Annotated in this window: 51 protein-coding genes and 1 tRNA gene (2 of these 52 only partly in view); 27 read left to right on the forward strand and 25 right to left on the reverse strand. The window is 69.3% G+C overall.

Annotated elements, in window-relative coordinates; translation table 11 throughout:
• Both AB0E69_RS32695 and AB0E69_RS32700 read left to right on the forward strand, forming a co-directional pair.
• Nucleotides 1-646: the 3' portion of an SDR family oxidoreductase gene (locus tag AB0E69_RS32695; RefSeq protein WP_360155023.1), read on the forward strand. Its footprint begins 74 nt before the window's first position; the window shows 646 of its 720 coding nt (coding positions 75-720); its start codon lies off the left edge, out of view; the stop codon is at nucleotides 644-646.
• Nucleotides 647-823: 177 nt separating this feature from the next.
• Nucleotides 824-1645, forward strand: coding sequence for an S-adenosylmethionine:tRNA ribosyltransferase-isomerase (locus AB0E69_RS32700; protein ID WP_360155026.1), 822 nt, complete (start codon nucleotides 824-826; stop codon nucleotides 1643-1645).
• Between the two features lie 162 nt (nucleotides 1646-1807).
• On the opposite strand, the gene AB0E69_RS32705 is transcribed toward AB0E69_RS32700, so the two are convergent.
• Nucleotides 1808-2551, reverse strand: a complete 744-nt coding sequence (locus tag AB0E69_RS32705; RefSeq protein WP_360155029.1) for a rhomboid family intramembrane serine protease — start codon at nucleotides 2549-2551, stop codon at nucleotides 1808-1810.
• A 57-nt stretch (nucleotides 2552-2608) separates the two neighbouring features.
• Complete coding sequence (locus AB0E69_RS32710) at nucleotides 2609-3151, reverse strand: peptidylprolyl isomerase (protein WP_360155032.1); 543 nt, start codon at nucleotides 3149-3151, stop codon at nucleotides 2609-2611.
• Nucleotides 3152-3409: 258 nt separating this feature from the next.
• Here AB0E69_RS32710 and AB0E69_RS32715 point away from each other — a divergent pair, with 258 nt between their 5' ends.
• The gene (locus AB0E69_RS32715; RefSeq protein ID WP_360155035.1) at nucleotides 3410-4261 is read left to right on the forward strand and encodes a hypothetical protein; all 852 of its coding nucleotides are present in this window, start codon (nucleotides 3410-3412) and stop codon (nucleotides 4259-4261) included.
• 66 nt (nucleotides 4262-4327) lie between these two features.
• Here AB0E69_RS32715 and AB0E69_RS32720 read toward each other — a convergent pair whose 3' ends face one another.
• Complete coding sequence (locus AB0E69_RS32720) at nucleotides 4328-4630, reverse strand: hypothetical protein (protein ID WP_360155038.1); 303 nt, start codon at nucleotides 4628-4630, stop codon at nucleotides 4328-4330.
• 136 nt (nucleotides 4631-4766) lie between these two features.
• Nucleotides 4767-5243 (reverse strand): methylated-DNA--[protein]-cysteine S-methyltransferase, encoded by a 477-nt coding sequence (locus AB0E69_RS32725; RefSeq protein WP_360155041.1) that lies wholly within the window; start codon nucleotides 5241-5243, stop codon nucleotides 4767-4769.
• Nucleotides 5244-5403: 160 nt separating this feature from the next.
• Here AB0E69_RS32725 and AB0E69_RS32730 point away from each other — a divergent pair, with 160 nt between their 5' ends.
• The 3 genes from AB0E69_RS32730 to AB0E69_RS32740 all read left to right on the forward strand — a co-directional run bounded on the left by AB0E69_RS32730 (nucleotide 5404) and on the right by AB0E69_RS32740 (nucleotide 9143).
• A complete protein-coding gene (locus tag AB0E69_RS32730; RefSeq protein ID WP_360155315.1) occupies nucleotides 5404-6072 on the forward strand; it encodes a DUF4328 domain-containing protein in 669 nt (222 codons plus the stop codon).
• A gap of 205 nt (nucleotides 6073-6277) precedes the next feature.
• Complete coding sequence (locus AB0E69_RS32735) at nucleotides 6278-8356, forward strand: DUF4328 domain-containing protein (protein WP_360155044.1); 2079 nt, start codon at nucleotides 6278-6280, stop codon at nucleotides 8354-8356.
• Nucleotide 8357: 1 nt separating this feature from the next.
• A complete protein-coding gene (locus AB0E69_RS32740; protein ID WP_360155047.1) occupies nucleotides 8358-9143 on the forward strand; it encodes a sugar phosphate isomerase/epimerase family protein in 786 nt (261 codons plus the stop codon).
• Here the strand turns inward: AB0E69_RS32740 and AB0E69_RS32745 are convergent.
• Entirely contained in the window at nucleotides 9110-9670 is a 561-nt protein-coding gene (locus AB0E69_RS32745) for a TetR family transcriptional regulator (RefSeq protein WP_360155050.1), read from the reverse strand. The two genes, AB0E69_RS32740 and AB0E69_RS32745, sit on opposite strands and share 34 nt — an antisense overlap.
• Before the next feature lie 93 nt (nucleotides 9671-9763).
• Here AB0E69_RS32745 and AB0E69_RS32750 point away from each other — a divergent pair, with 93 nt between their 5' ends.
• On the forward strand, nucleotides 9764-10897 hold the full coding sequence (locus tag AB0E69_RS32750; protein WP_360155053.1) for an NAD(P)/FAD-dependent oxidoreductase: 1134 nt from the start codon (nucleotides 9764-9766) through the stop codon (nucleotides 10895-10897).
• Nucleotides 10898-10952: 55 nt separating this feature from the next.
• Nucleotides 10953-12569: a M14 family zinc carboxypeptidase gene (locus tag AB0E69_RS32755; RefSeq protein WP_360155056.1), complete on the forward strand. Its 1617-nt coding sequence runs from the start codon at nucleotides 10953-10955 to the stop codon at nucleotides 12567-12569.
• 6 nt (nucleotides 12570-12575) lie between these two features.
• On the opposite strand, the gene AB0E69_RS32760 is transcribed toward AB0E69_RS32755, so the two are convergent.
• Nucleotides 12576-13574, reverse strand: coding sequence for a LacI family DNA-binding transcriptional regulator (locus tag AB0E69_RS32760; protein WP_360155059.1), 999 nt, complete (start codon nucleotides 13572-13574; stop codon nucleotides 12576-12578).
• A gap of 127 nt (nucleotides 13575-13701) precedes the next feature.
• Between AB0E69_RS32760 and AB0E69_RS32765 the strand changes: the two genes are divergently transcribed.
• From AB0E69_RS32765 to AB0E69_RS32780, 4 genes are read left to right on the forward strand one after another with little or no spacing between them, the layout of a single operon-like run.
• Nucleotides 13702-15189 (forward strand): alpha-N-arabinofuranosidase, encoded by a 1488-nt coding sequence (locus tag AB0E69_RS32765; protein ID WP_360155062.1) that lies wholly within the window; start codon nucleotides 13702-13704, stop codon nucleotides 15187-15189.
• Between the two features lie 19 nt (nucleotides 15190-15208).
• Nucleotides 15209-17422 (forward strand): family 43 glycosylhydrolase, encoded by a 2214-nt coding sequence (locus AB0E69_RS32770; protein ID WP_360155064.1) that lies wholly within the window; start codon nucleotides 15209-15211, stop codon nucleotides 17420-17422.
• Complete coding sequence (locus tag AB0E69_RS32775) at nucleotides 17423-18301, forward strand: glycoside hydrolase family 43 protein (protein WP_360155067.1); 879 nt, start codon at nucleotides 17423-17425, stop codon at nucleotides 18299-18301.
• Nucleotides 18302-18356: 55 nt separating this feature from the next.
• Nucleotides 18357-19259: a hypothetical protein gene (locus AB0E69_RS32780; protein ID WP_360155070.1), complete on the forward strand. Its 903-nt coding sequence runs from the start codon at nucleotides 18357-18359 to the stop codon at nucleotides 19257-19259.
• Nucleotides 19260-19262: 3 nt separating this feature from the next.
• On the opposite strand, the gene AB0E69_RS32785 is transcribed toward AB0E69_RS32780, so the two are convergent.
• Together AB0E69_RS32785 and AB0E69_RS32790 are read right to left on the reverse strand one after the other, a co-directional pair.
• On the reverse strand, nucleotides 19263-20225 hold the full coding sequence (locus AB0E69_RS32785) for a hypothetical protein (protein WP_360155073.1): 963 nt from the start codon (nucleotides 20223-20225) through the stop codon (nucleotides 19263-19265).
• 47 nt (nucleotides 20226-20272) lie between these two features.
• On the reverse strand, nucleotides 20273-21664 hold the full coding sequence (locus AB0E69_RS32790; RefSeq protein WP_360155076.1) for a PLP-dependent aminotransferase family protein: 1392 nt from the start codon (nucleotides 21662-21664) through the stop codon (nucleotides 20273-20275).
• A gap of 69 nt (nucleotides 21665-21733) precedes the next feature.
• On the opposite strand from AB0E69_RS32790, the gene AB0E69_RS32795 reads away from it, so the two are divergent.
• Complete coding sequence (locus tag AB0E69_RS32795; RefSeq protein ID WP_360155079.1) at nucleotides 21734-22417, forward strand: pyridoxamine 5'-phosphate oxidase family protein; 684 nt, start codon at nucleotides 21734-21736, stop codon at nucleotides 22415-22417.
• On the opposite strand, the gene AB0E69_RS32800 is transcribed toward AB0E69_RS32795, so the two are convergent.
• The 5 genes from AB0E69_RS32800 to AB0E69_RS32820 all read right to left on the reverse strand — a co-directional run bounded on the left by AB0E69_RS32800 (nucleotide 22414) and on the right by AB0E69_RS32820 (nucleotide 25756).
• Complete coding sequence (locus AB0E69_RS32800; protein WP_360155082.1) at nucleotides 22414-23205, reverse strand: ABC transporter permease; 792 nt, start codon at nucleotides 23203-23205, stop codon at nucleotides 22414-22416. The two genes, AB0E69_RS32795 and AB0E69_RS32800, sit on opposite strands and share 4 nt — an antisense overlap.
• Nucleotides 23202-24149 (reverse strand): ATP-binding cassette domain-containing protein, encoded by a 948-nt coding sequence (locus AB0E69_RS32805; RefSeq protein ID WP_360155085.1) that lies wholly within the window; start codon nucleotides 24147-24149, stop codon nucleotides 23202-23204. The genes AB0E69_RS32800 and AB0E69_RS32805 overlap by 4 nt, the downstream gene beginning before the upstream one ends.
• Before the next feature lie 129 nt (nucleotides 24150-24278).
• Nucleotides 24279-24803 carry an EXLDI protein gene (locus AB0E69_RS32810; protein ID WP_360155088.1) on the reverse strand — a complete coding sequence of 175 codons (525 nt, stop codon included), beginning with the start codon at nucleotides 24801-24803 and terminating at the stop codon, nucleotides 24279-24281.
• A gap of 229 nt (nucleotides 24804-25032) precedes the next feature.
• The gene (locus tag AB0E69_RS32815; RefSeq protein ID WP_360155091.1) at nucleotides 25033-25470 is read right to left on the reverse strand and encodes a hypothetical protein; all 438 of its coding nucleotides are present in this window, start codon (nucleotides 25468-25470) and stop codon (nucleotides 25033-25035) included.
• A gap of 25 nt (nucleotides 25471-25495) precedes the next feature.
• Nucleotides 25496-25756 (reverse strand): cell division protein CrgA, encoded by a 261-nt coding sequence (locus AB0E69_RS32820; RefSeq protein WP_360155094.1) that lies wholly within the window; start codon nucleotides 25754-25756, stop codon nucleotides 25496-25498.
• 100 nt (nucleotides 25757-25856) lie between these two features.
• Here AB0E69_RS32820 and AB0E69_RS32825 point away from each other — a divergent pair, with 100 nt between their 5' ends.
• The gene (locus tag AB0E69_RS32825; RefSeq protein WP_360155097.1) at nucleotides 25857-26627 is read left to right on the forward strand and encodes a DUF881 domain-containing protein; all 771 of its coding nucleotides are present in this window, start codon (nucleotides 25857-25859) and stop codon (nucleotides 26625-26627) included.
• Between the two features lie 17 nt (nucleotides 26628-26644).
• A complete protein-coding gene (locus AB0E69_RS32830; RefSeq protein WP_360155100.1) occupies nucleotides 26645-27262 on the forward strand; it encodes an aminodeoxychorismate/anthranilate synthase component II in 618 nt (205 codons plus the stop codon).
• A 76-nt stretch (nucleotides 27263-27338) separates the two neighbouring features.
• Here the strand turns inward: AB0E69_RS32830 and pknB are convergent, their stop codons facing one another.
• From pknB to AB0E69_RS32860, 6 genes are all read right to left on the reverse strand, one after another.
• The gene (gene pknB, locus AB0E69_RS32835) at nucleotides 27339-29171 is read right to left on the reverse strand and encodes a Stk1 family PASTA domain-containing Ser/Thr kinase (protein ID WP_360155103.1); all 1833 of its coding nucleotides are present in this window, start codon (nucleotides 29169-29171) and stop codon (nucleotides 27339-27341) included.
• Between the two features lie 122 nt (nucleotides 29172-29293).
• Nucleotides 29294-30748, reverse strand: a complete 1455-nt coding sequence (locus AB0E69_RS32840; RefSeq protein WP_360155105.1) for a penicillin-binding transpeptidase domain-containing protein — start codon at nucleotides 30746-30748, stop codon at nucleotides 29294-29296.
• On the reverse strand, nucleotides 30745-32130 hold the full coding sequence (locus AB0E69_RS32845) for an FtsW/RodA/SpoVE family cell cycle protein (protein WP_360155108.1): 1386 nt from the start codon (nucleotides 32128-32130) through the stop codon (nucleotides 30745-30747). Before AB0E69_RS32845 ends, AB0E69_RS32840 begins: the two co-directional genes overlap by 4 nt.
• A complete protein-coding gene (locus AB0E69_RS32850; RefSeq protein WP_360155111.1) occupies nucleotides 32127-33530 on the reverse strand; it encodes a protein phosphatase 2C domain-containing protein in 1404 nt (467 codons plus the stop codon). The genes AB0E69_RS32845 and AB0E69_RS32850 overlap by 4 nt, the downstream gene beginning before the upstream one ends.
• Before the next feature lie 10 nt (nucleotides 33531-33540).
• A complete protein-coding gene (locus AB0E69_RS32855; protein WP_360155114.1) occupies nucleotides 33541-34023 on the reverse strand; it encodes an FHA domain-containing protein in 483 nt (160 codons plus the stop codon).
• 10 nt (nucleotides 34024-34033) lie between these two features.
• On the reverse strand, nucleotides 34034-34873 hold the full coding sequence (locus tag AB0E69_RS32860; protein WP_360155117.1) for a DUF3662 and FHA domain-containing protein: 840 nt from the start codon (nucleotides 34871-34873) through the stop codon (nucleotides 34034-34036).
• Between the two features lie 179 nt (nucleotides 34874-35052).
• On the opposite strand from AB0E69_RS32860, the gene AB0E69_RS32865 reads away from it, so the two are divergent.
• A tRNA-Leu gene (locus AB0E69_RS32865) sits at nucleotides 35053-35136 on the forward strand.
• Nucleotides 35137-35200: 64 nt separating this feature from the next.
• On the opposite strand, the gene AB0E69_RS32870 is transcribed toward AB0E69_RS32865, so the two are convergent.
• Nucleotides 35201-36031 carry a carbon-nitrogen hydrolase family protein gene (locus tag AB0E69_RS32870; protein ID WP_360155120.1) on the reverse strand — a complete coding sequence of 277 codons (831 nt, stop codon included), beginning with the start codon at nucleotides 36029-36031 and terminating at the stop codon, nucleotides 35201-35203.
• Between the two features lie 175 nt (nucleotides 36032-36206).
• On the opposite strand from AB0E69_RS32870, the gene AB0E69_RS32875 reads away from it, so the two are divergent.
• A complete protein-coding gene (locus tag AB0E69_RS32875) occupies nucleotides 36207-38906 on the forward strand; it encodes a BTAD domain-containing putative transcriptional regulator (protein WP_360155123.1) in 2700 nt (899 codons plus the stop codon).
• A gap of 19 nt (nucleotides 38907-38925) precedes the next feature.
• Here the strand turns inward: AB0E69_RS32875 and AB0E69_RS32880 are convergent, their stop codons facing one another.
• Nucleotides 38926-39126, reverse strand: a complete 201-nt coding sequence (locus AB0E69_RS32880) for a hypothetical protein (RefSeq protein WP_360155126.1) — start codon at nucleotides 39124-39126, stop codon at nucleotides 38926-38928.
• 173 nt (nucleotides 39127-39299) lie between these two features.
• Between AB0E69_RS32880 and AB0E69_RS32885 the strand changes: the two genes are divergently transcribed.
• Nucleotides 39300-40283, forward strand: coding sequence for a helix-turn-helix domain-containing protein (locus AB0E69_RS32885; RefSeq protein WP_360155129.1), 984 nt, complete (start codon nucleotides 39300-39302; stop codon nucleotides 40281-40283).
• 18 nt (nucleotides 40284-40301) lie between these two features.
• On the opposite strand, the gene AB0E69_RS32890 is transcribed toward AB0E69_RS32885, so the two are convergent.
• A complete protein-coding gene (locus AB0E69_RS32890; RefSeq protein ID WP_360155132.1) occupies nucleotides 40302-43916 on the reverse strand; it encodes a S8 family serine peptidase in 3615 nt (1204 codons plus the stop codon).
• A 143-nt stretch (nucleotides 43917-44059) separates the two neighbouring features.
• On the opposite strand from AB0E69_RS32890, the gene AB0E69_RS32895 reads away from it, so the two are divergent.
• From AB0E69_RS32895 to AB0E69_RS32910, 4 genes are read left to right on the forward strand one after another with little or no spacing between them, the layout of a single operon-like run.
• Nucleotides 44060-44845: a PrsW family intramembrane metalloprotease gene (locus AB0E69_RS32895; RefSeq protein ID WP_360155135.1), complete on the forward strand. Its 786-nt coding sequence runs from the start codon at nucleotides 44060-44062 to the stop codon at nucleotides 44843-44845.
• A 33-nt stretch (nucleotides 44846-44878) separates the two neighbouring features.
• Nucleotides 44879-45502, forward strand: a complete 624-nt coding sequence (locus tag AB0E69_RS32900) for a PAS domain-containing protein (RefSeq protein ID WP_360155138.1) — start codon at nucleotides 44879-44881, stop codon at nucleotides 45500-45502.
• Nucleotides 45486-46607, forward strand: a complete 1122-nt coding sequence (locus tag AB0E69_RS32905; RefSeq protein ID WP_360155141.1) for an aminotransferase class I/II-fold pyridoxal phosphate-dependent enzyme — start codon at nucleotides 45486-45488, stop codon at nucleotides 46605-46607. Before AB0E69_RS32900 ends, AB0E69_RS32905 begins: the two co-directional genes overlap by 17 nt.
• Nucleotides 46604-47530 carry a hypothetical protein gene (locus AB0E69_RS32910; RefSeq protein ID WP_360155144.1) on the forward strand — a complete coding sequence of 309 codons (927 nt, stop codon included), beginning with the start codon at nucleotides 46604-46606 and terminating at the stop codon, nucleotides 47528-47530. Before AB0E69_RS32905 ends, AB0E69_RS32910 begins: the two co-directional genes overlap by 4 nt.
• On the opposite strand, the gene AB0E69_RS32915 is transcribed toward AB0E69_RS32910, so the two are convergent.
• Nucleotides 47502-48200 carry a GntR family transcriptional regulator gene (locus AB0E69_RS32915; protein WP_360155147.1) on the reverse strand — a complete coding sequence of 233 codons (699 nt, stop codon included), beginning with the start codon at nucleotides 48198-48200 and terminating at the stop codon, nucleotides 47502-47504. The two genes, AB0E69_RS32910 and AB0E69_RS32915, sit on opposite strands and share 29 nt — an antisense overlap.
• A 93-nt stretch (nucleotides 48201-48293) precedes the next feature.
• Here AB0E69_RS32915 and AB0E69_RS32920 point away from each other — a divergent pair, with 93 nt between their 5' ends.
• Together AB0E69_RS32920 and AB0E69_RS32925 are read left to right on the forward strand one after the other, a co-directional pair.
• Nucleotides 48294-49232 carry a glycoside hydrolase family 16 protein gene (locus AB0E69_RS32920; protein WP_360155150.1) on the forward strand — a complete coding sequence of 313 codons (939 nt, stop codon included), beginning with the start codon at nucleotides 48294-48296 and terminating at the stop codon, nucleotides 49230-49232.
• Nucleotides 49233-49571: 339 nt separating this feature from the next.
• Nucleotides 49572-50705, forward strand: coding sequence for an endonuclease (locus AB0E69_RS32925; protein ID WP_360155153.1), 1134 nt, complete (start codon nucleotides 49572-49574; stop codon nucleotides 50703-50705).
• A gap of 54 nt (nucleotides 50706-50759) precedes the next feature.
• Here AB0E69_RS32925 and AB0E69_RS32930 read toward each other — a convergent pair whose 3' ends face one another.
• Complete coding sequence (locus AB0E69_RS32930) at nucleotides 50760-53462, reverse strand: hypothetical protein (RefSeq protein ID WP_360155156.1); 2703 nt, start codon at nucleotides 53460-53462, stop codon at nucleotides 50760-50762.
• Nucleotides 53463-53632: 170 nt separating this feature from the next.
• On the opposite strand from AB0E69_RS32930, the gene AB0E69_RS32935 reads away from it, so the two are divergent.
• The 3 genes from AB0E69_RS32935 to AB0E69_RS32945 all read left to right on the forward strand — a co-directional run bounded on the left by AB0E69_RS32935 (nucleotide 53633) and on the right by AB0E69_RS32945 (nucleotide 56635).
• Nucleotides 53633-54700, forward strand: coding sequence for a hypothetical protein (locus AB0E69_RS32935; protein WP_360155159.1), 1068 nt, complete (start codon nucleotides 53633-53635; stop codon nucleotides 54698-54700).
• 3 nt (nucleotides 54701-54703) lie between these two features.
• Nucleotides 54704-55738, forward strand: a complete 1035-nt coding sequence (locus tag AB0E69_RS32940; RefSeq protein WP_360155162.1) for a hypothetical protein — start codon at nucleotides 54704-54706, stop codon at nucleotides 55736-55738.
• 72 nt (nucleotides 55739-55810) lie between these two features.
• Nucleotides 55811-56635, forward strand: a complete 825-nt coding sequence (locus AB0E69_RS32945) for a siderophore-interacting protein (protein WP_360155165.1) — start codon at nucleotides 55811-55813, stop codon at nucleotides 56633-56635.
• A gap of 6 nt (nucleotides 56636-56641) precedes the next feature.
• Here the strand turns inward: AB0E69_RS32945 and AB0E69_RS32950 are convergent, their stop codons facing one another.
• Nucleotides 56642-57094, reverse strand: the end of a protein-coding gene (locus AB0E69_RS32950) for a hypothetical protein (RefSeq protein ID WP_360155167.1). It continues 612 nt past the right edge of the window; only the last 453 of its 1065 coding nucleotides appear in the window; its start codon lies off the right edge, out of view — the gene reads right to left on this strand; its stop codon occupies nucleotides 56642-56644.

Here is a 57094-nt window from a genome sequence, read left to right on the forward strand (position 1 = left end):
GCACGGACTGGCCGACCGCGGCTGGACCCTGGTGATCGACGCCCGCGGTGCGGGTGCGTTGAAGGACGCCGCCGACGCGCTCGCCAACCGCACCGACGTCGTACCGCTGGCCGGTGACGTCACCGACGCCGACCACCGCGCCGACCTGGTCGACGTGGTCAACCAGCTCGGCCGTCTCGACCTGCTCATCAACAACGCGAGCTATCTGGGGCCGAGCCCGCTGCAAGCACTCGCAGCAGCCGACCTCGACGAACTACACCGCGTCTACGAGGTCGATGTACTCGCGCCGCTCGCACTGACTCAAGCACTACTGCCGGCGTTGACCGCTGCCAACGGTGTGCTGCTCAACATCAGCTCCGACGCGGCCGTCGAGGCCTACGAGACCTGGGGTGGCTACGGCTCGGCCAAGGCTGCGCTCGACCATGCGAGCCGGGTCCTTGCTGCGGAGCACCCGCAGCTGGCTGTCTACGCGGTCGATCCGGGCGACCTGCGGACGGCGATGCACCAGGCCGCGTTCCCCGGTGAGGACATCTCCGACCGGCCCGAGCCGGCGACCGTCGTACCCGCGTTCCTGCAGCTGCTCGACAGCCGGCCCGCGAGTGGGCGGTACCGCGCGGCGGAGTTCGCGCCGGCGGTGACCTCGTGAGGGTGCACCCGCACACCCGCTTCGTCCTGCCCGACGCGCTCAACGCCAGCGAACCACCAGAGGCCCGTGGGCTGGCACGGGATCACGTAAAGCTGCTGGTCGCGGAGGGGTTGGCCATCACGCACACGCGGTTTCGACCGGATCGGCGAGCACCTGCGGCCCGGCGACCTGTTGCTCGTGAACACGTCCGGCACGCTGCCTGCCGCTGTGGACGGCACTGGGATCACTGTGCACTTCTCCACAGCGCTCGACGACGGCACGTGGGTAGTCGAACTGCGCAACGGCGGTGCGCCGATGCTCACTGGCAGCGTGGGCGACCGGGTCGAGCTGCCAGAGGGCACGCTGACGTTGCTGGGGCCATACCAGGCTGGAGGCAGGCTGTGGATAGCCAAGCCACCGGTGCCGGACGTGCTCGGTTACCTGCAGCGGAACGGTCGGCCGATCACCTACAACTACGTAGGCCGGCGTTGGCCGCTCGCGTCATACCAAACGGTCTTTGGGCGCGAGCCTGGCAGCGCGGAGATGCCTAGCGCCGCGCGACCGTTCAGCTTCGAGCTGGTGAGCCGCCTGGCGTCGCAGGGCGTGCTGATCGCACCGATCCTCCTGCACTGCGGCGTCTCGTCGCTGGAGACGCACGAGCCACCGCCTCCGGAGCGGTACGCCGTATCCGCGCACACCGCTCGCCTGGTGAACTGGACCAAGGCGACCGGTGGTCGCATCGTCGCCGTCGGCACGACCGCGGTCCGGGCCATCGAGTCGTCCACCGAGGGCGGTTCGGTCGTGGCTTCCCACGGCTGGACCGACCTGGTCGTCGGGCCGGCTCGTCCGGTACAGGTGGTCGACGGGCTGATCACCGGGATGCACGCCCCGGAGGCGTCGCACCTACTCCTTCTGGAGGCCGTTGCGGGTGTCGAGCTGGTGCAGCGTGCTTACGACGCGGCGCTCGAGCACCGCTACCTGTGGCATGAGTTCGGCGATGCTTGTCTGCTGCTGCCCTGAGGCGGCAGGTCCAACGTTTCCGGGGCGGGCTCGTTTGTCCACAGCACGTGGGCTCATGTGGATGTCCTTACCAAGTTGGTCCCCCGTCGGGACGTCACTGGTCAGACGAGCGAGCCACTCCCGACGTCACGGGAGTTCACCGAACCGACGTGAAGTTGTGGCCTAGGCCGATTGTTTGTTGCGGCGCCGGCGCTTGGCGAGCTGGAGGTAGATCCAGGCGACGGCCGCACCGGTGACGAAGCCGCCGAGGTGGCCCTGCCAGGAGACGCCGGCGATCGTGAACGAGAAGAGTGCGGTGATGACGACGTACCCGATGATCCACGTGACGTCGAGGTTGCGGGCCCGGCTGATCACCAGCAGGGCGCCGACCAGGCCGAGGACTGCGCCGGAGGCACCGAGGGTGGCGGAGCCCGGCGGCGACAGCAGGCAGACCGCCGCGCTGCCGCCGAGCGCCGACAGCAGGTAGAGGATCGCGAACCGGAGCCGGCCGAGCATCTGCTCCAGCATCGGACCGAGCTGCCAGAGCATGAACAGGTTCGAGAAGATGTGGAAGATCTGCACGTGCGTGAACGCCGACGTGATCAGCCGCCACGGCTGCGAGTCGACCAGCACCGGGACGAGGGTCAGGTCGTTGACCAACCCCCCGCTCGCGACGTGCACGACGATGAACACCAGCACGTTGAGCGCGATCAGCCCGTAGGTCACGAACTGCGCGTTCGCCCGCTGCAGGCCGCCGAGCGAGGTCCGGGTCCGCGGGATCGACCGGACGCCCTCGTTGAAGCAGCTCGGGCACTGGAAACCGACCGCGGCGCTGTTCATACAGTCCGGGCAGATCGGCCGGTCACAGCGCTGGCAGCGCACCCCGGCGGGCCGATCCGGGTGCCGGTAGCAGACGGTGTCGGTCACGCGGTGGCGTCCTTCTCTGCGGTGCGCGGGGCCGGGTCCCGGCCCCGCACGAAAACGTCAGGCGTTCTTGCGGTCGATGGTGACCGCGGTGATCACGATCGGCTCGATCGGCCGGTCGCCGGGCGCGGTCTGCGCGGTCGCGATCGCGTCCACGACCTTGCGCGAGTCGTCGTCGGCGACCTCGCCGAAGATCGTGTGCTTGCGGTTCAGGTGCGCGGTCGGGACCACGGTGATGAAGAACTGCGAGCCGTTGGTGCCGTGGCCGCCGCGGATCCCGGCGTTCGCCATCGCCAGCAGGTACGGCCGGTCGAACTGGAGCTCGGGGTGGATCTCGTCGTCGAACTCGTAGCCCGGGCCGCCCATGCCGTTGCCCAGCGGGCAGCCGCCCTGGATCATGAACCCGTCGATCACCCGGTGGAAGCCCAGGCCGTCGTAGAACCGGGCGTTGCTCGGCTGGCCGGTCTTCGGGTCGGTCCACTCCTGGGTGCCCTCGGCCAGGCCGACGAAGTTCTGCACGGTCTTCGGCGCGTGGTTCGGGAACAACCTGAGAACGACGTCACCCTTCGACGTCTGCAGGGTTGCGTACAGCTCTTCGGCCACGGGGTCACTCCTAGTCGGGGTACGGCGGTACGTGTCGATCCTGTCATGTGGGACCAAGAACAGCTGCAACAACCCACCCCGGCGGGCGAACGTGTGGGACTGGCGGGGCGGGGGCACAGGGTTATCGGCCGGTGACGTCGTACGATGCAGACGGAACCGGATTTGTCCAGAGCCGTACCAGAGAGCCGTACCAAGACAGCCCATGTCGCCGATGGGCGGGAGCGCTGTCCGGATGACGGGTGGCACGAGGAGGGAACCGTGGGTTTGAGGAAGTCCAAGGGCCGGGTCGAGACCGCGAAGGATCGCGTCCGGCCGCTCGCCGAGTCGGCGTCGGAGAAGCTCGGGCCGGCCGTCGACCAGGTCCGTGAGCACCTCGGGCCGGCGATGGGCACTGCGCGGGAGAAGGTCTCGCCGTACGCCGAGAAGGCGGTCGAGCGTGGTGCACACCTCGCTCACGTCGCGGTCGAGAAGGCGAGCCCGGTGATCGACGAGGCGCTCGCCAAGGTCGGACCGGCCACCGAGCACGCGGCCGAGAAGGCGCGTGAGCGGCTGAACGACGACGTCCTGCCGAAGGTGACGGCCGCGCTGGCGTCGCTCGCGGCCGCCGCCGAGCCGGTCCTCGAGGAGAGCGCCCGTCGCGGCAAGGCCACGAAAGCCGCGCTGAAGGGCGAGCTCGGCGTACCGAAGAAGAGCCACAAGCTCCGCAACTTCGTCTTGTTCCTGGGGCTCGGCGCGATCGCGGCGGCGGCAGTGAAGAAGCTGCTCACCCCGCCGGAGCCGGCCTGGCAGTCGACCCCGACCAGCGGTCGCGACTACAGCTCCGCCCCGGCCGGTACGACGCCGCGCCCGGCGGACAGCACCGCCGCGAATGGGAAGACCGAGACCCCGAAGGCCGAAGCGCCCAAGGCCGAGGCGAAAGCCGACGCCGAGGTCAAGACCGACGAGGCCAAGACCGACGAGGCCAAGACCGACGAGGCCAAGACCGACGAGGCCAAGACCGACGGCAAGGCGGACGACACCGAAGTAAAGGCGACGTCGAACGGCGCCGCGAAGAAGACCACAACCAGGAAGTCGACCGGCTCGAGCGAGTCGAAGCCGACCGATTCCTGATTCCGGCCGCAACGGCGAAGGCCCGCGAACCCTGATGGGGTCGGGGGCCTTCGTTCTTCCCAGAGGTCAGTTGAGCGAGTCCGGCTTGGCGATCGTGTAGCGGCCGGCCGAGAGCAGCTGGGTGGCGTACCGGTGCGTGATGCACGGGTAGGTGCCGCCGCAGTTCTGGCAGACCGCGTCGTTGCGGTGCAGCCACGGCAGGAACCTGAACCGTTTGATCCACGTCATCGGCTCCCGGTCCGGAGCGTGCACTTGGAGCGCCGCGCGGGCGGCGTCCTGGATCTCGGGGGCGGACCATTCTTCGGCGCTCTTGTCCATCAGAGCGCTCAGGTCGGGGTGGAGGTGGTCGGTGGAACGCGCTTTGTTCATTTGTGTGTCTTCCGGCAGGTGGGAGGGCGGACCAATCGCTCGCTTCAAACGTGAGGATCAGATCGCTGAAAGCAACGGTAGTCGTCCAGCGGTTCCCGGCGCGCCCTGCGACGGCCGGCCGGGTGTCAGATCTTCGTTAGGACCAGAGCGTCTCGAGCGAGACCCGCGCCTCGAGCTCGAGCAGGTGCCGCTTCTTCGGGATCCCGCCGCCGAAGCCGACCATCTTCCCGCCCGCGCCGACGATCCGGTGGCACGGCACCACGATCGGCAGCGGGTTCCGGTTGCAGGCCGTGCCGACGGCCCGGGACGCACCGACGTCATTGCTGACGATCCGCGCGACCTCGCCGTACGTCTGCATCTCGCCATACGGGATCTTCCGCATCTGGGTCCAGACCGCGCGCTCGAACTCGGAGCCGCCGCGGACGGACAGCGGCAGGGTGAACTCCTGCAGCTCGCCGGCGAAGTACGCCGTGAGCTGTTCGGCGGCCTCGGAGAGCAGCGGATCGGTGTCACCCGACCGGCCGGCCAGGCCGAAGTGCACGCGGCAGAGCCCGGTCTCGTCGACCGCCAGTGTGAGGTCGCCGATGGGTGAGTCGATCACGGACCAGCGCATGCGGCCATCCTCTCGCGGACCACCGACACTTTCTCGCGGGAATGCGGCACGGACGGACGGCGACGTGATGTCCTCGCCCGGTCACGCGGTGTTGTGCTACATGTGATCCATGCCGCCGTCCCCACCCCCGCTGGACCGGTGGTTCAGTTCCGAGCAGGCGATGGGTGTGGCGGCATCGATCCTGATCGGCCTGGTCACCGTCACCACGTGGGCCACCGCGTGGTCCGACTGGTACTCGTACCAGACCCTCAAGCGGTACGGCGACGACCCGGACCGCCTCGGCGAGGCCGACCTGATCTCCGGCTCGCTCGGCATCGTCGCCGCGCTCGCGCTGCTCGCGGCAGCGGCGGTGTTCATCATCTGGCTCTGGCGGGTGCGGTGGAACGCGGAGATGTTCTGCCGCGGCGAGCACCGGTTCACCCGTGGCTGGGTGCTCGGCTGCTGGCTGGTCCCGGTGGTGAACCTCTGGTACCCCAAGCAGGTCGTCGACGACATCGTCGCCGCCAGCGACCCGGCCACCGATCCACTGACGCCGAGCCTGAAGGAGATTCCCGGCACCCGGCTGGTCTGGGCCTGGTGGTTGTCGTGGGTGGTCGGCCTGGTCACCGGAAACATCGTGCAACGAGGCGTGATTCACGGCGCGTCGCAGCTGGGTGATCTGCGCACCAACGTCATACTGTCCACCGTCTCGGCCCTGTTCACCACGGGCGCGGCGGTGCTGGCGGTGATCCTGATCCAGCGGATCGGTGAGCTGCAGACCCAGCGTCCCTGGGTCCCGTGGTGGTCGGCCGGGCAACCGCAGGACGGCTTCCAACCTCCTGCGCGGTAAACCACACCGTCACGCAGCGTCGGATTGCTCGTTACCAGTGGTGATGGGCGTACGAAAAGAACACGTTAAGTCGGCACCCTCCGTGCAGGGGCCGACTCCCCTCGCGTACTTACTTCGTGGTATCAATGTGGCTCGGTCACGCGGGGGCATTTGGCCGAAACGCCGAACAGACGACGGAGTTCCAGCGACGCGAGGGACGCGAGACGTGAGCCACCCGCAGCCCGCAGTACTGACTGCTGTGCACGAACAGGACGACTGGCAGCCGCACGCGGCTGAGGAGTTCCAGCAGGTCGGGACGGTCGGGAAGATCGCCATCGGACTGCTCGGTGCGTCGACGATCACGCACCTGCTGTCCACGTGGTCCGACTGGAACACGTACTCCGTCGTGCATCGCTACCTCGGCGGGATGCCGAACGTCGACGACGCGGACCTGAACCGCGCCGACGCGATCGCCAAGGTGACCGCGATCCCGAACGTGATCATCTCGGTCGCCGCCGCGGTCGTCTTCGTGATCTGGCTCTGGCGGGCCCGGGTCAACTCCGAGGTGTTCTGCCAGGCCGACCACCGCCGCAGCCACGGCTGGGTGCTGGCGAGCTGGTTCGTCCCCGGCCCCAACCTCTGGTACCCGAAGCAGATCGTCGACGACGTCTGGCTGGCCAGCGACCCGAAGACCCCGGTCTACACCGACGACCTGCGCCGCTTCCGGACTCCGTCGCTCACGTCGGTCTGGTGGGTCGCCTGGATCGCGGCGCTCGCGTTCGACGTGGTGGTCCGCCGGTTCCTGATGTGGATGGAGGCGACCGTCGGGTCGCTCCGCGGGATCGCTCTGGCCGGTACTGCGTCGCTGGTGCTGACCGCAGTGTCCGCGGTGGCCGCGACGATGGTGATCCGCAAGATCAACCACATGCAGACGTCGCGCAAGTGGGTGCCGTGGTGGGACCAGGGCCCGAAGCTCAGCGCCGTCCCGTCGTACGAGGTGACACAGGTCCCGTCGTACGCCAACGACGACACCGACGAGCAGCCCGCGATCTCCGAGCCGATCGCCGCGTCACCGTCGCTCGGTCTGGTCCGCGAGCAGCAGCCGCAGTTGCAGTCCGCCGGAGCCCCGGCGGACAGCCCGTTCGGCCCCAGCCCCTTCGCTCCCGCGCCGACCGCGCCGCAGCCGCAGGGCTTCCCCGTCGAGCCGCAGGCCTTCCCGGGCCACGGGGTCGCCGCCCCGGCCGCGTTCGCCGGCGACCCCGTGGTCGAGGAGTCGCCGAAGTGGAGCCCCTTCGCTCCGGTGGTGGAGGGCTGGCAGGAGGACATCGCCGGCCCGGCCACCGAGCAGTTCAGCCCGATCCAGTCCTGGCAGGAAGAGAAGCCGGCCGAGCAGACGTCGTACGAGGCCGAGCGGCGCGCCTGGGGCGACTACCTGACCACCAACGGCCAGGCGACCTCCGACGACGTCCTCTCGACCAGCACCACCAGCCGGTGGCTCGACGAGGCCGCACCGATGACTGTGGTCCAGCCCGACCCGTACCAGACGTACCAGCCCGAGCCGCAGCAGCCTGTCGCCGAAGAGTCGTGGGCCTCGCGCTACTCCGAGCCGTACTCGTACGAGACGGACTACCGGTCCACTCCGGCGCAGCCAGAGCCCGCACCCGAGCCTGAGCCCGCGCCCGTTGCGCGCGCTGGTCGCCGGGCCGCTCGGGTCGCGGTGGACAGCCCGTCGGCGATCCAGCCGGCCGCCTCCCACGTGGTGCAGCCGCCGTCGGACCACCCGGTGTACGGCGAGTCCGACCACACGGTGTACTCGCCCTCCGCGGACCACAGCTACTACGAGCCCCAGCAGGACGACTTCCTCACACCGTCGAAGCCGCTGCCGCCGGTTCCGTCGTACGGTCCGGAGCCGTCGTACTCCGCCAACGACTACAGCAGCTCGTCGTACGAGAGCTACCAGAGCCCGTCGTACGAGCCGGACTACAACAGCTCCTCGTCGTACGGCTCGACGGAGTACACCAGCAGCTACGAGTCCACCGACTACGGCAACAGCACGGACTACTCCAGCCAGAGCAACTACGGCTACGAGAGCTACAACGGCAGTTCGGAGTACACCGCGCCGAGCACCGAGTCCTACGAGACGTACAGCCCGAACTACGCGTCCGAGTCGTACAGCCCGCAGTACGAGGAGCCGACGCAGTACTCGCAGCAGCAGCCGTACTACGAGCCGCAGCAGCCCCAGCAGCCGACCGACCCGGACGAGCCGACGCCGCCGCGGACCCACCCGCGTCGTCGCTGGACCTGATATGCGCCTGGGCTTTGCCACCCTCGGTTGTCCCGGAGCACCCCTCGACCAGGTCATTGAACTTGCCCAAGGCAACGGTTTCACCGGGCTCGAGCTGCGGACCGCGCCGGACGAGTTCACCAGTACGGCGCTGACCGCGGTCGAGCGGCGCGAGCTGCGGACCCGGATCGAGGACGCCGGCCTGGAGATCTTCGCGATCAGCAGCTACGTCAAGCTCTGCGCGGTCGAGGAGCAGCCGCTGGCCGCCCACCTCGAGCTGGCGGCCGACCTCGGCGCCCGCGGCGTCCGCGTCTTCCCCGGTGACGACCCCGGTACGACGGACTCCCCTGACACCCCCAGCGCCGGAGAGATCCGCGCGCTCGACCGAGTCACGACCGCACCGCGCGACGTCCCGATCCTGCTCGAGACGCACGACTCGCACTCGACCGCGCGCCAGGTAGCGGCCTTCCTCGCCCTGCTCGACTCGGACGTCCCCGGGCACAACGTGAGGGCGCTCTGGGACAGCTCGCACACCTGGTCGCACGGCGAGACGCTGACCGAGGCGTTCAACCTGCTCCAGCCGTGGCTCGAGCTGGTCCAGTTCAAGCAGACCGACTCACAGGACAACTACCGTCCGGTCGCGATCGACACGGGCGACTTCCCGATCCAGGACCTGCTGCGGACCCTCGACGGCACCGACTACCCGCTGTCGCTGGAGTGGGAGCTGAAGTGGCACCCGGAGCTGCCACCGCTCTCCGAGACGCTCCCCGCGGTTCACGCCTGGCTGGGTGCCGGCGCGGTCAGGTAGCTCGCAACCGTCGGGCCGAGCCAGCTGACCACCTCGTCGTCGCGCATGTGCACGATCGGCGGCAGCTCGAGGATGTAGCGGCACAACGCGAACCCGAGCATCTGGGTCGCGACCAGCCCGGCCCGTACGTCGGGCCGGTCGAGCGCGTGCGCCCGGAGCGTCGGTGCCAGCTGCCCGGCGAAGATCCCCCGCATCCGGTCCACGGCGACCTCGTTGGTCACAGCCGTCCGGAGCAGCACCCGGAGCGTGTCGTCGCCGCCCCAGCGCCCGAGAAAGTGCCGCACCAGCGTCTCGCCCAGCGACGCCAGCGGTACGTCGGTGAACACCGGTAGCCGGATGTCGAACTCGGCCGCCGCCGCGAACAGCTTCTCCTTGCTGCCGTAGTACCGGATCACCATCGCCGGGTCGATCGCCGCGTCGGCCGCGATCGCCCGGATCGTCGCGCGCTCGTACCCGTCCGCACCGAACCGCTCCCGGGCCGCCGCCAGGATCGCCGCCCGGGTCCGGTCGGACTTCTTCTCAGCCATACCGCACAGCATATGCCAACAGCTGTTGACTTTTGTCAAGGACCGGCCTAGCTTGAAAGTCAACAAGCGTTGATAAACACGAAAGGGGCAACGATGACTCCCGAGGTTGTGGTGGTCGGAGCCGGACCGGTCGGGCTCGCGGTGGCGATCGGGCTGCGGCTGCACGGGCACGAGGTCGTGGTGGTGGACAAGCAGGCCGAGGGGACGAACGCGTCCCGGGCGTGTGTGATCCACCCGCGGACGCTGGAGATGCTCGACGAGCTCGGCGCGACGAAGACGCTGGTGGACCGCGGGCTGCCGCTGGCGGACTTCGCGGTGCGGGACGGGGACCGGCGGCTGGTCCCGGTCGGGTTCGGCGAGCTGCCTACTCCCTATCCCTTCATCCTGATGATTCCGCAGTACCAGACGGAGCAGGTGCTGCTGGCACGGCTGGAAGAACTCGGCGGCTCGGTGCGCAGGCCCAGCACTGCGGTGGGAGTGCAGCAGTCCGCCGACGGGGTCGAGGTCACGCTGGACGATGGCGAGGTCATCCGGGCGCAGTACGTGGTGGCAGCTGACGGGATGAACAGCGTCGTACGGGAGCTGGCGGGGATTCGGATGCCGGGGAACACGCTCGAGCTGTCGTGCAGTCTGGCGGATGTGCGGGTGGACGGCGGGCTGCCTGTGGACGAGGTGGCGCTGTACTTCGCTCCGGCCGGCCTGCTCGTCGTGGCGCCCTTGCCGGACGGGTCGTTCCGCCTGGTCGCGGAGGTGAGTGATGCGCCGGAGCATCCGGACGTCGCCTACGCCCAGCGGCTGCTGACCGCACGTGGACCGCACAAGGGGCAGCCGAAGGTGACCGAGGTGGTCTGGGGGTCACGGTTCCGGATCCACGAGCGGGTGGCCGACGAGTACCGCGCCGGTCGGGTCGTGCTGGCCGGCGATGCCGCCCACACCCACAGTCCCGCCGGTGGTCAGGGCATGAACCTCGGCCTCCGCGACGCGGTCACGCTGGCCGACGCGTTGTCCACAGCCCTGCACGGGGACGAGTCGGATCTCGACGCGTACGCCGTCAACGCCCGCGCCGAGGCGGTCCGGGTGATCGGGCTCGCGCACCGCTTGACCCGGCTGGCCAACCTACCGAAGCCGGTACGCCCGGTGCGCAACGCCGTACTCCGGCTGGCCGGGATGATGAGCAAAACGCAGCAGGGGCTGGCGAAGCAGCTTGCAGGCTTCCCTGAGCGGTGAACCGGCCTCTACCCTCCAGTTACCAGAAGCAACACCGTGACTACTGGAGGTCATCGTGAACCGCCCCAAACGATGGACCCGGATCATCCCCTTGGCCCTGGCGGCCGTCCTGGCCGCCGGCGCCGCGAGCCAGGTGCAGGCGACCGCGCCGCTGGATCGGAAGTTGCAGCAAGCCGGCGACCTGGTCCAGCTGCTCCGGGTCAGCACCCCGACCCAGGCTGACCGGCAGCGGCTCGCCGGGCTCGATCTCGACCTGGCCGAGTCGGCCGGCCCCGGCTATGCCGACCTGGTTGCCTATGGCAACAGCGACCGGAAGCTGCTGAAGCTGGCCGGCTTCAGCTGGAAGACGCTCGAGCCCGACATGGCCGCAGCGGATCGGCAGCGGGTGCAGGCCGACGCCGACTACGCGAAAGCCGTTCGCACCAAGGCCATTGCCGCCACGCTCCCCAGCGGACGGACGGCGTACCGCCAGCTGGCCGACTACGACAACGACCTGACCGCGCTCGCGCAGCAGTACCCGACCAAGGCGAAGCTGTTCACGCTCAAGGAGAAGTCGCTCGAGGGCCGGACCGTCCGCGGCCTCGAGATCACCCACAATGTCGGCGTCAGCGACGGCAAGCCGGTGTTCCTGATGCTCGGCGTACACCACGCGCGGGAGTGGCCGTCGGGCGAGCTGACCATGGAGTTCGCCTACGACCTGCTGAAGAGCGACGGCACCGACAGCCGGATCACGAACATCCTGGAGAAGTCCCGGGTGATCGTCGTACCGGTGGTAAACCCCGACGGCTTCAACGTGAGCCGTAGTGGCAGCTACGACCTGAAGCGGAAGAACTGCCGGGTCACCAACGGTCAGATCCCGACCAGTGGCCAGTGCGCGCAGTCGAGCAACCGCTCCCGCGGCGTCGACCTGAACCGGAACTACTCCGGCTTCTGGGGTGGACCAGGTGCGTCGAGCAGCCTCACCTCGGAGACGTACCGCGGAGCGGGCGCCTTCAGCGAGCCGGAGTCCCGCAACGTCCAGGCACTTGTCTCCCAGCACCAGGTGACGACCCTCATCACCAACCACACCTACTCCTCGCTGGTACTGCGGGAGCCGGGGTACGCCAGTGCGGCCAAGACGCCGGACGAGTCGATCTACAAGGCACTGGGCGACCAGATGGCCGCCGCCAACGGCTACACGAGCCAGTGGGCGTACCAGCTCTACGACACGACCGGTACGACGGAGGACTGGTCGTACTACGCGACCGGTGGCCTCGGCTTCACCTTCGAGCACAGCGGGAACACGTTCCACCCGGCGTTCTCCAATGTCGTGAACATGTACCCGGGCAACCGGAACGCCTACCTGATCGCGGCCGAGTCCACGATCAACGCCGCCCGGCACTCGATCATCACCGGAACCGCTCCGGCCGGTGCGGTACTGCGGTTGAAGAAGACCTTCACCACCAAGACCTGGAGCGGGACGCAGCTGCCCGACACGCTCGAGTCCACGATGACGGTCCCGGCCGGCGGCACGTACACGTGGCACACCAACCCGTCGACGCGCCCGGCTGTCGTGCAACAGGGCGGCACCGAGGCCTGGACGCTGACCTGCGAGCAGGCCGGTCAGGTGAAGGAGACCCGGTCGGTCACAGTCGCTCGTGGCGCGTCGGCGACCGCGAACCTGACCTGCTAGCACCTGCTAGCCGGTGGTCGACTCGCGGATCTGCAACGTGTAGGGGACGGTGAGGTCGCACCGCGCGGCCTCACCGTTGCCGGCGATCCGCTCCAGCAACAGGCTGACCGCGCTGTCGGCCAGCCATTCCTTGTCCGGGGAGATCGTGGTCAGCGACGGCGAGTGGTAGCGGCCGTCCTCGATGTCGTCGAAGCCGACCACCGCAACGTCGTCCGGCACCCGCAGCCCGGCGTCGGCGAGCGTGCGGAGCGCACCGAGCGCCAGCAGGTCGTTGAAGCAGAAGACCGCGTCCGGTGGCGTCGGCAGAGCCAGCAGCTCGCGCATCGACGCCGCACCGTCCTCGCGGTGGTAGCCCGTCCCCGCCAGCTCGAGCGCGGGGTCGTGCGGCATACCAGCGGCCTTCAGCGCCTTGCGGTACCCCCTCCGCCGTACCGTGCCGGTGCTGGTCCCGCCGACGCCGATCGCAGCGATCCGGCGACGGCCTAGCTCGATCAGATGCGTGGTCGCGTCGTACGACGCCTGGACCGAGTCGACCGCGACGCGATCGAACTGGCCGCCGGCCGGGCGCTCGCCGAGCAGGACCAGCGGCTTCCCGGTGCTGACGGCGGTCAACTTGGCCGGGACGATCGTGATCGGGGAGAAGATGATGCCGTCGATCAGCTGCCCGCGCATCCCGTCCAGGACCAGCTTCTCGGCCGGGGCCTCGCCCTCGGTCTGGTCGATCAGCACGGTGATGCCGCGGCGCTTGGCGGCCCGGGAGATCACCGCACCGAGCTCCGCGAAGTACGGCGAGGCCATCTCGGGGATGGCCAGCGCGATGAAGTCGGAGCGGCCCTTGCGCAGCGAGCGGGCGCTGACGTTCGGCCGGTAGTCCAGCGCGACGATCGCGGCCTCGACCTTGGCCCGGGTCTGCGCGGTGATGTGCGGGTAGTCGTTGATCACGTTCGAGACGGTCTTCACCGACACCCCGGCCCGCGCGGCCACGTCGCTCAGCCTGGTCGCCATCCGAACCTCCTGTCCCGAACGTGTCGCCCGAGTCTGCCACGGCGGTCGCGGCCGAGATCTTTACAGCCGATGTCAATCGTTGTAGACATCCACGGTAAACGTTGTAACGACCCTCCGGGAGATCCTGATGGCGCGCCTTGTCGTAGATCCGGCCTTCGTGGTCGGCGCCGTCGACCGGCGGCTGTTCGGGTCGTTCGTGGAGCACATGGGCCGCTGCGTCTACACCGGGATCTACGAGCCGGGGCATCCGACGGCCGACGCGGACGGGTTCCGGCAGGACGTGCTCGAGCTGGTCCGCGAGCTCGGCGTCACCGCGGTCCGCTACCCGGGCGGCAACTTCGTCTCGAACTACCACTGGGAGGACGGCGTCGGCCCGAAGGACCAGCGGCCGCGGCGCCTCGACCTCGCCTGGCGGGCGATCGAGCCGAACCAGTTCGGCACCGACGAGTTCGTCGCCTGGTCCCGCAAGGCCGGGGTGGAGCCGATCTGGGCGGCGAACTTCGGTACCCGCGGGATTCGCGAGGCCGTCGACCTGCTCGAGTACTGCAACCTGCCGGCCGGGACCGAACCCGCCGACCGTCGGGTGGCGAACGGCGCCGAGGAACCGCACGGCATCAAGATCTGGTGCCTGGGCAACGAGATGGACGGGCCCTGGCAGATCGGCCACAAGACTCCCGAGGAGTACGCGCGGCTCGCCGAGGAGGCCGCGAACGCGATGCGCCGGGTCGACCCGGATCTCGAGTTCGTGGCCTGCGGCTCCAGCAACGCCCAGATGCCGACCTTTGGCGAGTGGGAGCGCGTCGTCCTCGAGCGCACCTACGACCTGGTCGACCACATCAGCCTGCACGCGTACTACGAGCCGCACGACGGTGACCAGGCCGGCTTCCTGGCCGCCGCGGAGGAGATGGACCGGATGATCGGGTCCGTGATCGCGACCGCGGACCATGTCCGTGCGTTGAAGCGCAGTGACAAGGAGATCACGCTGTCCTTCGACGAGTGGAACGTCTGGCGCCAGGCGGACTTCCCCGGCGAGCTCGGCCTCGAGATCCGCGAGGCCGGCCCGCTGATCGAGGACACCTACACCGTCGACGACGCGGTGGTCGTCGGCAGCCTGCTGATCACGCTGCTCCGGCACGCGGACCGGGTGAAGATCGCTTGCCTCGCGCAACTGGTCAACGTGATCGGACCGATCCGCACCGAGCCCGGCGGCCGCGCGTGGCGGCAGACGATCTTCCACCCGTTCGCGCTCACCGCGCGGTACGCCGGTCCGACCGTGCTGCGGACCGCGATCGCCGACGGCCCGGAGATCGACACCGCCGCCTTCGGCCGGGTCCCGGCGCTGTGGAGCACCGCGACGTACGACGACAGCACCGGGGAGCTCGCGATCTTCGTGGTGAACCGGAGCGAGACCGAAAAGATCGACCTGGAGATCCCGGTGACCGGCCGCCTGGTCCGGCACCTCGCCCTGTACGACGACGACCGGTCGGCCATGAACAGCGCGGACGACCCGGACCGGGTGCAGCCCCGGTCCGTCGACGGCACCGAGGTCGTCGACGGCGTCTGCCGCGCCACGTTGCCGCCGGCTTCGTGGCATCTGATCCAGCTCAGCAGTTGATCCGAGAGGGGACCCGCCCGTGCCTTCCAAGAAACGACTACTAGCAGCAGCTCTTGCTGTCACCGCCCTGGTCGGCGGTACGACGGCGTACGCCGCACCGGCGCCACCGGTGACGTCCACCAACCCGGTGTCGAAGGCCTTCGGGGCCGACTCGTTCGCCGACCCGTCGATCATCCAGGGCCGCGACGGCTACTGGTACGCCTACGCCACCTCCGACCCGCTGGTCGCGAACGGTCCGTTCGGCCTGATGCACATGGCCCGGACCAAGGACTTCAGCAAGTGGGAGTACCTGGGCACTGTCTTCAACGACCAGACCAAGCCCGCCTGGGCCGCGCCCGGCTCGTTCTTCTGGGCCCCGGACATCCGGTACTTCGGCGGCCGCTACGTCATGTACTTCACCGTCACCGACACGCTGGCCAACCCCGGCGGCGACCCTGCCATCGGTGTGGCCACCGCACCGACCCCTGCCGGCCCGTGGACCGCTACGGACGGCCCAGTCATTGCACCGCGGCCCGACGGCTCCGGTGGATACCTGGGCACGATCGACCCGGCCATGCTGACCGCCGCGGACGGCAAGCGGTACCTGTACTACGGCGGCTTCTACGGCGGCCTCTCGGTCACCGAGCTGAGCCCCGACGGTATGCACGCGGTCGGCACCCCCACCCAGGTGACGATCGGCGACCGCTACGAGGGCTCGTACGTCGTCTACCGCGACGGCTGGTACTACCTGATGGGCTCGTCGATGAACTGCTGCGCCGGGCCGACCACGGGGTACTCCGTCTTCGCCGGCCGCTCCAAGTCACCGCGCGGGCCGTTCGTCGACGCGGACGGCGCCGCCATGACCGACTCCCGGGTCGGTGGGACCACGGTCATCACGCAGAACGGCAACAAGTGGATCGGACCGGGCCACCACGCGTTCATCACCGACGCGGCCGGCCAGGACCACATCGTCTACCACGCGATCGACCGCGGTACCCCGTGGCTGACCGACCCGTTCGGCATCAACCGGCGGCCGATGCTGATCGACCGCATCGACTGGATCAACGGCTGGCCCCGCACCAACGCCGGCGCCGGCCCGTCCGAAGGCCCGGTCCCCGCACCGGCCACCGGTTCGTCGTTGGGCATTGACTCCACCGACCCAGCCGCAGGTCTACTCGGCGCCACCCGCACCCAGGCAGACCAGCTCGGCGGCGCAACCGCCACCATCAAAACCGCCGCCCAAACCCGCAACTCAGCCCCCGCCGGCTCCCTCCGCGTAGAGGCAGACGTAAGACTCAGCACCTCGTTCACAACCGTCCTGGGTAATCAGGTCGTTGCGTCCGTTACGAAGGATCGTCTCGTCCTCGTAGTCGGCCGTCGTACAACCTCAGTCCCCCTTCCCGCCGACTTCGACCGCACCCAGTGGAACAAGCTGTCAGTACAGGTGGACGAATCCTCCGTGACAGCGAGACTGAATGACGCAGGCCTAGGAGATGTCTACGCAGAGGCGAAGTTGCCCGGTGTGCGCCTGGGGTCGGCTCCGGTGCGGTGGCTCGGGTCGGCCGAGGTGGACAACCTGACGGTTCGTCCGGTCGCGAAGCCGGTCACCAAGCCGGCTGACGTACCGCGCACCGGAAAGCTCCTCGTCGGCGACGACTTCAACGGCGCCCTCGGGCCGGCCTGGTCCTGGATCCGTCCGGACGCCAACGCCACAGTTGCTGACGGCAACCTCAACTGGCCGCTGGAGAACGCGGACATGGTCGGCAGCGGCAACAACGCCGGCCTGCTCCTGCACGCCACCCCGGCGGGCACGAGCTGGATCGCCGAGACCAAGCTGCACCTCGACACTGGGATCGACGACGTCCGCAACTACCAGCAGGCGGGCATGATCGCGTACCTGAATGACAACGACTTCGCCCGGCTCGGCAACGTCGCCATCTGGAAGACGCGGCAGACGGAGTACGGACGTGAGCTCGTGGCCCGGCCGTCGGACGGTGCGACGTCGTACGGCGCGGCCGCGATCGGGCGGTCGGCGCCGACGCTGTGGATGCGGCTCGCGTACCACCAGAACGCGGCCGGCGAGCACGTCTACCGCGCCGGTACGTCGGTCGACGGGAAGAACTGGACCTGGGGAGCGGCGTGGGTGCTGCCGTCCGCGGCGAAGATCGGGCTCTACGCGCACGGTGAGTTCACCGGCGCGAACCCGCCGCCGGTGGCGACCTTCGACTACCTGCGGTTCTACGAGAGCAAGTAGATGTACACCAATCCGGTCTACGACGGCGGCTTCGCCGACCCACAGATCATTGCTGTCGGCAATGAGTACTACGCCTTCGCGACCAACGGCCCGCTCGGCAACGTGCAGACGCTGCGCTCGACGGACCTGGTGTCGTGGCAGCAGGTCGGCGATGCGCTGCCGTCGTTACCGGATTGGACCGCACCCGGACGGGTGTGGGCGCCCGAGGTCGCGGTGCACGCGGCGGACCGGTTCGTCATGTACTACACGACGCGCGACCTCGCGTCCGGTCACCAGTGCATCGGCCTCGCGGTCGCGTCCAGGCCCACGGGTCCATATATCGACAAATCTCCACGGCCACTCATCAGTCAGGCCGCCGAGGGCGGGTCGATCGACGCGTCACCGTTCCGGGACTCGACCGGGAAACGCTGGCTGTACTGGAAGAACGACGGCAACGCGATCGGCGTCGACACCTGGATCTACGTGTCGGAGCTCTCCGCCGACGGGCTCACGCTCGTCGGCCCGGTGCACCGGCTGATCAGGCAGGACCTCGCGTGGGAGGGCAACCTGGTCGAGGCGCCGTACATGGTGGAACGCGACGGCAAGTTCCACCTCTTCTACTCCGGCAACGCCTTCGACCAGGCGGCGTACGCCGTCGGTCATGCGCTCTGCGAGTCCCCCATCGGCCCGTGCACGAAGTCGGGTGACCCGATCCTGTCGAGCTCACCCGACGCGGCCGGCCCGGGTCACAACATGGTCCTCGGCGACTGGTTCGTCTACCACGCCTGGGATCCGGCCCAGGTCGGCACCGACCCGAAGGGCCGCACGATGTGGCTCTCCCGGCTGACCTGGGACGGTGACCGCCCGACCGTCGAGCCGCCCCGCCACGAAAACCCGTAACCTTCCCGGTCGCCTCCGCATCGTGGTCAGTGAAGACAACGACGAGGGAGCGATTGTGAAGCGACGAAGCATGGTCAGCATGGTGATCGGGGCGGCGGCACTGACCGCGACCGCGATCACCTCGGGCGCCTATGCGACCGGAACGTCCGCGACGGCCGCGACCGCGGCCTGCAAGCTGAGTTTGGGCTCGGTGACGGCCAACGGGTCTCACACCACCACGGGCATCACGGCCGGCACCCCGCCGGTGGTGGGCAAGACCAGCACGACGCCGGGCATCTTCACGTTCGGCCCAGTCCGGGCGAGCTCCACCTTCCAGTCCGAGCCGAATGTGGCGGGCCTGGACAGCTCCGGGTACGTCGTCCTGGCCGACAGCCTCTACCACCGCGCCTACAACTTCAACGCGGGCATCAACGCGACGACGCGCGTCGGTGGCGGCTGGACGAACTTCACCCAGATCGAGCACGTGTACTTCGAGCAGGGCACGACGAAGCACGCGATGTTCTACGGGCTGCGCAGCGACGGCACTCTGTTCCGCTGGAGCGAGGGTGGCAAGGGCTTGGTTGCGGCCGGCTCGGCGACCGGGTTCTCCTCGGTCAAGTCGATGACGCTGATCAGCAAGACCGCGAAGTACGACACGTTCCTCGCGAACACCCGCAGCGGCGCGCTGTACACGATCCGGATCCCGATCACCTCGCCGCTGAAGCCGATCGTCACCAAGATCCGCCCCGGCACCTGGCAGGGCTTCGAGAGCCTGGTCGCCGGCCCGTGCGGCAACTACGGCACCGTCGTCGTCGGTATCGACAAGGACACCAAGACGGCGAACCTGTACGCATTCGGCCACGCGAACGGCACGTCGACTGTGATCAACTCGCTCGGCAAGGTCAACGGCACGTACGCCGACCCGGTCTACTTCCGCTGGGGCCCGGTCGACTACCTCGACGTCATCAACGGCGACTGACGCTCAACCACAGTCCCAGCGGACGGCTTGGTCGGTGAGGCGATCGGTGCCGTGGACCTGATTGTGGTCGTCGAGGTCCCTGGCGTCGATGCCGCTGGCGCCGCCAGGGTCCTTCATCTCCAGTGGGCGTTGGCCCTCCGCCGTGAGCAGGTGGTCACCGACCAGCACCGAGCCGGCGTCGTTGATCGCGGTCGGCCGCCCGCGCCCGGAGTCGAACGGCGTAGCGGGAGTGCCGGCACCGAGTTGCCACTTCACGGCGGTGCCGTCACTCTCGATGCCGACGGCAACTCCACCTCGGACCGCGGTCGCTTCCACCCCGCCGGACAGCAGGGTGATGGTGCCGTCCGGGCGCCAGGACGCCGCGCGTTGCGAGCGGACGGTGGCGCCCTCGTAGTCCCAGTCCATCACAGCACCGACGACCGTGCCGTCATCGTCGATCCCGTTGATCCGCGTCTCGTTGAAGCCGGCCGGGAGGGTCAGGACGTGCGGCTGGTTGGTGGCATCCCAGACCACGCCGTGTGCGTTCCAGAAGTCGGCGTCGTAGACGGCGCCGGCGATCAGACCGTGCTTGTTGTCGATGTACCCGGCGCTCGCCTCGGCGTACCCGGACGGCGTGGCCAGCGGCTCCAGTTCGCCGTCGCGGTAGCGGAAGTTCCGGCGCCCGGCGGCTATCACGATCTGGCCGTCGTCGCTCACGTCGGCGGCGACGGCCGAGCCGACCGGCAGCTCGACCTTCTTCGGTACGCCGTCGTGCCAGCGCACCACCGCCGACTCGCCGCCGGAGAGTTGGCCGTCACCGACGACGAACCGCCCGGCGGGTGCGACCGCGTCCGGGGAGACCGCGGTCATCCCGGCCGGAACGGCCAGCGGGTGCTGCAAGCAGGTCTCCGGCGCCACGGCGTTCGCCGTCGCCGTTCCGACCACCATCGGAACGCCCAGTGCCAGCAGCGCGATCCCAGCCTTCATCGGTCCTCCCTCGTCGTGTGCGACACCGAGGGTGGCAGCAGCACAGGTCAGTCGGACATCGTTTCGATGGCAGCTGAATGGTCCAGGACGTGCGTCAGGATCGCGAGGGCCTTGTCCAGGTCCGGAGTGGACGGAGTGGCGTAGCCGATGACCAGGCCGGGTGGGCCGGGGTTGGTCCGGCGGTAGTCGGAGAGCGGGGCGACGATGACGCCGGCGTCGCGGGCGGTGGCCGCGACCGCTCGGTCGTCGAGGTGCTCGGGCAGGATCAAGGTGATGTGCAGGCCGGCGTCCTGGCCGATGATCTCGCCGTAGGGGCTGAGGGCGGCGCAGGTCTGGGTACGGCGGTCGGCGTACAGGCGGCGGCCGCGGCGGACGGCCTGGTCGAGGTAGCCGTCGCGGAGCATCGAGAGCAGGGCCGCCTGCATCGGCCAGCCGGGCCAGTCGCCGGACTCGGCGCGGAACGACGCAAGCCGCTCGACCATCGACTCCGCGGCGACCAGCCATCCGAGCCGGAGCGCGGGGCTGATCGTCTTCGAGAGTGTGCCGAGGTGGACGACCCGGTCCAGGTCGAGCTGGGCGAGCGCGGGCAGCGGCGCGACGTCGTACCGGAACTCGCTGTCGTAGTCGTCCTCGATCAGCAGCGCGCCGGTCCGGCGCGCCCAGCGGACCAGTTCGTTGCGCCGGGCAACGGACAGCCGGCCACCGAGCGGGTACTGGTGCGAGGGCGTGACGTAGACGGCCGGTACGTCGGTGCTGAGCGCGGAGACCTGGAGGCCGTCCGCGTCGACCGGGACGTCGACGATCTCGAGCCGATGGTCGTGCGCGGCGACGACCGCGTTCAGGTAGCCGGGGTCCTCGATCGCGATCCGGTCCCCGGGCTCCTGGGTGACCGACAGCAGCAGCCGCAGGCCATGGACGGTGCCGTTGGTGACGAGGACGTTCTCCGGGCCGCAGGCGATCCCGCGGGTCCGGCCGACGTGGTCGGCGAGGGCCGCGCGGAGCTCCAGGATGCCGGCGGCATCGTCGTACCCGGGTGGTGGGGACTGCGTGGAGACCTCGCGCCACGCGCGGCGCCAGCCCTGATCCGGGGTCGGGCCGATGTACGGGATGCCGGGGCGCAGCGTCAGCAGGCCGGCGTCGGGATCCACCTTGGCGGCCGTCTGCCGGCGTACGGCGGGTTGCAGCGGCGCGACGTCGGTGACGAACGTGCCGGCGCCGGTGCGGCCCTCGATCCAGCCCTCGGCGTGCAGCTGGTCGTACGCCGCCTGCGTGACGGACCGGGACACAGACAGCTCCCGGGCGAGGTCGCGGGTCGACGGCAGCCGGTGCCCGGCCTGGAGGCGGCCGTCCAGGACAGCGGCCCGGAACTGCTCTGCCAGTTGCAGGTGCAGCGGGAGTGCGGCGGACCGGTCGATGGTCAGCGGTAGCGAGCTTTCCACGAATGGACTACCTGATTCGTACGGGAATGGACCGTGCCAGCATGCCACCGCCCGGTTGACGCTGGATATATGACCGTGACGACGCCACTCCAGCCCACAGCCCGCACCTCACTGCGTCGCTCCAAGGAGCGCGCTGCCACCGATCGCTCGGCGCTGCACGACGTCCTGTCCGCGGGCATGTTCTGCCACCTGGGCGTCGTGGTGGACGGGGATCCGCTCGTGCTGCCGACGGCGTACGGCGTGGACCTGGACCGCGGGCCGGACGGGACGCTGTACCTGCACGGCTCCGTCGCCGCTCGCAGCGTGGTCGCTGCCCCGCAGCAGACCATCTGCGTCACGGTCACGCACACCGACGGCCTGGTGCTGGCCCGCTCCGCCTTCCACCACTCGGTGAACTACCGGTCCGCCGTCATCTTCGGCGTACCCCGCATCGTCACCGACCCCGACGAGAAGCTGCACGGCCTCAACCGCATCGTCGACCACCTGGTCCCCGGCCGCTCCACCGCGGTCCGCCCACCGAACCGCAAGGAGCTGGCGAAGACGTCGGTCCTGGCCCTCGAGCTGACCGAGGCCTCGGTGAAGACGCGCACCGGCGAGGCCAACGACGAACCCGGGGACCAGGACCTTCCCTACTGGACCGGCGTACTCCCCCTCCGGGTAGTCGCCGACGAGCCGGTCACCAACTCCGACTGCGACCTTCTGGTGCCGGCCCACGTCCGCACTCGGGCCAATCAACTCGGCGCGCCGTCCTAGGCCACGGTGCCCTTGTTGTAGTTCTTCTGGGCCCAGAAGTAGCCGACCACCGCGATGGCGAAGCACCAGGCCAGCGCGACCCATCCTTCACCGGTGTCGGTCGGCGTGCCGATCAGGAGGTGCCGCAGGGTCTCGATGATCGGCGTGAAGGGCTGGTACTCCGCGAACCAGCGCAGGCCCTTCGGCATCGCGTCCAGCGGAATGAAGGTCGTGCTCAGGAACGGGAACAGCAGGTTCAGCGGCAGGACGATGTTGCTCGCGCCCTCCGGCGTCTTGCTGACCAGGCCGAGCGCGACGGCCAGCCAGGTGAACGCGAACGTGAGCGCGACCAGCAGCCCGATCACCAGCAACCAGTCGCCGAACGACGCGTTCGGCCGGAAGCCGATGGCCAGCGCGAAGCCGAGCACCAGCGCCAGGCTGGCGAGGATCTGCAGCATGCTGCCGAGCACGGCCCCGGTCAGCACCGCCGGCCGGAACATCGACATCGTCCGGAACCGGGCCACGATGCCTTCGGTCATGTCGGTGCAGACCGCGATCGCTGGGCCCATCGTCCCCGAGGTCACCGTGAGCAGCAGGATCCCGGGGATCAGATAGTCGATGTAGTCGAAGCCGGCGCCGCCGAGCCCGGCCTTGAACGTCTTGCCGAACACGACACCGAACAGCAGCAGCATGATCACCGGCATCGCCAGCGTCCCGATCGAGACGCCTGGGTAGCGCTGGGCGTGCCGCAGGTTGCGGCGCAGCATGGTGTTGATGTCGGCCATCGGGTGCACAGTCGTCGTACTCATTTGGTGGTCACTTCCTCGTGCTGCGTGGGCTGACCGGTGACGGCGAAGAAGACGTCGTCCAGGTCGGGGGTGTGGACAGTGAGCTCGTCGACCTCGAGCGAGGCGTCGTCGATCCGGGCCAGCAGGGCGCGCAGCGAGTGCACGCTGCCGTCGTTCGGCACCTGCAGGACCAGCGACTCGAGATCCGGTACGGCGTCCGGCAGCACCTTGCCGGCGAGGGCGAACTCGTCCGGCGAGGTGAACCGCAGCCGGATGTGGCCGCCGGGCACGAGCCGCTTGAGCTCCTCCGGCGTACCCTGCGCGACCAGCTTCCCGTGGTCGAGCACGGCGATCCGGTCGGCCAGCTGGTCGGCTTCCTCGAGGTACTGCGTGGTGAGCAGGACCGTGACGCCACCGGCGACCAGCTCGCGGATCATCGTCCACATGCTGTGCCGGCTGCGCGGGTCGAGACCCGTGGTCGGCTCGTCGAGGAAGATGATCGACGGCCGTCCGACCAGCGTCATGGCCAGGTCGAGGCGGCGCTTCATGCCGCCGGAGTACGTCATCGCCAGCTTGCCGCCGGCCGCTTCCAGGTCGAACTGCGCCAGCAGCTCGTCCGCGCGCTCGCGGCCCGCGGTCCGGCCGAGGTGGTGCAGGTCGGCCATCATGATCAGGTTCTCCCGGCCGGTGAGCAGGCCGTCAACCGCGGAGAACTGGCCGGTCACGCCGATCGCGGCGCGGACGGCCTCTGGGTCCTGGTGCAGGTCGTGGCCGGCCACGCGGATCGTGCCGGCGTCGGCCGCGATCAGGGTGGACAGGATCTGCACCGCGGTGGTCTTGCCGGCCCCGTTCGGGCCGAGCAGGGCAAAGATGGTGCCTTCGGCAACGTTCAGGTCGATGCCGTCGAGCACGAGTTTGGCGCCGTACGACTTGCGCAGGCCGCCGACGTCTATTGCTGCAGACATGAGAGGTCCTCTCTTCGGGCAGGGTGAACCGACCCAGGTGGGTTCACGGTGTGTGGCAGGAGGATTTGGGCGTGCTCGCCCACCCGGCCGGCCCTGAGCGGGCCGCCGGTGCGTGGACTTGGGTGTTAGCTAGATGTCGAGGTCCTCGACCGCCGGTTGGTGGGCGGCCTCCTCGACCAGGACGTAGAGGTCTTCGGGCACCAGTGCGCGCAGCTCCTCGACCGTGTCGACGACGGTCAGCGTCTGCTCACCCTGGGCCATGCTCCAGGACTGGTCGGAGCTCCAGTTGCCGACCCAGGAGCGCCAGCCGGTCAGGTAGCGCTCGTCGTCGGCGCCGACGTTGTACTGGCTGCGCCGGTCGGCGTGCAGCACGAACTTGCCGGTCCGGCTGCGGTAGACCTTGAACGCTTCGTACCCGGTGCTGCTCGACCGGCCGCCCTCGGCGATCAGTACGCCGGAGAACCGCTGCTTGCGGCCGGTCCCCCGGCCGACCCGCACGGTGATCTCGTCGTACCCCTCCAGCCGGCCCTCTTCCATCTCGACGTACTTGCGCAGCGCGACCGAGATCGCCGAGGACAGGTTCCCGGCCAGCTCCTGCGCCCGCTTGTACAACGGCAGGTCGTCGTCGGACACGTAGATCGTCTTGTTCGGCATCGCTCTCTCCTCCTACGTAGAACTATACGCAGACCTCTACGCAGGTGTCTACATATATCTCTACGTAGGTCAGGAGCGGATGGTGAACGGTGTGGAAACCACTCGCCTCAAACCTGGGTTATCCACAGATTCGCGCCACTTTCAGTCACTTTCCGTGGAAAAGCCCCGCCACACCTGTGCACAACCCCCACCAAACGGTGTGCACACCTGGGGAAACGACTGTGGATAACTACGTCGGCCAGGGCGGGAGCAGAGGCGCCAGCCGCGCCAGTTGCTCCGCCGACAGCCAGGACGGGTTCGAGCCCTGCGGTATCCGCTGCACCTCGAGATCGGTGATCCCGGCCGCGACCAGATCCTCCGCCGGGACGGGCTCTGCCAGCAGCGGCAGCTTCAGCTGCACCCTGACTTCGTGGCCGTTGCCGTCCACGGGAGCGATGACCCGGCCGAGGCCCCAGATACCCCGAGCCACCCGACGGCCGTTGCCGGAGACCCACAGCACGACCTTGTCCTCAGGAGTCATCAGCTCCGACCGGTAGCCGGGTACGACGCACCACGACTCGACCACCTTCCCGCCCTGCTTGATCCACCGGGCGACGGGTGACCCGGACTCGGGATTCGCCTTGAGCAGCCACGCCCCGAGGTTGTCCCGCGTGATGCTGCGACTCACCGGGCGCCGCGGCTGTGGATAACTGTTAGACCCACTGGGTGGAGACGACGAAGCCGAGGGCGATCAGGCCCATGCCGATCAGGAGGTTCCAGTTGCCGAGGTCGTCCATCACCGGGATGTCCTGGCCGGCGACGTAGAAGACGACCAGCCAGGCGAGGCCAAGGAGCCAGCACGCCAGCATCAGCGGCGCCACCCAGACGCGGCTGGTGGTGCGCGGCCGCTTCGGCGTCTTCTCCACCTTGACCTTCTCGGTCTTCTTCTTGTTACGACTGCTCGACTCGGGCACGACTGAACTCCTTGTAAGGACGCCATAAGCTGACCGTCGAGGACCTGTACGGGTCCGGTCTCGCGTTAGCGTAGTGCAGAGGGCAACAGGGAGATCACGGGTGCGGAGATTCAGGCGTATTTCGTTGTGGCGCGCGGGTGCACCGCTGGCGCTGCTGTGCGCCGGACTGCTGTTCGCGACCAGTGCCACCAACGCCCGTGGCACGGACCTGCGGCCCAGCCGTAACACTACGCTCGCGGGTCTCGTGGAGGAACAGAGCCGCCGCAGTGCCGGCCTGGTCCGTCAGCACGCCGCACTGACCCAGGACATCGAGCGGCTGCAGGCACAGCAGGGCTCGATCGACCCAAAGCTCGCCAAGCAGCTCCAGGACCTGTCCGACGCGGTCGGCACCACACCGGTCAACGGACCGGGCCTGACCGTCACACTCAAGGACGCCCCGTCCGAGGTGGTCAAGGAGAACCCGGACGTCGACGCGGACTGGCTGGTCATCCACCAGCAGGACATCCAGGCGGTCGTCAACGCGCTCTGGGCCGGCGGTGCGGACGCGATCTCGATCCAGAACCACCGGGTGATCTCCACGACCGGCATCAAGTGCGTCGGCAACTCCGTCGTCCTGCACGGCGTCCCGTACCTGCCGCCGTACAAGATCACCGCGATCGGCGACCGGCGGAAGCTGCAGCAGGCGCTGGACGACTCGAAGTACATCGAGAACCTGCAGGACTACGTCGTGAAGTTCCAGCTCGGATACGACGTGAAGAACGAATCCGCGATCTCCATGCCGGCGTACGAGGGCACCCTGGACCTCGAGAGCGCCACCGTGCCGGGCTACCCGCACACCCCCTCCGCCAGCCCGACGGCCTCCGGGAGATAGCTGTCACAATGGTCCGCATGCCGCGGATCCTTGTCGTCGACAACTACGACTCCTTCGTCTACAACCTGGTGCAGTACCTGCAGCAACTGCAGGCCGACACCACCGTGCTGCGCAACGACGAGGTCACTCCCGACCAGGCCGGTGAGTACGACGGCGTCCTGCTGTCCCCCGGTCCCGGTACGCCAGAAGAGGCCGGCGCGTGCGTGGACATCGTCCGCGAGCAAGGCGGCAGTACGCCGATCTTCGGTGTCTGCCTCGGCCTGCAGGCGATCGGCGTCGCGTACGGCGGCGTGGTAGGGCGCGCCGACGAGCTCCTGCACGGGAAGACCAGCCAAGTGTTCCACGAGGGCGCCGGCGTACTCGCCGGACTGCCGTCGCCGTTCACCGCGACCCGGTACCACTCGCTGGCGATCAGGCAGGACTCCGTCCCGGACGAGCTGCAGGTCACCGCCCGCACCGAGGCCGGCGTGATCATGGCGGCTCGGCACCGGGACCTGCCGGTCGAGGGCGTGCAGTTCCACCCCGAGTCGGTGCTCACCGAGGGCGGCCACCGGATGCTGGCCAACTGGCTCGCGATCTGCGGCGACCCGGACGCGGTCGCCCGCTCGGCCGGCCTGGCCCCGGTCGTCAGCTGACGCCCGCTGGACCAACGAAAATCCCCCCGGAGCGAGCCGCTCCGGGGGGATTTCGCGTTCAAAGCCGATCGCGTTCTCAGCCGATCGTGATCTTCGGCGTCGGGTCGGTCGTCGGCGGGGTGTCCGAGTTGGTCGGGTTGGTCGGCGGCGGCGAGTCCTGCTGCTTGTTGACCGTGAGCGTGATCAGCGAGCCCTTCGGCGCCTTCGTCCCGGCCTTGAGGCTCTGCTGGAGCACCTGCCCGTCGGCCGCGTTCGGGTCGTTCCCGAACACGTACCCGACCCGGAAGCCGGCCTGCTCCAGCGTGAGCTTCGCGTCGTCGTACGACTGGGTGACCACGTTCGGCACGTCGACGTTGCTCTTGCCGCTGGAGATGGTCAGCGTGAACTCCTGACCCGACGGGTACTGCCCGCCCGGGTCCGGGCTCACCGACAGCACGGTGCCCTTCTTCTCGTCGCTGTCCTGCTCGACCGACTTGTCCTTGACCTTGAACTGGCCCTTGGCGTCCTCGAGCGCCTTGCGCGCCTTGGACTCCGACATCCCGATCACGTCCGGCACCGAGAACGCGGTCTGGCCGGACGAGACCACGACCGTGACTGTGGACCCCTCGTCCGCCTGCGTGCCGCCCTGCGGCGTCTGCCGGATGATCGATCCCCGGCCGACGGTGTCGCTCTTCTCGCTGGACGACGCGACCTTCAGGTTCTTGGCGGTGAGCAGCGTGGTCGCCTCGGTCAGCGACTTGCCGGTCACGTCGGGTACGTCGACCTTCGCCGGCGCCGACGTGGTCGGGCCGCCCCCGGCGCCCTTGTTGTCGTTGCCGAGGTTCGTGAACAGCGCGTACGCGCCGACCGCGATCGCCACGATGGCGAGACCGAGCAGGAAGTACGCGAGGCCACGGTTGCGCCGCCCGCGCGGGTCCTCCTCGAGGTCGTCACCACCCGGCGGGAGCAGGTCGTCCCCGCCGGTCTGCCGGAACGCCTGGGTCGCCGCGACCGGCGCGACCGTCGTCGGAGCCATCGCCCGGGTCTCCGCGACCGCCGCCATCGGCGCGGTCACCTGCTGGCCGGCCAGCACCCGGTGGATGTCGGCCCGCATCTCGGACGCGCTCTGGTACCGCTCCTCGCGGCTCTTCGCCAGTGCCTTCAGTACGACGGCGTCGACCTCCGGCGGAATGTCCGGGTCGAACGACGACGGCGGCAGCGGCTGTTCCCGGACGTGCTGGTAGGCCACCGACACCGGCGACTCACCCACGAAGGGCGGCCGGCCGGTGAGCAGTTCGTACAGCAGGCAGCCGGTCGAGTACAGGTCGGAACGCGCGTCCACGGTCTCGCCGCGGGCCTGCTCGGGCGACAGGTACTGCGCCGTACCGATGACGGCCGCGGTCTGGGTCATCGTGGAGGACGTGTCGGCGACCGCGCGGGCGATCCCGAAGTCCATCACCTTGACCTGGCCCTGCGGGGTCAGCATCACGTTCCCGGGCTTGATGTCGCGGTGCACGATGCCGGCCCGGTGGCTGTAGTCGAGCGCCTCGAGCACGCCGGAGGTGATCTCCAGGGCGCGCTCGGGCATGATCTTGCGGCCCTCGCGGATCAGGTCGCGGAGCGTCTTGCCGGTGACGAGCTCCATCACGATGTACGGGATGGTGACGCCGGAGCCGTTCGGGTCGGGCTCCTCGCCGGTGTCGTAGACCGAGACGATCGTCGGGTGGTTGAGCGACGCGGCCGACTGGGCCTCGCGCCGGAACCGGGCCTGGAAGGTGGCGTCACTGGCCAGGTCGACCCGCAGCCGTTTGATCGCGACCGCCCGGCCGAGCCGGTTGTCCACGCCCCGGCGGACGTCGGCCATGCCGCCGCGGCCGAGCGGTTCGCCTTCTTCGTACCGGCCGCCGACGAGACGTGCCTGCGATGTCATGACTCAGCCTTCCAACCTGTCTGCGGTAGACAAAAACACACTCAACTTGCCCACGGTAGCGGCCGCCACACGTGGATCCCCGTTGGAAAGACGCGCTGTGACGGCATCATTCCGTATCGTGCTCATTGGTTCAGCACCGCCTCCATCACCTTCTTGGCGATCGGGGCGGCGAGCTTTCCGCCGGCGATGTCGTCCCGGGCCACGTCGGCCTTCTCGACCAGCACCGCGACCGCGATCTTCGGGTCGTCGGCCGGCGCGAACGCGGTGAACCAGGCGAACGGCGGGCGGTCCTTCGAGGTCTGCGCCGTACCGGTCTTGCCGGCCACCTGGATGCCGTCGATCCGGCCCGGCTTGCCGGTGCCGTTGTTGACCACGTTGACCATCATCGCGTTCAGCTGGGCGGCGACCTCCGGGGTGACGGCCTGGTGCAAGGTCTCCGGCTTGGTCTCGGTGACGGTCTTCAGGTCCGGGGTCTTCACGTTCTGCACCAGGTAGGGCTTCATCACCTCGCCCTTGTTCGCGATGCCGGCGGCCACCATCGCCATCTGCAGCGGCGTGGCCCGGACGTCGAACTGGCCGATCGCGGACTGCGCGGTCTGCGGCTCGTTCGGGTCCCCGGGGAACTGGCTGGTCGCGACGCTCGGCAGCTCGGCCAGCGGCCGCGCACCGAAGCCGAACTTGGCGGCCTGCTCGCGCAGCGCGTCCGGGCCGAGGGCGAGACCGACCGAGCCGAACGCGGTGTTGCAGGACCACTGCAGCGCGACCGTGAGCGTCGCGTTGTTGCTGCCACCGCAGTTCTTGTGGTCCTCGTTCACCAGCGGCACGGTCGTCTGTGGCAGCACCAGCTCGGCCGGCGAGTTGGTCTTGGTCTCCGGCGTGTACTTACCGCTGGACAGTGCGGCTGCCGCGGTGACCAGCTTGAACGTCGAGCCCGGCGGGTAGAGCTCCTGGGCCGCGCGGTTCGACAGCGGCCGGTCCGCGTCCTTGGTCAGGTCGTCCCAGGCGGCGGCGGCCTTCTTCAGGTCGTGCGAGGCGAGCCGGTTCGGGTCGTACGACGGCGTCGTCGCCATCGCCAGGATCCGGCCGGTCTTCGGCTCGATCGCCACCACCGCACCGGTCTGCTTGCCGAGCCCGGAGTACGCCGCCTGCTGGGCCGCCGCGTTCAGCGTCAGCGTCACGCTGCCGCCCTGCTGCGGCCGGTTGCTGATCACGTCGATCATCCGGCGGAACGCCATCGACGGGTCCGAGCCGTTCAGCTCGGAGTTCATCGTCAGCTCGATCCCGCCGCGGCCGAAGACGTAGGCGTAGTACCCGGTGACCGGTGCGTAGACCGGGCCGGAGGCGTACGTGCGCTGGTACTTGTACGAGTCGTTGGACGGCTTGCTCTGGGCGACCGGCGTACTGCCGATCAGGATCGGGCCGCGGTTGACCGAGAACTGCGAGTCGCGGACCCGCTTGTTGTCGTTGCGGCCGTTGATCTCGTTCGACCGGAACGCCTGCAGGTACGTCGAGTTCGCCATCAGCGCGAGCATCAGGATGATCGCTGCCACGGCCAGTCGTCGGATCGCTGAGTTCACTGCTTCTGCACCGCCATCGCGATCGTTTCGTCGGACACGGGAGCGGCCGGGGTCTGCGGCCGCCGGGCCTGGTCGCTGATCCGGAGCAGCAGCGCGATGATCGCCCAGTTCGCGACCAGCGACGTACCACCGAGCGCCATGAACGGCGTGGCCAGACCGGTCAGCGGGATCAGGCCGGTGACGCCACCGACGATCACGAAGACCTGCAGCGCGAACGACATCGCCAGGCCGGTCGCCATCAGCTTGCCGAAGATGTCCCGGCAGCCGAGCGCCGCCCGCAGGCCGCGCTCGACGATCAGCGTGTAGATCAGGATGATCGCGATCAGGCCGGTCAGGCCGAGCTCCTCGGCCATCGAGGAGATGATCATGTCGCTGTTCGCGTACAGCGTGAGCTCCGGGTGACCCTGGCCCAGGCCGCGGCCGAGGACACCGCCCCAGGACTGGCCCATCAGCCCGAGCTTGACCTGGCCACCGTCGATCGCCCACGGGTCCAGCCAGTCGGTCACCCGGCGGTGCACGTGCCCGAAGGTCTGGTAGGCGAAGTACGCACCGCCGGCGAACAGCAGGCCACCGATGATCAGCCAGCCGGCCCGCTCGGTGGAGACGTACAACAGGAACAGGAAGAGGCCGAAGAACAGCAGCGAGGAGCCGAGGTCGCTCTCGAAGACCAGGACACCCAGGCTGGCCAGCCAGGCGATCAGGATCGGCCCGAGGTCGCGGGCGCGCGGCAGGTCCAGGCCGAGGAACCGGCGGCCGGCCAGGGTCAGGACGTCGCGCTTCACGACCAGGTAGCCGGCGAAGAAGATGACCAGGCAGACCTTGGCGAACTCGCCGGGCTGGAACGACATCCCGGCGACGCGGATCCAGATCGGGGCGCCGTTGACGTTCGCGCCGATGCCCGGCACGAGCGGCAGCACCAGCAGGACCAGACCGGTCAGGCCCAGGGTGTAGGTGAAGGCCTGCAGCCGCCGGTGGTCGCGGACCACGATGATGACGGCGAGGAACAGCACGACGCCGACCGCGGTCCAGGTGATCTGCTGCGGCGCGAACGGGACGCCCTTGGTCCGGCCGATCTCGGTCAGCCCGAGGTCGATCCGGTGGATCATCGCGACGCCCAGGCCGTTCAGCAGCACGGCGCACGGCAGGATCACCGGGTCCGCGTACGGCGCCCGGAACCGCAGCGCCAGGTGCGCGATCAACGCGAGCAGGCCGATGCCGGCGGCGTACAGGCCGGTGCTGGCCGGGACGCCGTCCTGGGCGGTGATGCCGATGTTCACGTAGGCACCGACCGAGACCGCGACCGCGATCGCGAGCAGCAGCGCCTCCACCCCACGCCGGGTCCGCGGGATGATCTGGATGACGGAGGTCGACGCGATGCTCATCGGACGCCGTCACAGTCGTCGGGGTCCACGGGGGTGCTAGGCGTGGTCGACGGTGTGGTCGACACCGGTGTCGTCCGCGGCGGGGTGGTGACCGGTGGCTTGGACACCGGCGGCTTCGAGACGGGCGGCGTACTGGGCTTCGGTGTCGGCGGCTTCGGGGTGGGCGTGGGCTTGGTCTTCGCCGCGCACTCGTCGGCGGTGCGCTGCAGCTCGCTGACGATCGACCGGGCACCGGCCAGGTTGTCCGCCTGGATGTTGCCCTCGACCTGCTCGCGGCTGTACGTCGGCAGCTTGTTCACCTGCAGGTTCTGGCGCTCGAACACCCTCGACAACGTCAGACCGGGGATGTCCGCCTCCACACCTTTGAAGATCGCCACGTTGTCGCCGTCGGTGCCGACGTAGTACTGCTTCTGGGTCCAGCTGTAGGTGAACCAGCCGCCGCCACCGATCAGCGCGAGGATGATCACCACGACGGCGATCCGCCGCAGCCAGGGGAACCGCTTCGGAGCCCGTGGCGCGTAGCGCAGCTCCTCCGGGTCCAGCGGACCCCCATGACCGCCACCGCTCATACCGTCGCCGCCGACGCGGATCGCCGTTGTCGGCTCACCGCGGCCGGTGCTGCCCTGCGCGAGCTCGGCGGCGGCACCGACGAGCTGCGGGGACGCACCACTCGCGGGCGGCGTCTCGACCACGTCGGCGACGACGCAGGTGACGTTGTCGTTGGAGCCGGCCTCCAGCGCGTGCGTGATCAGCTCCACGACGACGGAGTCCGGCGTACCGCCCGCCATCGAGGCGGCGATGACCTCGTCGCTGACGTAGTCGGGCAGGCCGTCGCTGCACAGCATCAACCGGTCGCCGGCCTGGACGTCCAGGATCTGCAGGTCCGGGTCGGAGTCCGGGCGGCCGTCGAGCACCCGGAGGATCAGGTTGCGGTGCGGGTGGGTGAAGGCCTCCTCCTGGGAGATCCGGCCCTCGTCCACCAGCGACTGCACGAAGGTGTGGTCGTGGCTGAGCTGGTAGAGCAGCCCGTCCCGCATCCGGTACGCACGGGAGTCGCCGAGGTGCGCCAGCCCGAGCTGCTGCCCGTCGAACATCAGCGCGGTGACGGTCGAGCCCATGCCTTCGCGCTCGGGGTCCTCCTCGACCAGCTCGGACAGCCGCTCGTTGGCCCGGTGCACTGCGCCGGCCAGCGCCTCGATCATGTCCTCGCCGCCGATCTCGGCGGTGTCCAGCCGCCGGATCACCTGGACGGCCGCCGCGCTGGCCACCTCACCGGCTGCCGCGCCGCCCATTCCGTCGGCGAGCAGCAGCAGGTGCGGACCGGCGTACGCCGAGTCCTCGTTGTTGCGGCGCACCCGTCCGACGTCGGACAGTGCGGCGTAGTCGAGCGACAGGGTCATCGAGGCAGGCCTACTTCGCGATGTTCAGCGTGGTCCGGCCGATCCGGATCGAACCACCGATCTCGGCCGGCACCGGGCGGGTCACCCGCTGACCGTCAAGGTACGTGCCGTTGGTGGAGCCGAGGTCCTCGACCCACCACTGGCCTTCGGAGTGGAAGACCCGGGCGTGCCGGGTGGAGGAGTAGTCGTCGTCGAGGCGGATCTGGCAGTCCGAGCCGCGGCCGATGATCACCGGTTCCTCGACCAGGGTCGCACCGACGCCGGCCTGCGGGCCGTCCGCGATCGTCACCGATCCGGGCAGGCCCTTGCGCTTCTTCACGGGCTTGGCGGCCTTCGGTGTACGCGCCGCGGCGGGCACGGCCGGGGCCGCCGCGCGGGCGTCCACCTTCGCGCCGAACAGGTCGGACCTGATCACGGAGAGCACCGCGAGGACGAACATCCACAACAGGGCCAGGAACCCCAGTTTGATCAGGGTCAGGGTCAGTTCCGACATGGAAGGTCAGTCACCACCCGCTGCTCGGCGGCTGGGCCATCGGCTCGTCCGCGAGACGCAGCGTCATGGTCGTGTTGCCGATCCGGACCGTCGACCCGTCGACCAGCTCGGCCTCGGTGCTGCGCCGGCCGTTCACGAGCGTGCCGTTGGTGGAGCCGAGGTCGACCAGCACCACGCGGATGCCATCGGGGCCCTCCGGCATCAGCCGGATCTCCGCGTGCCGACGGGACACCCCGGGGTCGTTGATCTGGATGTCCGCGTCGGTACCGCGGCCGAGCACCACGCCGGGCGGGTTGACCGGGCGGCGCCGGCCGTTGACCTCGAGCATCACCTGCGGGTGACCGCGGCGCGGGGGCGGCTGGTGCGGTGCGGGGTCGTACGGCGGTGCGCTCTGCACGACCGGCTCGTTCGGCGGCACGTAGGGCTCCTGCTGGTAGGGCTGCTGTTCGGGCTGCTGGTAGGACGGTCGCCGTTGCGGCGTACCGACCGTGGCACTGACCACCCGGAACTTACCGGTCGGCAGGTCGTCCTGCTGGGTCAGCTCGATGTCGATCGGCCCGGAGAACGTGTACCGCTGGATGTCGGCGTGGTCGCGCAGCTCGTTGGCGAGCTCGTGGTTGAGGGTCCGGCCGTACGCGTTCAGGCGTTCGAAGTCGTCCGGGCCCAGCTCGATGGTGAAGTGGTTCGGCACCAGCCGGCGATCCCTGGAGAGGATGCGCGCGGTGTTGTCGATCTCACGCTTGAGCGCCGCCGCGAGCTCGATCGGCTCGACGTCACCCTTGAAAGCGCGCGCGAAGACACCGCTCACAATGCCTTCCAGACGTCGCTCGAAGCGCTGCAGCGGTCGCACGCCTCCTCCTCCACGGTCGGTACGCCTCAGGTCGTCCCCCGGTCGTGGCGGACACACCAGGTACGACGATCGATCGTATCGGTCGGTTCGACCCAACCGGCAATGTGAAGCACCGGGACAACCCGTGCTACTGTTCCTTCTCGTCGCGACGACAGCGTAATCCAGGTCGAAACGACAGCGCGCGGGTGGCGGAATAGGCAGACGCGCACGGTTCAGGTCCGTGTGCCCGAAAGGGCGTGGGGGTTCAACTCCCCCCTCGCGCACACCAAGCAGACAGTCCCGGTCGATGCGACCGGGACTTCGTGCTTTCCAGGGGCGTGTCGACCCTCACACGGTCGTGTGGTCGCGGGAGCGGGGGTCTTGGACTGCTCGGGTGCGGTAGATGGTGCCTTTGCGGGCGGTGGCTCGCCAGGGGCGGGCTTGGGTGAGGGGGACGGTGAAGGTGGGGTCTTCGCGGTCGATGGTGGCGATGGTGAGGCCGGCGGGGCCGGTGACCTGGCTGGTGTAGGTGCCGGTGGGGGTGATCAGGCCGGACGGCATCAGGTCGGCGGTCTGGGCGGGGAGCGACATCGCGACCCAGTAGCAGTTGATCGCGGCGTACGCGCGGGCCTTCAGCTCGAAGATCGGGTCCACCGGGTACGCCGACAGCAGCAGGCACTCGACGCCGAGCTGCTCGTACTGCGTGAACAGGTGCGGGAAGTTGATCTCCACGCAGATCGCCGTGCCGAACCGGTACCCGTCGACGTCGAACACGACCGGGTCGAAGCCGGGCGTGTAGAAGTGGGTGATCTCGGTGTGCGAGCAGAAGCGCTTGTCGTACCGGTCGACGAGCTCGCCGGCGTCCGAGATCACGTAGAGGCTGTTGTGCGGCCGGTGTGGTGGCGTGAGCGGGTGCGCGGAACCGAGCACGACCCAGATCCGCAGCTCGGCGGCGAGCTTCTGGATCCGCTCGAGCTCGGTGCGCACCACCGGCCAGTCGACCTGCGACCAGTCGGCGACCTGCTCCTTCGCGTACCCGGTCAGCATCCCTTCCGGAAACTGCACCAGCCGGGCCCGTGCGGCGGCCGCCTTCCGCATCGCCGCGCGCACTGTCTTCCCGTTGACCCGTGCGTCCGCACTGATCTCCGGCTGGGCAATACCGATCCGGATCCCCGTCATCGCCCTACTGTCGCACCGACCGCCGACAGATCCCGGGATTCCGGCCTGGGCGAACTGGTTGTCCACGACAACTACTGTTAGGAACCTTGGTAGGCAGAGTCCTTGCGCATCTCATCTCCTCCTTCGGACCGTTGCAGCATCGCTCGGCGGTCTTGACCGCCACCTTGTGCCAGCCTTGAATCCGCAGGTCGGCGCGGTGGAGGCAGCGATGGAGTACGGCGTACTGGGCGAGCTCGAGCCAGTCCGGCTGGGGCACCTGCGGCAGCGGCTCGTGCTCGCGGTGCTGCTGGTCGAGCTCGGCCGCCCGGTGACCGCGGACCAGCTGATCGACCGGGTGTGGGGCGAGCAGCCGCCGCAGCGCGCCCGCGAGACCTTGTACGCGTATCTGTCCCGGTTGCGCGGCGTCGTCGGTGACGAGCTGTCCCGCCAGTCCGGCGGCTACGTCCTGCGCGCCGACCCGGAGTCCGTCGACCTCCACCGCTTCCGCCGGCTCGTTGCTGCGGCCCGCGATTCGGAGTCGGCCGCGTTGTTCGAGGAGGCGCTCGGGCTGTGGCGGGGCGAGCCGTTCGCCGGAGCCGACACCCCGTGGTTCAACCAGCAGCGCAGCCGCCTGGAGGCCGAGCGCCTCGCCGCGGAGCTCGACCTGACCGACCTGCACCTCAGGTACGGCGAGGCCCAGCTGCCGGTACTGCGTTCGCGCGCGCAGACGCACCCGCTCGACGAACGGGTCGCCGGCCAGCTGATCCTCGCCCTGCACCGCTCCGGCCAGACCTCCGCCGGACTGGCGGAGTACGACCGCATCCGGCGCGCACTCATCGACGAGCTGGCCATCGAGCCGTCCGCGCGGCTGCAGCAACTGCAGCGCGAGCTGCTGACGACCGATGAGGTTCGCGCACCGGTCCCCCGGCAGCTGCCGGCCGCACCGCCGAGATTCGTCGGTCGTGAACCGGCGCTGAAGCTGCTCACTGCGGCTCTCGCCACCGAGGAGTCGACGATCGCGATCTCCGCCGTCGGTGGCGTCGGTGGGATCGGCAAGACCGCTCTGGCACTGCACTGGGCACACCGGAATCTGGACCGCTTTCCCGACGGGCAGCTGTTCGTGGAGCTGAACGGGTTCGACCCCACCCAGCCCCCGATGCCCGCCGAGCGAGCCATCGGCGTCCTGCTGCAGGCACTCGGCGCAGAGCAGGTCCCGTCCGACCCACAGGCCCGCGTCGGCCTCTACCGGACGATGCTGGCCGACAAGCGGCTGCTACTGATCCTCGACAACGCCAGCGACACGGCACAGGTCGCTCCGCTACTCCCTGGGACATCCGGGTGCACGGTGATCATCACCAGCCGCAACCGGCTCGGCGGACTGCTCACCCGGCACGGCGCAGTACCGCTCGATCTCGAAGTACTCGAGCCAGACGACGCATGCGAGTTGCTGCGCAGTCAGATCGGCGCGGAGCGCGCTGCGTCCGAGGTGGAGGCGTTCGGCGAGCTGCTTGCTCACTGTGCGGGGCTGCCGCTCGCACTCGCGATCGTCGCGGCCCGGGTGGCAGGGCGGCCCGACCTACCGCTGTCGGTGCTGGCGGATGAGCTGAGGGACGCGGAGGCGCGGCTTGACGCCTTCGACGCCGGCGAGGCTGACACAGGGCTCCGTGCGGTGTTCGACTGCTCCTACCGCGCACTGGATCCGGAGGCGGCCAGGCTGCTCGCCCTGCTCGCGCACGCGCCTGGTGCAGACATCAGTACGGCGTCCGCCGCAGAGCTAATCGGCTCGAACCCACGCACCGCCCTCCGTCGACTGGAAGACGCCAGCCTCCTTCTGCAGCACGTCCCCGGCCGCTACTGCCTCCACGACCTGGTCCGCCTCTACGCCTGTGAGCAGGAGGTCGACGAACAGGCACTGTGGCGCCTGGCCGACTACTACCGCCAGGGCGCGATCGAGGCAGACCGGGTCCTGGTTCCAGACCGCACGCCGGTAACCCAGGAGCGGACCAGTCCGGTCGGCTTGCAGTCAGTCACCGCGGCGACGGAGTGGCTGGACGCCGAGGCGGACAACCTGCTGGCAACCCAGCGCCTTGCGGCCGACCGTGGTTGGTACGACATCGTCTGGCAGATCCCCTGGGCGCTGGTGCCCTACCAGACCCGTCGCGCCCAGGACGAGGTGGCAGCGGAGATGTGGGACCGCGCGCTGACCGTCGTTCCGAACCTCGGCGACCTGGTAGCCCGCGTCTACGTGCACCGCTTCTACGGCCGCAGCCGGGCACACATCGGCCGTCATGACGAAGCCCTGGAGCATCTGGAGCTGGCGCTCGGCTACGCGGAGCGCAGCGGTCAGCAGCCGCAGCGCGCTGCGGTCCTGCAGAGCCTGACGACCGCGAACATCGACCGCGAGGACTACGAGCGCGCCCTCGAGTACGGCCTCGCGCAGCTGGAGCTCTACAAGACGTTCGACACCCCGTCGTGGCTGGCCGACGCGTACGGCGTCGTCGCCTGGATCTACACCAGCCTCGGCCGCTACGACGAAGCCCGATCGGCCGGCCTGGCGTCCCTGGAGCTCAACAGCCGGATCGACAACACCGAGGGCGAGGCCGACACCCTCGACACGCTCAGCCTCGCCGCCCTGCAGACCGGCCACTTCGACGAGGCCGTGACCAGGCTCGAGCAGGCCCTCCACATTTATCGTCAGGTGGGTAACCAGCGCCACGAAGCCAACTCGCTCGACCGGCTCGGAGATGCGCATCATGCCTTGGGCCATGCGGACGAGGCGCGGGCCGCCTGGTCCGCCGCGCTGACGCTGTACGCCGCTCAGCGCCGTACCGAGCCGGCCGCGGCTGTCCGGGACAAGCTGGACGGACGCGAGCTGGGTGTGTCCAGGGCGCACTGAGCGGAGCCCTAGGGCGGGCTTACCTGCTGCCGCGCGAGGAAGCGCGCTCCGGGTGCGCCGATCGCGGCAGCCGCAGGGTAGGCGCGCCGCGGTGGCGAGCGGTCGGACGGGCAGTCGGACGGGCGGTCGGGCGGTCGGGCGGGCGGGCGCGCAGCATCCAGACAGCAACGGCGGCCGCGGCGAACAGGCCGGTGACGCCGGCATAGTCGGTCAGACTCATCATTCGTACTTCTCTCCATGGGCGGGCTGCTCGGCGGCGGCGAGTTCCGCGACTGCTGACCGGAAAGTGACGGGGCTTCAGCGATCCCGTGATGGCCGAACGGTGCCGTGGCAGTTCTGTGCCGCATCGAAACGACTCGCTTCCGCGTCATGAACCCTGCTTAGGTGGGGTGCATGCAGGAGGGGATGTTGCTCGACGCGCGCGAAGAGCAGGCCTACCGGCTGCTCGTGGGGCTGTCGGCGGCGCGTGCGGCGGAGCTGGCCGAGGTCGCCGAGCTGGGGCAACAGGAGACCGAGGAGGTGCTCCAGCGGCTGCAGGCCAAGGGCCTGGTGACGGTCCAGCCGGCCGACGAACCGGTGTTCCGGCCGTTGCCGCCGGACGTTGCCCTCGGCACCACGCTGCTGCGGAGGCAGGAGTCGCTCGAGGCGGCCCGGAAGACGGTCGCGTCGCTGAGCGAGGAGTTCCGCGCCAGCGCGAGCCGGCGGGACGCGCACCACCTGGTCGAGGTGATCGTCGGCGCGACCACGCTCCGCGAGCGCCTCCGCGACCTGCAGAACTCGGCCCGCGAGGAGATCCTCTGGTTCTGCCGCGCGAATCCACTCGCGATGCAGGGCGCCGAGAACACCGAGGAGTACGGCGCTCTGTCGCGGGGCGTCCGGTACCGCGCGATCTACGAGCGCGCGCTGATCGAGACGCCCGGCGAGCTCGACTCGATCGCCGAAGGCGTCAGCTGGGGCGAGGAGGCCCGGGTCCTCCCGACCCTGCCGGTCCGGCTCGCGATCGTGGACCGGGCGACTGCCATCTGTCCGCTGGTCCGGGACGACGACATGAGCGTCGGCGAACCGACCGCGGCCATCATCGGCCGCGGGCAGCTGCTCGACGCACTGCTCGCCCTCTTCGAGAGCCACTGGGAGGCGGCGACGCCGGTCCGCCTCCACCACCAGCAGACCGACAGCGACGAGCCGGAGGCGCTGGACGACTCCGAGCGGCTGCTGCTCTCGATGCTGGTGGCCGGCGTACCGGACAAGTCGATCGCTACCCAGCTGGGCATCAGCCGCCGGACCGTCCAGCGCCGCCTGGACCGGATGATGGCCCTGGCCGGCGTGGACACCCGGACCGGCCTGGCCTACCAAGCCGCCAAACGCAGCTGGATCTGACCAGGCCGGTCGCGCAACCTACCGCACGCCGTACGCGCGGATGACGGTCTGGGTGATGCTGCCGCGGCTACCGGATGCGGTGACCTTCAGCGAGACGGTGTCGTGAGGGTTGGGCACTACAGCGAGGTAGTGGCCGAGTGCGCCGATCACCAGGAGCTTTCGCCAGGTCTTGCCCTCGTCGTAGGAGGCCCAGGCCTGCAGTGCGGTTGCTCGGGGCGACTCGAGGCCCACGGTGTGGGTGCGGGCGTTGACGCGGCCGGTCAGGTCGACCGGGACCTTGTAGGACAGCTGCTGGAGGGACAGCGGTGTGGCCTTGTCGTCGGACTGCTTGGCCGAGCGGAACTGCCAGGACGTCTCGGTGCGGGTCCCCCACGACCACTCCTCCGGGTCGTCGCGTTCGGTCGTGAGGTCCAGGCGGTACGCCGCGTCCGGGCTGGAGGTGATGACGTCCTCCCACGCGTCCGGGAGCTCCGCGATGACCTGCCCGTCCCGGGACAGGGTCGCCGTGGACGACGTGGTCTCGCCGACCGTGTAGTGGCCGGCCGCGTCGACGAAGCTCGGAATACGGAGCGACAGCCGGTCGCCGGTGCGGGTGGACTGGATGCCCGGTGCGACAGCCGGCCGGACGACCGGGCCGAACCAGGTCTCGTCCGACGTACCGGTGCGGTACGACCGGGGCGGTGAGGTCATACCGCCGGCCAGCGGGTTCATGTCGTCCCAGGTGTAGAGGTGGTGGACCCGGTGCTGCCAGAGCGAGTCACCTGAGGTCACCCATTCCTCGCGGACCTTGGGCGTCTCTACGAAGCGCTGGGCGTCGTTCCACGAGTACTGCTGCCACGGGCGCCAGCCGAACCGCTGCTCCTTGGCCCAGTTGAAGCCACCGTTGTCGGCGTACCGCGTGGTCACCCGCTGGCTGTTGGCCGCGGTGACCCTGTAGTCGATCTTCTTCGGGATGGCTCCGGTCGAGACCTGCTGTACGTCGTACAGGTAGGGGCTGGAGGTGGTCAGGGTGAGGTCGATGGTCGCCTTGGTCCTACGAGCGCGGTCGATGAGCTTCTGGCCGTCCTTGCTGGTGGTGACCATGGCCGGGATCGGTTCGCGGTCGCCGGTCGGGCGCCAGACCGTCCAGGCGGAGAAGTCCGGCGGGCGGACCAGGATGATGCCCGCGGCACCGGCCTGAGCCGCTGCGGCGATCTGCGCCTCTTCGTCGTCGGCGGCCATCACCACGACAGCGCCGCGCACGCCCTTGAGCGACGGATCGGAGTACACGAGCGGGAAGCGTCGTTTACCTTCAAACGACGGAGATTGGTGCAGCAGGTTGATGTCGAGTGGGCCGGTGATACCGGGGATCGATGCCTGGACCAGCGGGGCGACGAGTTGCCAGCGGGAGGAGAACTCGAAGGAGCCGTCGCGCACCGGCTGGGTCGGGGTCACGTTGACCTGCTTGACCGTGCTGAAGTGCATCACGCCGTGGCTGATCGAGCGGCCGTTCGGGTACTCGCGGTGCACGTAGTAGCTCAGCACCGCCTGCTGCTCGGCCGGCTTCGGCGTCTCGATCGTGATCGGGACCGCCTTGCGAGCGTCGACCACGATCTCGGTGTCCTTGCTGACCACGACGTTCGGGTCGGTGAACAGGCTGACCTGCTCGTTCTGCGGGTCGTTGTTCTCGACCAGCGAGTGCAGCAGGTACGTGCCCTCTTCCACCTCGGCGGTGTACGACGACCCGTCGTTCGGGAGCCACGCCAGTACGTCGGAGCGCGAGTTGTCGCCGTACAGCGAGATCACGGGGACGCCGGTGGGCTTGCCGTCCAGGCCGACGGCGCGCAGCGTGACCTTGTGCTTCGGTCCGGATCGCAGTGCGCCGACTGCGGTGTGCGTGACGACGCCGTCGGGACCGGTGGCAACGACCCAGCCGCTGTACTGGCCGCGGCCGAGCTTGGCCGAGTCGAGCTTCACCGGGACGTCCGCAGTGCCCTGAGCTGGGACGGTGACGGTCGCGGGGACGCTGAAGCCATCGAGTTCCGGCTTGCCGTCGTCCAGGTTAGTCACGGCAACGGACAGGCTCAGCGTGACAGGTGCGCCTGACTCGTTCCGGTAGGTGATGGTCCGGGTGCCGGAGTCAGCCGTCTGCAGACCGAAGTCAGCGACACCGGTGGCGAACACCTTCTGTGCGACCGCGCGGGTCAGGTCAACGCGACCTGCGCCCTGCTGGTAAACGGTCTGCTGTGGCTGCGTCTTCCCGGTGCTGACCAGGGCGTTCTTGAGCTGGTCTGCCTTCCAGTCCGGGTGCTGCTGCGCGAGCAGCGCGGCCGCGCCGGCCACGTGCGGCGTGGCCATCGACGTACCCGAGGCGGCGGTGTAAAGGTCGTCGACCGGGTCGCCCATGATCGTGCCGGCCGCGCGGGCAGCGATGATGCCGACGCCCGGTGCGGTGATCTCCGGCTTGAGGCCGGCGTCGCCGAGGCGCGGTCCGCGGCTGGAGAAGTCCGCGAGCTGGTCGTTGCGGTCCACGGCCCCGACGGTCAGCGCGGAGGCCGCGGCGCCCGGCGTACCGACGGTCTCATCGGCGCCTTCGTTGCCAGCAGCAACGACGAAGAGGGTGCCGGTCCGGGCGGTGATGTCGTTCACTGCCTGGCTGAGTGGGTCGGTGCCGTCGGCCGCCTCGCCGCCGAGGCTCATGTTGACGACCTTCGCGCCCTCGGCTGCCGCCCACTCCATGCCGGCGATGATCCACGAGTCGTACCCGAAGCCGTCGTCGCCGAGTACCTTCCCGACCAGCAGGTCGGCCTTCGGCGCCACGCCTTTCCGGGTGCCGCCGGCGCCCGCGCCGGTCCCGGCGATGGTCGCGGCGACGTGCGTGCCGTGGCCGAAATGGTCCTGGGGACCGGTCGGGCTGCCGGAGAAGTCCTCGCTCTCCTTGACTTTGCCGACCAGGTCCGGGTGGTTCGCGTCGACCCCGGTGTCGAGGACGGCGACCTCCACGCCGGAGCCCTCGTACCCGGCCTTCCACGCGTCCGGCGCACCGATCTGCGGCACGCTCTTGTCGAGCACCGGCTTGACCTTGCCGTCGAGCCAGATCTTCGTGACGCCGCTGTTCAGCGCCCGGGCGCCGGCACTCGGCCGGAGCGATTTCCACAAGGCCGGCAGCTGATCCTTGGCCGCGTCGACGGCACGGCCGCCGATCGACGGCAGCTGGCGAGTGGTCGTCGTACCGGCGAGGCTCTCGGCGCCGCGGAAACCGGGGCTGTCCTTGACGATGAGCGGGAGCTGCCGGGCGGCGGAGTCGCCGTACCCGTCGGCGATCAGCTCGTCGACGTCGAACAGGTCCGCGTCCAGGACGCCGGTCGAGATATACGGGACGGCGTCGCTCGGCAGCACCCGGAGCCCGCCGTCGGCCTCGACGGTGTGGAACGCGATGCCTTCGCGGCCGGGTGCCGGGGTGACCGTGGCGGCCTTCTTGCCGCCGCCGGCGTCGGTCACCTGGACGACGTCACCGGTGATCAGCGTGACGGTCGAGCTGTTGATCGGCGTCGCGCCGGCCGGGATGGCGGCGCGGGCCGGGATCGCCGGCACGGCGCCGAGGGCAAGCGCCGCCGCGGTGGTGATCGCGGCGACGCGTCGGGAGGAGGACATAGGCGGATCTCCTTCGAGAGGTTGGGGGCAGGCTCACCTCTGCTTTGGACCGAGTTTGCAATCCGGTCACGGGAATGCGCCCTGTCCATCACTGCCGTCCCTGTGACATGGCGCAACCACGCCAACCCCGGCACGATCTCCTCATGACCGCACAGCAGCTGGTACGCCGGTGGGCCTGGTTGGGCACGTTCCTCGTCGGCGGGGGGCTGTATATCGCCGTGCTGGCCGTGCTGACCGACACCGGGAACCCGAATCTGTTCCCGACGATGATCCTGCTCGGTGCGCTCGTCGTACCGCTGACGTTCGTGACGTTCGCGGCCGGGCGGTCCGGGCGGTGGTTGATCGACGGGCCGACGCTCGGCGGCTGCCTGCTGTTCGGTGGCGTGGTCGGGGTCGTGGTGGCCGGCCTGCTCGAGTACGACGCGATGCGGCGGCTCGGGACGCTGCCGATGGTCGGGGTCGGGGTGATCGAGGAGGCGGCCAAGCTCGTCGTACCGGCGATCCTGGTGGTGTTCTTCGGCCACCGGTACCGGACGTCGATCGGCCGCGGGATGATCATCGGCGTTGCGGTCGGAACCGGCTTCGCGGTGCTCGAGACGATGGGGTACGCGTTCGTCGCCCTGCTGCAGTCGGGTGGCAACGTCGGCGCGGCCGAGCAGACCCTGTTCATCCGCGGGCTGCTGTCCCCGGCCGGGCACGCCGCCTGGACCGGGCTGAGCTGCTGGGGACTATGGCGGTTCGTCATCGCACCGACCGGCAAGCACTTCGCGGGCTTCCTCGGCATGTACGCGCTGGCCGTCGCGCTGCACACCGCCTGGGACGGGATCGGCGGGCGGGTGACGTACGCCGTCGTCGGCGCGATCTCGATCGGTCTGCTGCTGTACGGGCTGAAGCGGGCACAGTTGACCGACGTACCGGTGCGAGTCTAGACAAACTGTCCAATCTGGACTTATCGTCCAGTCGTGAAGGCTGAACAGTTGGCGCCGATCGGTGCTGCCCTTGCGCGGCTGCTGTCGCCGCACGCGGAGGTCGTGCTGCACGATTCGGCGACCGACGAGATCGCCGCGATCTGGAACCCGTTGTCCGGTCGCGAGCCGGGCGACCCCTCGCTGCTGGGCGAGCTCGACGAGCTGGTCGCGACCGACGACGGGGTCTACGGGCCGTACCCGAAGACGCTCTCGGACGGGCGGCGGCTCTCGAGTGTCAGCGCGGTGATCCGCGACGACGACGGGCGGCCGGCGTACGTGCTGTGCGTGAACGTGGACCGGACCGCGTTCGAGGAGGCGAGCAGGTTGCTGGCCGCGTTCGCAGCACCGGTGGTCGGACAGCCGCGGGTGCTGTTCGAGCACGACTGGTCGGAGCAGCTGAACGAGCTCGTCGCGGCGTACGTCCGGGAGCGCGGGGTCCCGGTCGACCGGCTGACGAAGGCCGACCGGCTCGAACTGCTCGGTCGGCTCGACGCGGCCGGCGTGCTCAGCCAACGGCGGTCGGTGCCGGCCGTCGCCCGGGCGCTGCGGATCTCCCGCTCGGCGCTGTACCAGCTGCTCGGCCAAGCCCGGAAGGAACCGCATGGCGACCTTGCCTGATTTCCGCCTCGAAACGTACTTCGCGCGCTGGGAGTTCAGCGCCCGCTACCACCTGACCGCCTCGGACGCCCAAACCCTGCCGATGTCCGAGCTGCTGGCAATGGCGGACGACGACGGCCGCGAGCGCTGGGAGTCGCTGACACTGGGCTACACCGAGACTCGCGGCCTGCCGGCTCTGCGCGAGGCAATCGCGTCGACCTATCAGAACGCGGAGCCCGACGACATCCTGTGCTTCGCCGGCGCCGAAGAAGCCATCTACCTGGCCATGCGCACGCTGCTGGAGCCCACCGACCACGCAGTAGTCCTGACCCCCAACTACCAGGCAGCAGAAACCATCCCGCTGTCGGTGTGTGACGTCACGGGGGTACCACTGCGACCCGAAGCCGGTTGGGCCCTCGACGGCGACACAGTGGAGGCCGCTCTCAGACCGAACACCCGCGTCGTCTCGGTCAACTTCCCCAACAACCCCAGCGGCGCACTCCCCGCCCCCGAAGCCTGGCAACGGTTGGTGGACCTGTGCGACGAGCGCGGCATCATCCTGTTCTCCGACGAGGTGTACCGCGGCCTCGAGGCCGATCCGTTGCCTCAAGCAACAGATCTGTCGGGTACGGCGATCTCGCTCAACGTGATGTCGAAGGCGTACGGGCTGCCCGGCCTGCGGATCGGCTGGATCGCCTGCCGGGACCGGACCGTGCTGGACCGGGTGGAACGGGCGAAGCACTACACGACGATCTGCAACGCGGGGCCGAGCGAGGTACTCGCGTTGATCGCGCTGCGGGCCCGGGGCCGGATCCTGGAGCGGAATCGAGGGATCATCGCCGACAACTTGCCGCTGTTCGAGGAGTTCTTCGGGCGGTTTCCCGAGCTCTTCGAGTTCAGTAAGCCGGACGGCGGGTGCGTGGCGTATCCGCGGTATCTCGGGGCCGACGGCGTCGAGGCGATGTGTGCGGACCTGGTCCAGGACGCGGGCGTGTTGTTGCTGCCGGCCAGCATCTACTCGTCGGAGCTGACCGCGACGCCGACGGACCGGTTCCGGGTCGGGATCGGGCGGTCCGGGCCGGCGGAGGCGTTGGAGGTGTGGGCCGAGTGGCTGGCGAAGCGATGAGGGTGGTCGGTCTCGACGAGATCGCGCGCGTGGCGACGTACGACGTGGTGTTCGAGGCCGTGCGGACTGCGTTGGTGGCGCACGCGGAGGGGCGGACCGCGGTGCCGGCGCCGATGGTGCTCGACTTCCCGGACGGTGACTGCCATGTGAAGGCGGGGTACGTCGAGGGTTCGCCGTACTTCACGGTGAAGACGGGCAGCACGATCGCCGGAGTGAACAACGGGGTGATGCTGGTGGTGTCGGCGAGCTTTGGTGCGCCGGCCGCGGTCTTGCTGGATGAGGGAAAGCTGACTGCTTGGCGGACCGCGGCGGCGGGGGCGTTGATCACGGATGCGATGACACCTCGCGCCGTGGATGAGGTCACGGTGCTGGGGACCGGAGAGCAGGCGTACTTGCAGGTGCTGTGGTTGCGGGAGTTACGAAGGTTGACGCGAGTGCGGGTCTGGGGACGTAGACCCAATGCTGTGGAGAAGTTGTGCGCGGAGTTCGAAGCTGCGGGGCTGGAGGCTGTGGGGATCGGGCCGGGGGCGGAAGGTGACGGGGCCGGGCGGGGTGGGGGTGCGGCGTGCGTGATCGCGACTACGGCTGCGCGGGATGCCCTTCCGCTGGAGCTGTTCAGGGACGCCGTGCACGTGACGGGGATCGGGACCGATATGCCGGGGAAGGGTGAGCTGCCGGTGGAGGTGTTCGTGGGGGCTGTGGTGGCGACCGACGATCACGGGCAGTGTCTCGATCACGGGGACTTCGGGAACGCGGTGCGGGCCGGGGTGGTTGCGGACGACGTGGACCTGGCGGTGGGCGCAGTACTGCGTGACGGTGTCGACCGGGAGCTGCGCTCGGTGGCCGATCTGACCGGGATCGGCGCTGCGGACGCCGCGGTCGCCGGCGCGGTGGTCAGTCGGGGAACGTCAGCCGCGTCGTGATCCGGTAGCGATCGCCGCGGTACAGCGACCGGGTGTACTCGATCACGGCATGGTCCGCATTACGCGTGGTCCGCTCGAACAGCAACGCCGGCGAGTGCAGCGGTACGCCGAGCAGTTCGGACTCCTCCGCATCCGTCACCGTCGGCTCCGTCGTCTGTACGGCGTCCCGCGGCGGTACGCCGTACCGCGAGCGGAGCAGGCCGTAGAACGAGCCGGTCTCGAAGTCGCGACCGGTGATCCCGGGCACGAAGACCGCGGGCACGCGGATGTGCTCGATGCACATCGGGGCGTCGTCGACGATTCGCAGCCGGACCGCTGCGACGACCCGATCGCCGGGTGAGACCTCCATCCGCCGCCCGAGCCGCGCACCAGCCGGCTCGACCGCGAAGCTGATCAACCGGCTCTGCCACGGCGGGCCGTCGACCCGCGGCGCCTCGAACTCACCGGCCGGTGTCGCCTCGAGCTGTTGATGGACCCGAGTGGTAAACGTGCCGCGCCCATGCTCCCGGGTGATCAGACCGTCCCGGGCGAGGTCGTCGAGCGCCGCCCGCAACGTCGGCCGGGAGACGCCGAGCGACTCGCTCAGGCTGCGCTCGGAGGGCAGCGGCTCGCCCGGGTTGCGCAGCTGGATCAGCTGCCGCAGGCGATCTCGGGCATCGGCTCTCCGCATGACCGAACTTTACCAGTGGCCTTGACTTTACCAATTGGATAACCCAGTCTGCGAGGTGAGAGACCGCCCCCGAGACACAAGGTGTGAACCCCGATGACTCGATCTCGAAAGTTCCGTGCTGCCGCGACCGCCGCCGTCCTGGCGGCCCTGACCGCGAGCGGCGCCGTCGCCACCGCATCCGCCAAGCCGCCGGCCGGCCCCGCGAAGGTCACGGCCTGCGGCGCGTTCTTCGACGACTTCAACTACAGCTCGCGCACCGACCCCAACTTCACCGGCCACGACTGGAGCGTCCGCACCGGCGCCGGCGGCCCCGGCATCGACGGCACCTGGACGGCGGCCAACGTCAGCTTCCCGACGGTCGACGGCCAGAAGTCCCTGCAATTGAAGGCAACCACCAACGGTACGGCCGGCGGGACGACGCAGGCGCAGGTCCAGCAGAACACCGAGCCCTTCTTCGCCGGCACCTACGCGACCCGCTTCAAGTTCAGCGACACCCCGGCCGGCGGCAACGATGGCGACCTGGTCAACCAGACCTTCTACGCGATCTCCCCGCTCGACTACGACTGGGACCCGACGTACTCCGAGCTCGACATCTCGGAGTACCTGCCGAACGGTGGGTGGGGTGAGACCGGGCCGGTCGACTTCATCACCAGCTGGAACACGTACCAGGAGGATCCGTTCGACGGCTGGCGGATCAGCACCGCGCGGCGGTGGAGCCACGCGGGCTGGCACACGCTGGTCGCGACCGTCGGCGACGGACACGTGAAGTACTACATCGACGGCTCGCTGGCCGCGGATCACATCGATGACGGCGACGGCCACACGGTGTACCCGCGGCGGCCGATGACGCTCAACTACAACGAGTGGTTCATCGACCTGACCGGGCACTCCGGCGGCACCAGCACTTACGTCCAGTCGGCCGACTGGGTGTACTACGCCAAGAACGAGGTGCTGACCCCGTCCCAGGCGACCGCCCGGGTGAACTCTTACCGCTCGTCCGGCACGACCCACGCGGACACGATCAGTTGCTGAGACGGCACCGCTGAGCCATGGACAACGCGTGCCGGACTGAGTACGGTCCGTAAACGGCGTCCGCACCACGCCACCCACCGGAGGACCGGTCCGTCCTCCCCTCGGTCGGTGAGGTGCTGCCCGCCAGTAGCTCCTCACTGGTGGATGGGCGAGCGGGTCGCGGCGACAGCCACGGCTCGATGGGGGCCCAGCCACCCAGGTGGGACGACGAGCGGCACTCACTCGTTCGCCGTCCCACCGGTTCAACCTTCACCTGGTGTTCGCGGAGCGGATGTTCGGTATCCGGTCCGGGTGGGCAGACTGACCGGCATCTGATCCCAACCGCCCCTGGGAGCATCCGTGTCCCGACTTGTCCGGCCGACGTTGATCGTCGGCGTAGTACTCGCTCTGCTCGGCTTCGCCAACATCATCGGCACAGCTACTCCGTCGAACGCCGCCACCGCGATCACCGTCAGTACGGCGATCGGCCGCCAGGACGGAACCGTTGCCTCGGTCACCGGCTACGTCGTCGGCCAGCCGACGGCAACCAATACCGTTGTCCGCAGCAACTTCCCGAACAACTACGCGCTGGCGCTGGCCGACTCGGCGACGCAGACCAGCACCTCGTCGATGCTGTACGTCCAGATCACCTCGGGCTTCCGGGCGTCGTACGGACTGCAGAGCAACCCGGGTCTGCTCGGTCAGAAGATCACCGTCACCGGCTCGCTGGGCGCGTACTTCGCGCACCCCGGTCTGACCAACACCACCGCGTTCAGCGGCGGCGGTACGACGGACCCGCCGGGCGACCCGGGCGACTACTACGCCGGCGCCGCGGGCAAGTCGGGAGCCGCGCTGAAGGCCGCGCTGCACACGATCATCTCCAGCCAGACCAAGCTGACCTACGACCAGGTCTGGGACGCGCTCGAGGTCACCGACCAGGACCCGAACAACAGCAACAACGTCATCGAGGTCTACTCCGGCCGCTCGATCGCGAAGAGCAGCGAAGGCGGCGGCGTCGACGACTGGAACCGTGAGCACGTCTGGGCGAAGTCCCACGGCGACTTCGGGACCGCGACCGGCCCCGGCACCGACATCCACCACCTCCGCCCCGAGGACGTCTCGGTGAACTCGGCCCGCGGCAACCTCGACTTCGACAACAGTGGTACGGCGGTCGCCCAGTGCACCGGCTGTACCGCGGACTCCGACTCGTTCGCCCCGCGCCCGGCCGTGCGCGGCGACGTCGCCCGGATGATCTTCTACATGGCGGTCCGGTACGAGGGCGACGACGGGTTCCCGAACCTCGAGGTGAACAACTCGGTCGGCAACGGCACCGCGCCGTACATCGGCAAGCTGACCGTGCTGAAGGCGTGGGCCGCCGCCGACCCGCCGGACGCGTTCGAGCAGCACCGCAACGACGTCATCTACAACCAGTTCCAGCACAACCGGAACCCGTTCATCGACCACCCGGAGTGGATCAGCTCGATCTGGCCGTGAGCCGTGAGCCGTGAGCCGTGAGCCGCGAGCCCGGCTGATGCCGCCGATCCGGCGTCAGCGGGCCCGCGGGCCGCTGCGCAGCGGGCGGTTGAGCAGCTCCTGGATCGCCGTCCGCAACGCGGCCCGATCGGCCACTGTGGACGCTGCCGCCGCTGAGGTGGCGGGCGCCGCCGTCCTTGCCGGCGGTAGCGTGCCCGCGGCGGCGACACCGGTCTGGGCGGCGTGCTGGCCGAGGCGGTTCTGCAACCACTCCTGGAAGCCGGGGTCGGCGATCTTGAAGTGGTGCTCGCCGCCGGAGCGGGTCAGCAGCCCGTTCGACACGAGCTTCTGCGCGGCCTGGTCGAGCTCGAACCGCTTCGGTGACTCGGCCGGTTCGGTCTGCGCCGGCCGGGGGATGCCGGCCGAACCGCGGGCCGCGGCGCGTGCCAGCACCTCCTTCTGGTCGGATGTGCAGGTGAACCAGGCGGCGTCGTACAGCGCCCGGGACTGCTCGTTCACCTGCGCCATCGCGCGGTTCGCGATCTCGGGTGTGATCCCGGTGGCCGAGTCGGTGAGCTCGAGCGCGGCGCCGGCCAGGGTCCGTAGGCGGGTCGGGTTCCCGTTCGAGGCGGCGACGAGGGTGTCGACGGCGTTGTCGTCGTACCGGACTCCCTTGGCCTGCAGCGGGACAGTCAGTGCCGGCCGGAGCTCGGCGTGCGGGATCGGGGTCAGCCGGCGGACTTCGAAGCGGCCCGCTCCGAGCTTCTCGACACCGGCCGCGCCGGCCGACGCGTCGAGCAGCCGTGACTCGGCCTCCTCGCCGCCGGCGCCTACCAGGAACACTGGCTTGCCCAGCTCCTGCAGGTGTCTCGACAGCTCGGTCATCGTGACCAGGTCCCAGTCCGACGCCGCGTCGAGGTTGTCGACCATCAGCACGACCGGCTTGCCGGAGTTGGTGGCCATCGTGGCGAGGTGGGTCGCGACCTCGGTCAGCGTCGTACCGACTGTGTCGGCGCGGAGCCCGACCCAGCGCTTGCGCTGATCGTCCTCCCACGCGCCGTGGACCCCGATCTTCAGCGGCGCCAAGCCGAGCCGGAGCTGTGCGGTGTTCATTGCGCGCTTGGTCTCGATGGCGAGCTTGTTCACCAGCTTGTCGAGCTTCTTGGCGTCGCCGGGGGCGCACCGGTCCGTCATCGACCCCAGCTGCTCCTTGACTGCGCGGTGGAACCGGGCCTCGAGCGCCTCGCTCCGGGAGGCGTCCAGCTTGAAGGCGACCCAGCCCTCCTGGTCGGCCAGCTTCTTCACCCGGCTGAGCTCCTGGCTCGTCCCCATGCCGGGCGGTCCGGTGAACAACACCGATCGGCGGTTGGGACGCCGGACGTCGAGGGAGACCGGGCGCCCGTACTTCTCGTCCTTCCGGTCGATCTGGTGGACGAGGTCGCCGGTCTTGCCGAACACCTGCGTGGCCAGCGAGTAGTTCCCCGCCTCGTGGGCCGGTGCCAACGCGGCCTGTGGGCGGGAGTGCTGGACGGCGACCGGGTACCGCGCCGGCGCCGGCGTCTGGCCGAGTGCGTTGTTGATCCAGTTCTGGAAACCCGGCTCGGGGATCGTGACGGTTTCCTCGTAGTCCCGGAGCAGGCCGCGGGCGACCAGCTCCTGCCGGGCCTGGTCGATCTCCTGCCACTCACCCTCGCCGGCGGCCCGCAGCACGGCCGGCATGTGGAGCCCGTTCGGTCCCTCGGCGGCGACCCGGCCGAGCAGCTTCCGCTGCGCGGTCGTGGTGCCCGCCTGCTGGTCCCAGCGGCTGTCGTAGGTGGTCTCGATCTCGGCCTCGAGCCACACCGCCGCGTTCCGCGCGTCGGCGAGGGTGACGTTCTTGCGCGCACCGGCGTACCCGACGGCGGCGACGCCGAGCTCCCGGAGGCGGCGCAGGTCGCCGTTCGCCGCCTCAAGCAGATGGGTGACGGCCTCCGGCTGGTAGCTGAGGCCGGCCTTGCGAAACGGCTCGGTCAGCGCCGGGCGCAGCTCGGCGTCGGACAGCGGTCGCAGCTCGCGGATGTCGAACTGGTTGGTGACGGTGGTCGCGATCCCGGACATCCGGCGGGACGCCTGCATCAGGGTGGCGGTCGACTTCAGGCCGCCGCCGGCCACCAGCCAGACCGGCTTGCCCATCTTCTCCAGGTGGATGGCCAGCTCGTTCAGCCCGGCGCGGTCCCGCTCCTGCGCGTCGTCGATGTTGTCGACCAGCAGCAGGATCGGCCGGTCCGGCTGGCTCGGGTCGTCCGGGCGGGCCAGCTCACCGAGCCGGTCGGCGAAGTCGATCAGCGTGGTGCCGATGTTGCCGTGCGCGGTCGCGTCCCACTCGCGTTTGTTGACCGCCTCCGCCGGCAGCACCCCACCGCCGAGGCGCACCTCGAACCCCCAACGCCGGTTGGTGCCCCGGTTGGTCAGGTCGTCGACGGTCTTGTTCAGGCCGTGCACCGCGCGCCGGCCGAAGCGTTTCCGGAGCCGCCCCAAGTTCTCCCGGACCGCGTTGGTGAGCTGGTACTCGATCGGCCGGTTCTTGAGCGCCGACACCCGGATCGCGGTCCAGCCCTTCCGCAGCGCCAGGTCCTCGGCGCGGTTCAGCTCGTCGGTCACGCCTGTCCCGGGCGCGCCGACGAAGAGCACCGCCTTGCTCTGCGGCAGCTGGTCGCCGATCGAGGTGGTCCGGCCGAGGCGGTCGGTGCGAATGATCGAGTACTTCGGGTGCCGCTCGGGACCGAAGACCTCGCTCATTGGTTCAGACTGCGGACCGTAACGGTCGCTCACCTGGGCTGGACATGACCGGCCGGTTAACAATCCGCCTCGACCAGTTGAATGAAAACTGGTCTACTGGCGCGGCCCGATCGCGCAGAGATGGGGAGGCGCGCGTGACAGCGTGTCAGGGCACTGCCACGCTCGTTCACATGAGGACCAGACGAGCTTTGACGGTGCGCGCGACGCTGCTCGCGGCAGCGGTCGCGGGCCTGGTGCTGGGGGCGCTGCCGACCGTCGCGCACGCGGATACCGATCCGCGCCTGACGATCACCCAAGTCACCCTGGACCGGACCTCGGTCGCGGTCTCCGGGCTGAACACCTACCCGATCAACGTCACGGTCAAGGGCGGCTACGACTCCGCCGAGCCCGGCGACCAGGACACGGTGCTGAACGTCATCCTCGACCGCGTCGGCGGCACCGGACCGCGCCGGGACATCGTCTCGGCGGCGTTGAAACGGACCAGCGGCACGCTCGCGAACGGTACCTGGACCGGCCGCCTGAACGTGGCCTCGACCGCGAACGGCACCTTCAAGGTCACCGGGGTGATGCGTGGCCCGTACGGCGGTCCGGTCTACGGGACCCCGGTCGACCCGACGCCGTACAGCGGGCAGACGATCACGGTGAAGGGCACGAACCTGCCCCGGATCACGGCAGCGGTGAACCCGCGGATCGTCCCGTTCGGCAAGCCCTACTCGATCACCTGGGCGGTCACCAACACCGCGACCGGCAAGCCGTACGGCTCCCGGATCCCGATCGGCCTCGGCGTCGACACGCCCTGCGCCGAGGGCGGCAGCCCGGTGTTCCGGACCGGCACGAACGGCGTGATCACCAAGGCGTACACGGCGTCCGACGCCGGCGCGCTGAACTGCGCGCAACTGATGACCGACCCGTACTACATCGCCGCTCAGGGGCTGTTCCCGGCGCGGCCCTCGGTGATCGCGGCGGCCCCGTCGCGGACCAGCGCACCGGTCGGCACGATCGTGCCGGTGTACGGAACCTTCGCGAACATGATCGGCTCGTGCCCGATCCAGCTGCAGCGGTTGTACGGCCGGACGCAATGGCGCACAGTCAGCCTTGGAACGGTCCGGCAGTCCGGACGCTTCACCCTCACCGCGCAACCGTCGTACAAAGGCCTGATCCCGTACCGGGCCTACTTCCCGGCCTGCCAACCGTACGTCGCGGCTGTCAGCAAGACGTTCACGATCAAGGGAGTCTGAACCATGAAGGCTCGAATGCTGGCCGGCCTCGTCGTCCTGGGGCTCGGCGTGGTACCGATGACGGCCCAGGCCAGTCCGGACCCGAACCTGCACATCGACTCGGTCACGCTGAACAAGACCGCGGTCGCGGTCAGCGGCCTCAACACCGCCGCGGTCACGGTCACGGTCGTCGGGCGGTTCGGCACCGGCGCGCCGACCGACACGACCCCGGTGCTGGTGAACCTCGAACGGACCGGCGGCTCGGGTCAGCGGTACCTGATCTCGACCAGCCTGCCGCGCAACACCACCACGGGGACCTGGAGCGGCCCGCTGTACGTGCCCTCGTTGGCCAACGGCACCTTCAAGGTGACCGGGGTGATCCACGGCCCGTACTTCCCGGGCAGCGGTGACATGACCGATCCGACGCCGTACGCCGGTCCGTCGCTCGCGGTCACCGGGACGCACATCCCGCGGATCAGCGCGTCGGTGATCCCGAAGGTGGTGCCGTTCGGCGCGCCGTACTCGATCAAGTGGGCGGTCACCGACTCGCAGACCGGCAGGTCGTACGGCAGCCGGCTCCGGGTCGAGCTCGGGAACGACAACATCTGCGCCGAGTACATGGGTCCGGGCTACTCGAACCTGACCGACACCAACGGCATCGTGACCAAGACCTACCGAGCGGCGGACGCGGAGTTCCTCAACTGCCTGCTCCTGCCCGGCAACCCGACGGCGAACGGCGGCCTCGGAGTCTTCGTGGCCCGGCCCGGCGTCGTCACCGCGACGCCGTCGAAGACCAGCGCCACGGTCGGCACGATCGTCCCGGTGAACGGGGTGGTGCAGGGCGCACCGCAGGCCTGCAAGGTGTACCTGCAGCGGCTGTACGGCGCGACGCAGTGGAAGACGGTCAGCCCGGCCGGCCGGATCCGTGCGTACAGCGGGAAGTTCACGCTCAACGCGCAACCGGCGTACCGGGGGCTGATCCCGTACCGGGTCTACTTCCCGCGCTGCTACAACTTCCAGGCCGGTGTCAGCAAGGTGTTCTACATCCGCGGACTGTGAAGCGGTTGGGGTGCGTGGGTTAACCTAGGTTAGGTATTCCTAACTTAGCCCGCCCGAGAGGACCGTGGTCTCTTGACCAGCCCCGCACCCCGCCGTAACCGCGTCTGCAAGCGCGGTGTCGTCCAGCGCACCGAGCGCGTCACCCCGCACATGATCCGGGTCGTGCTGACCTCGGACGACTTCGTGGACAACGACTTCAGCGACCACTATGTGAAGCTGCTGTTCTGCAAGGACGGTGTGGAGTACCCGGAGCCGCTGGACCTGGGTGTGGTCCGGGAGACGTTCCCTGCCGAGCACTGGCCGACCATGCGGACCTACACCGTGCGCTCGTGGGACGCGGAGTCGAAGGAGCTCGCCATCGACTTCGTGCACCACGGTGACGAGGGTGTGGCCGGTCCGTGGGCTGCGTCGGCCCAGCCGGGCGACGTGCTGTGGTTCAACGGCCCCGGTGGTGCCTACACGCCGGACAGCGCGGCTGACTGGCACCTGCTGGTCGGTGACGAGAGTGCCCTGCCGGCGATCAGCTCAGCCGTCGAGCGGCTGCCCGCGGGTGCGCAGGCGACCGTCCTGATCGAGGTGGAGGACGAGACCGAGCAGCAGAAGCTCGGCGACGTCGACGTGACCTGGTTCCACCGCGCGGGCAGCGACGCGGCTCGCGGCGATGGTCTGGTCGCTGCTGTCGAGGCCCTGGACTTCCCCGCCGGTACGCCGGACGTCTTCGTCCACGGCGAGGCCGGGTTCGTCTTCCGGATCCGCAAGAACCTGTTCCAGGACCGCGGCCTGGCCCGCGACCGCGTCTCGCTGTCCGGCTACTGGCGCCTCGGCAAGAACGAGGACGGCTGGCAGGCCGAAAAAGCCGAAACCAACCGCAAGGCCCGCGAAACCGCCACGTCCTGACGCGTCTTACAGGCCGCGAATGGTGAAGGTGCCGCTGATCGATATCTGCCACTGGTAGCACTTCGGGAAGTAGACGCGGTACGGGATCAGACCGCGGTACGCCGGTTGCGCGTTCACCGTGAACCGTCCGCTCTGCCGGACCTTCGCCGTACTCACGCCACGCCACTGGGTCCGGCCGTAGAGCCGCTGCAGCACGACCGGGCAGTTGTACGGCGCCCCGCTCACCGAGCCGTTGACCGGGACGATCGTTCCGACCGGCGCGGCAGGCTTGGACGGAGCGGCCGAGACCAGCCCGAGCCGGGCGACCCCGACCCCGAGTCCGGCGATGTCGATCGGCGCGCCCTGGATCCGCAGACAGTTCACCCCTTGTGCCTGCGACGCGGGATAAGCGTGCGTGACCAGACCGTTCGTGCCGGTGCGGGCGATGATCCCGCCGGCGTCCTCGACGCACTCGTTGTC

Origin of the sequence: Kribbella sp. NPDC026611, assembly GCF_040638345.1 — a bacterium.
In the GTDB taxonomy this organism is placed as follows: Bacteria; Actinomycetota; Actinomycetes; order Propionibacteriales; family Kribbellaceae; genus Kribbella.

Coding starts and splice junctions, on each gene's coding strand:
- AB0E69_RS32720 (WP_360155038.1), bottom strand. CDS start 4,630: ATGAACAAAGCGCGTTCCACCGACCACCTCCACCCCGACCTGAGCGCT.
- AB0E69_RS32725 (WP_360155041.1), bottom strand. CDS start 5,243: ATGCGCTGGTCCGTGATCGACTCACCCATCGGCGACCTCACACTGGCG.
- AB0E69_RS32730 (WP_360155315.1), top strand. CDS start 5,404: ATGGGTGTGGCGGCATCGATCCTGATCGGCCTGGTCACCGTCACCACG.
- AB0E69_RS32740 (WP_360155047.1), top strand. CDS start 8,358: ATGCGCCTGGGCTTTGCCACCCTCGGTTGTCCCGGAGCACCCCTCGAC.
- AB0E69_RS32745 (WP_360155050.1), bottom strand. CDS start 9,670: ATGGCTGAGAAGAAGTCCGACCGGACCCGGGCGGCGATCCTGGCGGCG.
- AB0E69_RS32750 (WP_360155053.1), top strand. CDS start 9,764: ATGACTCCCGAGGTTGTGGTGGTCGGAGCCGGACCGGTCGGGCTCGCG.
- AB0E69_RS32760 (WP_360155059.1), bottom strand. CDS start 13,574: ATGGCGACCAGGCTGAGCGACGTGGCCGCGCGGGCCGGGGTGTCGGTG.
- AB0E69_RS32765 (WP_360155062.1), top strand. CDS start 13,702: ATGGCGCGCCTTGTCGTAGATCCGGCCTTCGTGGTCGGCGCCGTCGAC.
- AB0E69_RS32775 (WP_360155067.1), top strand. CDS start 17,423: ATGTACACCAATCCGGTCTACGACGGCGGCTTCGCCGACCCACAGATC.
- AB0E69_RS32785 (WP_360155073.1), bottom strand. CDS start 20,225: ATGAAGGCTGGGATCGCGCTGCTGGCACTGGGCGTTCCGATGGTGGTC.
- AB0E69_RS32795 (WP_360155079.1), top strand. CDS start 21,734: ATGACCGTGACGACGCCACTCCAGCCCACAGCCCGCACCTCACTGCGT.
- AB0E69_RS32800 (WP_360155082.1), bottom strand. CDS start 23,205: ATGAGTACGACGACTGTGCACCCGATGGCCGACATCAACACCATGCTG.
- AB0E69_RS32805 (WP_360155085.1), bottom strand. CDS start 24,149: ATGTCTGCAGCAATAGACGTCGGCGGCCTGCGCAAGTCGTACGGCGCC.
- AB0E69_RS32810 (WP_360155088.1), bottom strand. CDS start 24,803: ATGCCGAACAAGACGATCTACGTGTCCGACGACGACCTGCCGTTGTAC.
- AB0E69_RS32830 (WP_360155100.1), top strand. CDS start 26,645: ATGCCGCGGATCCTTGTCGTCGACAACTACGACTCCTTCGTCTACAAC.
- pknB (WP_360155103.1), bottom strand. CDS start 29,171: ATGACATCGCAGGCACGTCTCGTCGGCGGCCGGTACGAAGAAGGCGAA.
- AB0E69_RS32845 (WP_360155108.1), bottom strand. CDS start 32,130: ATGAGCATCGCGTCGACCTCCGTCATCCAGATCATCCCGCGGACCCGG.
- AB0E69_RS32850 (WP_360155111.1), bottom strand. CDS start 33,530: ATGACCCTGTCGCTCGACTACGCCGCACTGTCCGACGTCGGACGGGTG.
- AB0E69_RS32855 (WP_360155114.1), bottom strand. CDS start 34,023: ATGTCGGAACTGACCCTGACCCTGATCAAACTGGGGTTCCTGGCCCTG.
- AB0E69_RS32870 (WP_360155120.1), bottom strand. CDS start 36,031: ATGACGGGGATCCGGATCGGTATTGCCCAGCCGGAGATCAGTGCGGAC.
- AB0E69_RS32880 (WP_360155126.1), bottom strand. CDS start 39,126: ATGAGTCTGACCGACTATGCCGGCGTCACCGGCCTGTTCGCCGCGGCC.
- AB0E69_RS32885 (WP_360155129.1), top strand. CDS start 39,300: ATGCAGGAGGGGATGTTGCTCGACGCGCGCGAAGAGCAGGCCTACCGG.
- AB0E69_RS32890 (WP_360155132.1), bottom strand. CDS start 43,916: ATGTCCTCCTCCCGACGCGTCGCCGCGATCACCACCGCGGCGGCGCTT.
- AB0E69_RS32895 (WP_360155135.1), top strand. CDS start 44,060: ATGACCGCACAGCAGCTGGTACGCCGGTGGGCCTGGTTGGGCACGTTC.
- AB0E69_RS32905 (WP_360155141.1), top strand. CDS start 45,486: ATGGCGACCTTGCCTGATTTCCGCCTCGAAACGTACTTCGCGCGCTGG.
- AB0E69_RS32910 (WP_360155144.1), top strand. CDS start 46,604: ATGAGGGTGGTCGGTCTCGACGAGATCGCGCGCGTGGCGACGTACGAC.
- AB0E69_RS32915 (WP_360155147.1), bottom strand. CDS start 48,200: ATGCGGAGAGCCGATGCCCGAGATCGCCTGCGGCAGCTGATCCAGCTG.
- AB0E69_RS32920 (WP_360155150.1), top strand. CDS start 48,294: ATGACTCGATCTCGAAAGTTCCGTGCTGCCGCGACCGCCGCCGTCCTG.
- AB0E69_RS32930 (WP_360155156.1), bottom strand. CDS start 53,462: ATGAGCGAGGTCTTCGGTCCCGAGCGGCACCCGAAGTACTCGATCATT.
- AB0E69_RS32935 (WP_360155159.1), top strand. CDS start 53,633: ATGAGGACCAGACGAGCTTTGACGGTGCGCGCGACGCTGCTCGCGGCA.
- AB0E69_RS32940 (WP_360155162.1), top strand. CDS start 54,704: ATGAAGGCTCGAATGCTGGCCGGCCTCGTCGTCCTGGGGCTCGGCGTG.